The sequence below is a fragment of the Halorientalis brevis genome (assembly GCF_042678165.1).
Lineage (GTDB): Archaea > Halobacteriota > Halobacteria > Halobacteriales > Haloarculaceae > Halorientalis > Halorientalis brevis.
Map to the genome: position 1 here is coordinate 1 of NZ_JBHUDJ010000015.1, position 57,671 is coordinate 57,671.

The 57,671-nt window shown below is 56.8% G+C and carries 50 protein-coding genes and 1 pseudogene (1 of these 51 running past the window's edge); 28 read left to right on the forward strand and 23 right to left on the reverse strand.

Annotated elements, in window-relative coordinates; genetic code table 11:
• Positions 1 to 571: 571 nt before the first annotated feature.
• On the reverse strand, positions 572 to 1,744 hold the full coding sequence (locus ACFR9U_RS20040; protein ID WP_247381354.1) for a type I restriction enzyme HsdR N-terminal domain-containing protein: 1,173 nt from the start codon (positions 1,742 to 1,744) through the stop codon (positions 572 to 574).
• Positions 1,745 to 1,957: 213 nt separating this feature from the next.
• Here ACFR9U_RS20040 and ACFR9U_RS20045 point away from each other — a divergent pair, with 213 nt between their 5' ends.
• The 6 genes from ACFR9U_RS20045 (at position 1,958) to ACFR9U_RS20070 (ending at position 13,843) form a co-directional block, all read left to right on the forward strand.
• A complete protein-coding gene (locus ACFR9U_RS20045; RefSeq protein ID WP_379815020.1) occupies positions 1,958 to 2,797 on the forward strand; it encodes a hypothetical protein in 840 nt (279 codons plus the stop codon).
• Between the two features lie 101 nt (positions 2,798 to 2,898).
• Positions 2,899 to 4,332 carry a ribonuclease H-like domain-containing protein gene (locus tag ACFR9U_RS20050; RefSeq protein WP_247381350.1) on the forward strand — a complete coding sequence of 478 codons (1,434 nt, stop codon included), beginning with the start codon at positions 2,899 to 2,901 and terminating at the stop codon, positions 4,330 to 4,332.
• A gap of 2 nt (positions 4,333 to 4,334) precedes the next feature.
• Entirely contained in the window at positions 4,335 to 6,767 is a 2,433-nt protein-coding gene (locus ACFR9U_RS20055; protein WP_247381349.1) for a DEAD/DEAH box helicase, read from the forward strand.
• A gap of 253 nt (positions 6,768 to 7,020) precedes the next feature.
• Positions 7,021 to 9,048: a type I restriction-modification system subunit M gene (locus ACFR9U_RS20060; protein WP_247381348.1), complete on the forward strand. Its 2,028-nt coding sequence runs from the start codon at positions 7,021 to 7,023 to the stop codon at positions 9,046 to 9,048.
• Complete coding sequence (locus ACFR9U_RS20065) at positions 9,048 to 10,388, forward strand: restriction endonuclease subunit S (protein ID WP_247381347.1); 1,341 nt, start codon at positions 9,048 to 9,050, stop codon at positions 10,386 to 10,388. Before ACFR9U_RS20060 ends, ACFR9U_RS20065 begins: the two co-directional genes overlap by 1 nt.
• Positions 10,388 to 13,843, forward strand: coding sequence for a DEAD/DEAH box helicase family protein (locus ACFR9U_RS20070; RefSeq protein WP_247381346.1), 3,456 nt, complete (start codon positions 10,388 to 10,390; stop codon positions 13,841 to 13,843). The genes ACFR9U_RS20065 and ACFR9U_RS20070 overlap by 1 nt, the downstream gene beginning before the upstream one ends.
• A gap of 477 nt (positions 13,844 to 14,320) precedes the next feature.
• Here the strand turns inward: ACFR9U_RS20070 and ACFR9U_RS20075 are convergent, their stop codons facing one another.
• Positions 14,321 to 14,893: a hypothetical protein gene (locus tag ACFR9U_RS20075; RefSeq protein WP_247381345.1), complete on the reverse strand. Its 573-nt coding sequence runs from the start codon at positions 14,891 to 14,893 to the stop codon at positions 14,321 to 14,323.
• Between the two features lie 420 nt (positions 14,894 to 15,313).
• Between ACFR9U_RS20075 and ACFR9U_RS20080 the strand changes: the two genes are divergently transcribed.
• The 3 genes and pseudogenes from ACFR9U_RS20080 to ACFR9U_RS21415 all read left to right on the forward strand — a co-directional run.
• Complete coding sequence (locus ACFR9U_RS20080; RefSeq protein ID WP_247381344.1) at positions 15,314 to 15,658, forward strand: hypothetical protein; 345 nt, start codon at positions 15,314 to 15,316, stop codon at positions 15,656 to 15,658.
• A gap of 123 nt (positions 15,659 to 15,781) precedes the next feature.
• Positions 15,782 to 16,831 (forward strand): PKD domain-containing protein, encoded by a 1,050-nt coding sequence (locus ACFR9U_RS20085; RefSeq protein ID WP_247381342.1) that lies wholly within the window; start codon positions 15,782 to 15,784, stop codon positions 16,829 to 16,831.
• A gap of 78 nt (positions 16,832 to 16,909) precedes the next feature.
• Positions 16,910 to 17,047: pseudogene (locus ACFR9U_RS21415) on the forward strand (ISH6 family transposase); the annotation flags it as partial.
• On the opposite strand, the gene ACFR9U_RS20090 reads toward ACFR9U_RS21415, so the two are convergent.
• The gene (locus ACFR9U_RS20090) at positions 17,014 to 18,375 is read right to left on the reverse strand and encodes a hypothetical protein (protein ID WP_247381340.1); all 1,362 of its coding nucleotides are present in this window, start codon (positions 18,373 to 18,375) and stop codon (positions 17,014 to 17,016) included. The pseudogene ACFR9U_RS21415 and the gene ACFR9U_RS20090 overlap by 34 nt on opposite strands.
• Positions 18,376 to 18,785: 410 nt before the next feature.
• Positions 18,786 to 20,042 carry an RNA-guided endonuclease InsQ/TnpB family protein gene (locus tag ACFR9U_RS20095; RefSeq protein ID WP_247381339.1) on the reverse strand — a complete coding sequence of 419 codons (1,257 nt, stop codon included), beginning with the start codon at positions 20,040 to 20,042 and terminating at the stop codon, positions 18,786 to 18,788.
• A gap of 291 nt (positions 20,043 to 20,333) precedes the next feature.
• Between ACFR9U_RS20095 and ACFR9U_RS20100 the strand changes: the two genes are divergently transcribed.
• On the forward strand, positions 20,334 to 22,919 hold the full coding sequence (locus ACFR9U_RS20100) for a PD-(D/E)XK nuclease family protein (protein WP_247381337.1): 2,586 nt from the start codon (positions 20,334 to 20,336) through the stop codon (positions 22,917 to 22,919).
• A complete protein-coding gene (locus tag ACFR9U_RS20105) occupies positions 22,912 to 25,737 on the forward strand; it encodes a UvrD-helicase domain-containing protein (protein WP_247381334.1) in 2,826 nt (941 codons plus the stop codon). Before ACFR9U_RS20100 ends, ACFR9U_RS20105 begins: the two co-directional genes overlap by 8 nt.
• Positions 25,738 to 26,697: 960 nt before the next feature.
• Here the strand turns inward: ACFR9U_RS20105 and ACFR9U_RS20110 are convergent.
• Positions 26,698 to 27,069 (reverse strand): hypothetical protein, encoded by a 372-nt coding sequence (locus ACFR9U_RS20110; RefSeq protein ID WP_379815026.1) that lies wholly within the window; start codon positions 27,067 to 27,069, stop codon positions 26,698 to 26,700.
• A 159-nt stretch (positions 27,070 to 27,228) separates the two neighbouring features.
• Here ACFR9U_RS20110 and ACFR9U_RS20115 point away from each other — a divergent pair, with 159 nt between their 5' ends.
• Positions 27,229 to 28,785: an McrB family protein gene (locus ACFR9U_RS20115; RefSeq protein ID WP_379815028.1), complete on the forward strand. Its 1,557-nt coding sequence runs from the start codon at positions 27,229 to 27,231 to the stop codon at positions 28,783 to 28,785.
• A gap of 1 nt (position 28,786) precedes the next feature.
• The gene (locus tag ACFR9U_RS20120; protein ID WP_247381331.1) at positions 28,787 to 30,031 is read left to right on the forward strand and encodes an McrC family protein; all 1,245 of its coding nucleotides are present in this window, start codon (positions 28,787 to 28,789) and stop codon (positions 30,029 to 30,031) included.
• A gap of 435 nt (positions 30,032 to 30,466) precedes the next feature.
• On the opposite strand, the gene ACFR9U_RS20125 is transcribed toward ACFR9U_RS20120, so the two are convergent.
• Positions 30,467 to 31,102 carry a DsbA family oxidoreductase gene (locus tag ACFR9U_RS20125; RefSeq protein WP_247381329.1) on the reverse strand — a complete coding sequence of 212 codons (636 nt, stop codon included), beginning with the start codon at positions 31,100 to 31,102 and terminating at the stop codon, positions 30,467 to 30,469.
• A gap of 1,229 nt (positions 31,103 to 32,331) precedes the next feature.
• Here ACFR9U_RS20125 and ACFR9U_RS20130 point away from each other — a divergent pair.
• Both ACFR9U_RS20130 and ACFR9U_RS20135 read left to right on the forward strand, forming a co-directional pair.
• The gene (locus ACFR9U_RS20130; protein WP_247381328.1) at positions 32,332 to 32,871 is read left to right on the forward strand and encodes a winged helix-turn-helix domain-containing protein; all 540 of its coding nucleotides are present in this window, start codon (positions 32,332 to 32,334) and stop codon (positions 32,869 to 32,871) included.
• Positions 32,871 to 33,383 (forward strand): hypothetical protein, encoded by a 513-nt coding sequence (locus tag ACFR9U_RS20135; RefSeq protein ID WP_345893422.1) that lies wholly within the window; start codon positions 32,871 to 32,873, stop codon positions 33,381 to 33,383. Before ACFR9U_RS20130 ends, ACFR9U_RS20135 begins: the two co-directional genes overlap by 1 nt.
• A gap of 127 nt (positions 33,384 to 33,510) precedes the next feature.
• On the opposite strand, the gene ACFR9U_RS20140 is transcribed toward ACFR9U_RS20135, so the two are convergent.
• Positions 33,511 to 33,684, reverse strand: a complete 174-nt coding sequence (locus tag ACFR9U_RS20140; protein ID WP_247381323.1) for a hypothetical protein — start codon at positions 33,682 to 33,684, stop codon at positions 33,511 to 33,513.
• A gap of 126 nt (positions 33,685 to 33,810) precedes the next feature.
• On the opposite strand from ACFR9U_RS20140, the gene ACFR9U_RS20145 reads away from it, so the two are divergent.
• Complete coding sequence (locus ACFR9U_RS20145; RefSeq protein WP_247381321.1) at positions 33,811 to 34,230, forward strand: hypothetical protein; 420 nt, start codon at positions 33,811 to 33,813, stop codon at positions 34,228 to 34,230.
• A 187-nt stretch (positions 34,231 to 34,417) separates the two neighbouring features.
• Here the strand turns inward: ACFR9U_RS20145 and ACFR9U_RS20150 are convergent, their stop codons facing one another.
• Positions 34,418 to 34,759 carry a DUF7344 domain-containing protein gene (locus ACFR9U_RS20150; protein ID WP_247381319.1) on the reverse strand — a complete coding sequence of 114 codons (342 nt, stop codon included), beginning with the start codon at positions 34,757 to 34,759 and terminating at the stop codon, positions 34,418 to 34,420.
• Positions 34,760 to 35,012: 253 nt separating this feature from the next.
• Between ACFR9U_RS20150 and ACFR9U_RS20155 the strand changes: the two genes are divergently transcribed.
• From ACFR9U_RS20155 to ACFR9U_RS20180, 6 genes are all read left to right on the forward strand, one after another.
• A complete protein-coding gene (locus tag ACFR9U_RS20155) occupies positions 35,013 to 35,276 on the forward strand; it encodes a HalOD1 output domain-containing protein (protein ID WP_247381317.1) in 264 nt (87 codons plus the stop codon).
• A 429-nt stretch (positions 35,277 to 35,705) separates the two neighbouring features.
• Positions 35,706 to 36,527: an IS5 family transposase gene (locus ACFR9U_RS20160; RefSeq protein WP_247381315.1), complete on the forward strand. Its 822-nt coding sequence runs from the start codon at positions 35,706 to 35,708 to the stop codon at positions 36,525 to 36,527.
• Between the two features lie 146 nt (positions 36,528 to 36,673).
• The gene (locus tag ACFR9U_RS20165) at positions 36,674 to 37,363 is read left to right on the forward strand and encodes a helix-turn-helix domain-containing protein (RefSeq protein ID WP_247381314.1); all 690 of its coding nucleotides are present in this window, start codon (positions 36,674 to 36,676) and stop codon (positions 37,361 to 37,363) included.
• Positions 37,364 to 37,437: 74 nt separating this feature from the next.
• Positions 37,438 to 37,782 (forward strand): DUF7344 domain-containing protein, encoded by a 345-nt coding sequence (locus ACFR9U_RS20170; protein WP_247381313.1) that lies wholly within the window; start codon positions 37,438 to 37,440, stop codon positions 37,780 to 37,782.
• A 97-nt stretch (positions 37,783 to 37,879) separates the two neighbouring features.
• On the forward strand, positions 37,880 to 38,395 hold the full coding sequence (locus ACFR9U_RS20175) for a hypothetical protein (protein WP_247381312.1): 516 nt from the start codon (positions 37,880 to 37,882) through the stop codon (positions 38,393 to 38,395).
• A 30-nt stretch (positions 38,396 to 38,425) separates the two neighbouring features.
• Positions 38,426 to 39,832 carry a transposase gene (locus tag ACFR9U_RS20180; RefSeq protein WP_247381311.1) on the forward strand — a complete coding sequence of 469 codons (1,407 nt, stop codon included), beginning with the start codon at positions 38,426 to 38,428 and terminating at the stop codon, positions 39,830 to 39,832.
• Between the two features lie 52 nt (positions 39,833 to 39,884).
• Here ACFR9U_RS20180 and ACFR9U_RS20185 read toward each other — a convergent pair whose 3' ends face one another.
• On the reverse strand, positions 39,885 to 40,382 hold the full coding sequence (locus ACFR9U_RS20185) for a hypothetical protein (RefSeq protein WP_247381310.1): 498 nt from the start codon (positions 40,380 to 40,382) through the stop codon (positions 39,885 to 39,887).
• Between the two features lie 285 nt (positions 40,383 to 40,667).
• The gene (locus tag ACFR9U_RS20190) at positions 40,668 to 41,147 is read right to left on the reverse strand and encodes a hypothetical protein (RefSeq protein ID WP_247381309.1); all 480 of its coding nucleotides are present in this window, start codon (positions 41,145 to 41,147) and stop codon (positions 40,668 to 40,670) included.
• Between the two features lie 1,078 nt (positions 41,148 to 42,225).
• On the opposite strand from ACFR9U_RS20190, the gene ACFR9U_RS20195 reads away from it, so the two are divergent.
• The gene (locus tag ACFR9U_RS20195; protein ID WP_247381308.1) at positions 42,226 to 42,855 is read left to right on the forward strand and encodes a hypothetical protein; all 630 of its coding nucleotides are present in this window, start codon (positions 42,226 to 42,228) and stop codon (positions 42,853 to 42,855) included.
• A gap of 63 nt (positions 42,856 to 42,918) precedes the next feature.
• Here ACFR9U_RS20195 and ACFR9U_RS20200 read toward each other — a convergent pair whose 3' ends face one another.
• Entirely contained in the window at positions 42,919 to 43,467 is a 549-nt protein-coding gene (locus ACFR9U_RS20200) for a hypothetical protein (protein ID WP_247381307.1), read from the reverse strand.
• A gap of 129 nt (positions 43,468 to 43,596) precedes the next feature.
• Here ACFR9U_RS20200 and ACFR9U_RS20205 point away from each other — a divergent pair, with 129 nt between their 5' ends.
• A complete protein-coding gene (locus ACFR9U_RS20205) occupies positions 43,597 to 43,803 on the forward strand; it encodes a hypothetical protein (RefSeq protein WP_247381306.1) in 207 nt (68 codons plus the stop codon).
• 27 nt (positions 43,804 to 43,830) lie between these two features.
• Here ACFR9U_RS20205 and ACFR9U_RS20210 read toward each other — a convergent pair whose 3' ends face one another.
• The 5 genes from ACFR9U_RS20210 to ACFR9U_RS20230 all read right to left on the reverse strand — a co-directional run bounded on the left by ACFR9U_RS20210 (position 43,831) and on the right by ACFR9U_RS20230 (position 47,345).
• A complete protein-coding gene (locus ACFR9U_RS20210) occupies positions 43,831 to 44,193 on the reverse strand; it encodes a DUF7521 family protein (RefSeq protein ID WP_247381305.1) in 363 nt (120 codons plus the stop codon).
• A 1-nt stretch (position 44,194) separates the two neighbouring features.
• Positions 44,195 to 44,539, reverse strand: coding sequence for a helix-turn-helix domain-containing protein (locus ACFR9U_RS20215; protein WP_247381304.1), 345 nt, complete (start codon positions 44,537 to 44,539; stop codon positions 44,195 to 44,197).
• A 98-nt stretch (positions 44,540 to 44,637) separates the two neighbouring features.
• Positions 44,638 to 45,870, reverse strand: a complete 1,233-nt coding sequence (locus tag ACFR9U_RS20220) for a hypothetical protein (RefSeq protein ID WP_247381303.1) — start codon at positions 45,868 to 45,870, stop codon at positions 44,638 to 44,640.
• Positions 45,871 to 46,282: 412 nt separating this feature from the next.
• A complete protein-coding gene (locus tag ACFR9U_RS20225) occupies positions 46,283 to 46,483 on the reverse strand; it encodes a hypothetical protein (protein ID WP_247381302.1) in 201 nt (66 codons plus the stop codon).
• A 151-nt stretch (positions 46,484 to 46,634) separates the two neighbouring features.
• Positions 46,635 to 47,345, reverse strand: coding sequence for a hypothetical protein (locus tag ACFR9U_RS20230; RefSeq protein ID WP_247381301.1), 711 nt, complete (start codon positions 47,343 to 47,345; stop codon positions 46,635 to 46,637).
• Between the two features lie 339 nt (positions 47,346 to 47,684).
• On the opposite strand from ACFR9U_RS20230, the gene ACFR9U_RS20235 reads away from it, so the two are divergent.
• Positions 47,685 to 48,815 carry a hypothetical protein gene (locus ACFR9U_RS20235; RefSeq protein ID WP_247381300.1) on the forward strand — a complete coding sequence of 377 codons (1,131 nt, stop codon included), beginning with the start codon at positions 47,685 to 47,687 and terminating at the stop codon, positions 48,813 to 48,815.
• 358 nt (positions 48,816 to 49,173) lie between these two features.
• Here ACFR9U_RS20235 and ACFR9U_RS20240 read toward each other — a convergent pair whose 3' ends face one another.
• Positions 49,174 to 49,623 carry a YccF domain-containing protein gene (locus ACFR9U_RS20240; protein ID WP_247381298.1) on the reverse strand — a complete coding sequence of 150 codons (450 nt, stop codon included), beginning with the start codon at positions 49,621 to 49,623 and terminating at the stop codon, positions 49,174 to 49,176.
• A gap of 657 nt (positions 49,624 to 50,280) precedes the next feature.
• Between ACFR9U_RS20240 and ACFR9U_RS20245 the strand changes: the two genes are divergently transcribed.
• Entirely contained in the window at positions 50,281 to 50,490 is a 210-nt protein-coding gene (locus ACFR9U_RS20245) for a hypothetical protein (protein WP_247381296.1), read from the forward strand.
• A gap of 200 nt (positions 50,491 to 50,690) precedes the next feature.
• Here ACFR9U_RS20245 and ACFR9U_RS20250 read toward each other — a convergent pair whose 3' ends face one another.
• Positions 50,691 to 50,876, reverse strand: a complete 186-nt coding sequence (locus tag ACFR9U_RS20250) for a hypothetical protein (protein WP_247381295.1) — start codon at positions 50,874 to 50,876, stop codon at positions 50,691 to 50,693.
• Positions 50,877 to 51,374: 498 nt separating this feature from the next.
• Positions 51,375 to 51,539: a hypothetical protein gene (locus ACFR9U_RS20255; protein WP_247381293.1), complete on the reverse strand. Its 165-nt coding sequence runs from the start codon at positions 51,537 to 51,539 to the stop codon at positions 51,375 to 51,377.
• 445 nt (positions 51,540 to 51,984) lie between these two features.
• Here ACFR9U_RS20255 and ACFR9U_RS20260 point away from each other — a divergent pair, with 445 nt between their 5' ends.
• Positions 51,985 to 53,901 carry a methyl-accepting chemotaxis protein gene (locus tag ACFR9U_RS20260; protein WP_247381291.1) on the forward strand — a complete coding sequence of 639 codons (1,917 nt, stop codon included), beginning with the start codon at positions 51,985 to 51,987 and terminating at the stop codon, positions 53,899 to 53,901.
• Between the two features lie 220 nt (positions 53,902 to 54,121).
• On the opposite strand, the gene ACFR9U_RS20265 is transcribed toward ACFR9U_RS20260, so the two are convergent.
• The 3 genes from ACFR9U_RS20265 to ACFR9U_RS20275 form a co-directional block, all read right to left on the reverse strand.
• Positions 54,122 to 54,451 carry a type II toxin-antitoxin system PemK/MazF family toxin gene (locus ACFR9U_RS20265; RefSeq protein WP_247381289.1) on the reverse strand — a complete coding sequence of 110 codons (330 nt, stop codon included), beginning with the start codon at positions 54,449 to 54,451 and terminating at the stop codon, positions 54,122 to 54,124.
• 5 nt (positions 54,452 to 54,456) lie between these two features.
• A complete protein-coding gene (locus tag ACFR9U_RS20270) occupies positions 54,457 to 54,813 on the reverse strand; it encodes a MarR family transcriptional regulator (protein WP_247381288.1) in 357 nt (118 codons plus the stop codon).
• Between the two features lie 217 nt (positions 54,814 to 55,030).
• Positions 55,031 to 55,738, reverse strand: a complete 708-nt coding sequence (locus tag ACFR9U_RS20275) for a hypothetical protein (protein ID WP_379815039.1) — start codon at positions 55,736 to 55,738, stop codon at positions 55,031 to 55,033.
• A 622-nt stretch (positions 55,739 to 56,360) separates the two neighbouring features.
• On the opposite strand from ACFR9U_RS20275, the gene ACFR9U_RS20280 reads away from it, so the two are divergent.
• Positions 56,361 to 57,368 (forward strand): hypothetical protein, encoded by a 1,008-nt coding sequence (locus tag ACFR9U_RS20280; RefSeq protein WP_247381284.1) that lies wholly within the window; start codon positions 56,361 to 56,363, stop codon positions 57,366 to 57,368.
• Between the two features lie 80 nt (positions 57,369 to 57,448).
• Here ACFR9U_RS20280 and ACFR9U_RS20285 read toward each other — a convergent pair whose 3' ends face one another.
• A protein-coding gene (locus tag ACFR9U_RS20285) for a hypothetical protein (RefSeq protein WP_247381282.1) crosses the window boundary here: on the reverse strand, positions 57,449 to 57,671 show its final stretch. Its footprint extends 683 nt past the window's final position; only the last 223 of its 906 coding nucleotides appear in the window; its start codon lies off the right edge, out of view; it ends in the stop codon at positions 57,449 to 57,451.

Sequence of the window (57,671 nt, forward strand, 5' to 3'; positions counted from 1 at the left end):
TCCCGCTTCTTACTCCTAGTTCTGACGGTCGAAGCCGACGCTGTCCAGCGATTCACCAGAGCCATTTAATTGCTTGTCAAGCCGGCGTCGATGTCTACAAAGATGGAGTTGTTGTTGAACACGACCTGACGTATTCTCGACGAATCGTACCGCTGATGCCGGTGTCTTGCTGATTCCATGATACGTGAACTTTCCGACGCTCGGTCGAACCGAAAACTGTGAACAAGCGGTGTTAGAGCAGTATTTTGATTTCTCGATCCCCTCTATGTCTGGGAGTTTCCTATGGATTGAGTTTGTGGGACGGCAGCTCAAGTAATCCTGGGTCGCGTGAATTAGCGTGCAAGACTCGCGCTCTGGATTCATCACACAGTAAGTGAAATAGTTAATATCAAATATTTGAAAACATTCTTAGAAGCATCGGATCAAGCTCTCAGTCAGGCCTTTTGTCTGCAATAGAACAGTGTGGATGGACCAACCCCCGTACAATAGCGATGGTTTGGGGGATCGCTACGGTGTCTATCGAGAATTTAGAGGGGTTTGCGTCGCTCGCCTTACAAACTATTGCGGTAAACTAGAAGAGATCGTCAGTCGTCTCAGCCTTCCGTAAGGCACCTAGTGTCGTATATTGGAGCGATTGGGGATACTTCGTCTCAAACGGGACCGGATCTTCGAGCTCGTAGAGTGAACCCGGCTTGAACTCGATTACCTTCTTTCCGTCTGCGATTTTGGATCTATCCTTGTAATCTAGTGGCTCTCGTAAGAGGTCAGCCTCGTCGGGTTCAACCACGTCGCTTACCTCAGCGAAGTATTTCACCTCGCGAACGTCCCCAGTGACGTACATCGCCACGTAATCGAATTCACTACCGACGCGAACGAATCCCCACGCTTCGTTCTCCTTTAGAAACGGGAGTCCTGACTCCCGGGTTGGAAACACCGCAACACGGGCGTCGGGGTTACCATCGATTTCCTGTCGGGCAACCTTCCCTGCAACCCGATTCTCCAGTGGCTCAATCTCGTGGGGTGTGTCGTCTGTTCCTTCTTCCTCTTCTCCCTGTGGCTCCGTACTGACGAACTGACGCTGTTCACGGAGTACCGTAACGAGACTTTGCACGAACTCTCGGGCCTGTTCTTCGAGATCGATCGTGAGGTCGCCCACTTCCCGTTCCACGGCCTCCGTGACGGACTCGGTGACGTTGTCCTCGTTTTCCTGTAGGTGTCGAATTGCTCGATTTGTCTGGGCGACCTGCGCAGCTATTTCATCAGACTTCCCTGAGCGTATCGACTCCTTCGTCAGGAGTTCCAGTACTCCTGGGTTTTCGGCGAGGTCATCGAGGTCGAACTGAACGACCGATACCTCCTCACCTCCGTTCTGGTGGCGGTTCTTCGTCAAGACCTCGAAGGACTTCCCGTTGGTGAGAATCCCCCAATCAACGTCGAGCTCCTGTCGCATATAACTCCGAAGTTGGCGTACTTCATCGTCGGTGAGCTCAGACCGAGCTGGTTTGGCCTCCACGAACACGACAGGCGAATCCCCCACGAGCAGGGCATAATCGACGTGGGTACTCCCCGAGGCCATTGGGACTCTGTATTCGAGGGCGACTTCGGTCGAATAGAGATCCCAGCCGAGAAGTTCGAGAAACGGCTGAACGAGCTTGACCTTCGTATTTTCCTCGTCCATCTGCGGTGATGAGTCGATGAGCTGCTGACACCGCTGGACGTACTCGCCAATCTCGTCCTTGTCCATTGTCAGACCGTCCGTAACGGACCCCTTTTAACGTGATGCAAATGTGCTGAACTCTCTTGGCTGATGGATAGGTGCACCAGATGGCTCCTCACTCGTATTTCTGCCACACCCGGGTACTTAAACGAAGTATAATATTCATTATCATAAACGCAGGAATGCGGCTGATTCGGTCCAAACGGGGGTATAATGGGTATTCCGTTCCTAACCATTGACATGGCCGGCGAACAGGCTCACACAAAATCGGTCGGAGAGATCAGGCGTCATCAACTTGATCTCCTCAAAGCCCTTGGGGAAGACACCCCAGACAACGTGGTTTCGTTCGATACCCTGGAGACTCAACACTACTGCGAGCAGAAAGCCGTATTCGAGCGGGCCGAGCGTCCTACTGAAGAGAACCGTCCTGAACGCCTTCTACGAGCACAGGAGCAACATAACCAACTCGTGGAAGCATCGGCCAATACTGACGAGGAATACGATGTCGACGATGTGTGGGACGACATCGAAGCCGGAGATGTTTCACTACTGTACCCTCCCCTGGTCCACGAGATGGTGGGGATGACTCTGTATGCGCGGCCAACATACCTCCGGTTCGTAGATAGCCATCCGACGCAACTCACGCTCGTCCGTGGAGTGACGAAAGAAGGCTATCTCGACCAGCTGTTCCCAAACGAGCGATTTCTGCTGTGGTGTTACGGTACTCTCCTGGACCGCATCGGGTTCGACGTCTCTGACCTCTCCATCCGGTACCTGAAATACCCTCAGGCGAAGTTTGACGTCGTCGAGTTGAGTCGGGCGCAAATGCTCGTGGCGGTCGAGGATGGCGACGATATTTCCATCCAGCTCGACGAAAACGCCACGATTCACCCTAATATCCGACGGCATCCACTCGAATACGAACGGGACCCCGACCGGGGAAAGCAACTGCGTGATTACGTCTCATTCTGGCGTGATGGCGGCGATCCAACCGGTGCGAGCCACTGGAAGCAGTGTGCTAGTTGTCGTTTCAGGCCGGAATGTGACCTCGTGTTAGCTGAAGGTGAGCAACGGCGGTGAGATGGAATGACAGGTACATCTGAAATGGACAGTTTGGGCGTGTCGTGCTTGGAAGTAGACCATCTGTGGCCGATCACGGACAGCCAGGTGAGACACAAAGCATGATTGGGCTCACGGTAGTGCCCGATTTCGCCATGCAGCAGTGCCGAAGTCAGCAACTTCAGGATATCGTCCGGCACTTCGACACTGATGTCCTCTTCACACCATCCCGAGTCCACGAACCGTTCCTCCAATCACACTTGGAAGACTCTGTCACAGTGGCAACCCAACCACTCCAACCCGAGCGTCCACTCGAACTAGCGAGTAGTGACGATGTCAGTCTGATCTGGGTATCGACGCCGAGGGCGATCGAACAACTGATCGAGACCGATACTCCGGCCGACCGTGTCGCTGAAACGTATCTCCTTTCAGACCAACTTTCCGTATCGGTTGACCTCATCAATCTGGATGCACGGCTTGACGGGCTATCGGAGTACAGAGCCCCACTCGCTGATCACGATGCACTTGAGGCGTTTACCCACTTGTCGATAGAAGCCAACCCCGAGTATCGGGCTGAATGGCAGGGCGTCGATGTTCAAGGTGTCATGCCGGGTGCAAACGAACAACAGGGAGTCAACCAAGCTGGTATCGCCCACTTCGAACTTCAGCAGGGGGGTGTTGTTGGTGGGAAGACCAGGAAGCTGGGCGACTTTGGCCTTGCGGCGGTCACCCAAGTCGGCGAGTCGCGTGTGCAAACGCTCCGTGATGCGGAGATCCAATCCCGGCAGGACCTCTCGACGGCGTCAGTCCGTGAAATCGCGAACCTGTCCGGGATCGGGCAGTCTCTCGCACGGACGGTGATCGAATCCGCCCAAGTGATCGAAGAGGGCGAGGTTCGGAAAGCGCCGGGTGCGAGCCTTCCCGACAGTGAACCGATCTTCATCGACATCGAGACCGATGGGCTCAATCCTACGATGATCTGGCTCATCGGCGTCCTGAATCGGGCAACGGAGGACCGATACATGCCGTTCATCGAGACAGATCCATCGAAACCTGGGGAGGCGCTTGAAGCGTTCATGTCGTGGCTCGCTGAATTCGGTCATAATCGGCCTGTCGTGGCCTACAACGGCTGGGACTTCGACTTTCCGGTGATCGAAGAGCATATCGCGGAGCACTGTCCCGAGTATCTGGATACGTGGGAGGGCATGTGGAAGTTCGATCCGTATTACTGGGCAGTCAAAGAGAACAACGCGATCCTTCCCGGACTAACGAATAAACTGGAAGACGTCGCCCCAGCACTCGGGTGGGAGACGATCGATACCGGACTTACCGGTGCGGAGGTTGGCCGCCTGTTCCAAAGGTACGCTGACAACCCCTGCCCAGCCACGGAGTTGGACTGGGACCGCCACAAGAAATACTGCGAAGATGACGTACGAGCACTAGCGTACGTCTACGACGCAATCAAGGAAACGACCAACCGGATGACACAAGGTAGCGGCAACGGTACCTCGTCACCTTCGGAGACCAGTTCACAAGGCACTCTCAGTGATTTCTAACCATGAGCCGCAAGCAGACTCCATCGCTTGATGACGTATTGGACACTGAAACACTCCAGGAGACGTTCCCGAACTATGAAGATCAGTTGGCCGACGCCATCACGGATTCTGCGAAAGCAGCGGAGCACGTGCCTGCAGAGAACGTACTTCCTGAGGAACTCGCGGCTCACCTCGACAACGACCTGTACACGCACCAGGCCGAGGCGATTCGAGAGCTAAAAGAGGGGAACAATGCGTGCGTGGCCACCTCCACGGCCTCTGGGAAAACGTGGGTCTATACGCTGTACTACTGTCTCCGGAAGCTGCAGAATCCGGACGCTCGCGCTTTGTTCGTGTATCCGACCAAAGCGCTGAGCGCCGATCAGGAGAAAGCTGTCAACAACCTGTTTCAACAGTTGGATATCGACGCTATCGCAGAGACGTACGACGGCGACACAAAACGGGACCGGAAGAAAATCATCAGAGACCGGATTGATGTGATCATCTCGAACTTCGCTGGCATCAATCAGTATCTCGACTCGCATATGAAGTGGCGAGACGCTTTCCGGAACTGCGAGCTGCTGGTCATCGATGAATGTCATACCTACACTGGTGTGCACGGTATGCACGTTTCGTGGGTGATCCGGCGGCTTCGGCGGATGCTCGATCACTACGGGTCCGATCCACAATTAGTCTGTTCGACAGCCACGATCGGGAATCCGGCTGAACACTCGGAGGCACTAACCGGTGCGGAGTTCGAGGTTATCGACGAGGACGGAAGTCCACATGGACGTCGAGAGATCGGTTTCTGGCAGCCACCCGTACAGGAGACCGACGATGACGTTGTAGCTGGTTTGGATGAAGATGAAATCCTTCCGTCGATGCGGCGGAATGCGGATGATGAAGCAGCAGGCGTACTTGTCCATCTCAGCAAGAATGATATCCAGACGCTGATGTTCACCGGTTCTCGACAAGGGACTGAAATCGGCGTCAAGCGTGCGATCGAGGCATCACAGAACCACCCCGACACGAAGTACGTCGACATCGACCCGTATCACGCTGGCCTCAGCAAAAAGAAGCGACGGGCAGTTGAGAACAAACTCGCGGAGGGGCAAATCGATGGGGTCATTTCCACGAGTGCGCTGGAACTCGGCATCGATATTGGTTCGATGGATGCGACGGTGTTAGCCGGCTATCCAGGGACTCGACAGTCGTTCTGGCAACGGGTTGGGCGTGCAGGTCGGGGGAACACCGACTCCCTCTCGGTGTTTGTCCCGCAATCAGACGCGATCGACCAGTATATCCTGGACAACCCCGAGTACATCCTGGGCGATAACATTGAGGACGCCGTGGTCGACCTGTCGAACAACCCAGTGTACGCCAAACACGTGCTCTGTGCTGCCTCTGAGCGACCGCTAACTGAGGAGGACACCAGGTGGTTCGGGCCGGAGGACCGCTTGGAAAAGGCCATCGAGATGTGGAACGCCGCTGGGCAGATGGTCGGTGACTTGGACCGCGGTGCGCAGTACAACGGGACGTCGAGGCCCCAAAGCGGGATTTCGATGTACGCCACAACCGACGAGCAGTACAGAGTCAAGCAGGTGAACGGCGACATCGATATGGAGCCGCTGGACAAAGAACGCGTCTACCGAGAGTACTACCCTGGGGCGCTGATCCTGTATGACGGCGACCAGTACGAGGTGCAGCGGGTCGTTGAGGACACGTACAATCCATACGTGGAGGTGAAGCAGACCTCGACGACGAACTATACCCAGGCGATTCACGATAAACACATCCGTGATCTAGAGGTTGAGCGATCGTACGAGCTCGGCAATGGCTATCAACTCTGTGCTGGGATGGGGACAGTCCACATCGACTACAGTGCGTACAACGTGATCGACATGCACACTGGTGAGATCGAAGAGCCCTTGGTTCCGATCGACCTCGACCCGATCTCGTTACGGACACAGCTCATGTGGATTTCCTTCCCACCAAGCATCATCGACCGTGTGATGCAAGAGATTCCCCCAGGCTCCCTACTGCAACCAGACGAGGACTCGATGTTTGCCCCCATGGGTGAACAGGAGTACACGCTGGCAGGCGGACTCCACGGCGGCGAGCACGGGATGATCAAGATGGCCCCGTTAGAACTCCGGCTCGATAACAGTGACATGGGTGGGCTATCGATGATCGAACACCCGGAGATCGGAACTCCGGTCTGGTTCATCCACGATGCGGTTGAGGGCGGTGTCGGGTTCGCACACAGCGTCTACGAGAACTTCGAGGCTGTTGCGCAGCGGACTCTCGAACGCATTGAGGAGTGTAGCTGTGGTCGGGACGTCGGCTGCCCGGCCTGCTTGATGAGTAGCCAGTGTGGGAATCAGAATGAACCGTTGCACCGGCCTGCCGGAAGTAGTCTGCTACGTGCTGCGTTAGAACAGGTTGAGCAGACGTAACAGAGGATTTCTTTGTATTCTGATTGTACTCGTCGCTATAGATGAATTCCGCTCTTCGGACAAACCAACTTCCGCTGATACAATAGCGTTACTGACCAAGCAATCGATGAAGAAATATACAGTTTCTCTGGCAATTATCTGGTCTACTGAGTTGAAAGAATCTCTCTTTAGCAAACGTGTACCCGTTATTTCTTGGGATGCACAGTCAAGGGACCAAGCGATTTATCAGGCATACCGGCCATCACGGTAATAGATGGCTGACAACTTTACCGAGATTTCAAACTTCATTTGGGGTACTGCTGATCTGATTCGTGACAAATTCAAGCGAGGCGATTACGAAGAAGTCATCCTCCCGTTCGTAGTTCTTCGACGACTCGATTGCGTTCTCGAACCAACTAACGAGGATGTCCGAGAAGCCTATGAACAATACAGCGACCAGCTGAATGAACAGGCCCTGCAGGAAGTTCTGAAGGAGGCTGCGGACGCACCTTTCTACAACTACTCCGAATATACCCTCGAAACCCTGCTTGACGAACCGAGCGACATTGAGCGGAATCTCAAGGAGTACGTCCACTCCTTCTCCCCGGAGATGCAAGAGGTTCTTGATAACTTCGGGTTCGAATCGACGATTGAGGGACTTGCCAAGCACGATCTCCTCTATAAAGTCGTGAAGCGGTTTACACAGCCAGAAGTTGATCTGCATCCCGACAGAGTCGATAATTCCACGATGGGGGACATTTTCGAGGAACTCATTCGGCGATTCAACGAATCCCTCGACGAAAATCCTGGCGAACACTTCACTCCGAGGGAGGTCGTTGACCTGATGGCGGAACTGGCGATCGAGCCTGACAAAGACGACTTCGAGGATAACGAAATCCTTCACGTCTACGACCCCTGCTGTGGATCTGGCGGAATGCTAACTGAAACTGAATATAGGATTCAGCAATTCAACGAAGATGTCGAAGTCTGGCTGTTCGGCCAGGAAGTCAACCCCCAGACACACGCGATCGCCAAGTCAGACATGTTCATCAAGGGAGAAAACGCCACAGCAGCGAACAATATCGAAGATGGATCAACCCTTGCCGACGACGCTTTCCCGGACAAGCAGTTCGACTACATGCTCGCCAACCCTCCGTACGGGAAAGACTGGAAGAGCGACAAGGAAGCCGTAGAAAAAGAATACGAACAAGGATATGGTGGTAGATTTGGAGCAGGGCTGCCTGCAAAAGATGATGGCCAGTTCCTCTTCCTCCAAACAATGCTGTCCAAGATGCAGGATCAGGACGACGGAGGAAGCCGGATCGCATTCATCTCCAACGCCTCACCGCTGTTCTCAGCTGATCCTAACGTCTCAGACAGCAAAAACGAATGCAGTATCCGAAGGTGGATACTCGAAAACGACTGGCTTGAAGCACTCATCCGACTACCTGACGAACTCTTCTACAACACCAAGATTACCACCTACGTCTGGGTACTCTCAAACGACAAGCCCGAAGATCGAAATAAGAGAGTCCAGCTGATCGACGCATCCGGCGAAGAGTTCTGGACCCTAATGGACGACAACAAAGGGGACAAGAGAAAGAAACTTACAGAGGATCAGATACAGAAAATCCTGGAACTCTATAGGGAAAACGACGACTCGGAGAACTCCCAGATACACCCTGTAAGGGAGTTCGGATACAGGAAGGTCCGGATTGAACGACCGCTACGTAAGAACTTCAAAGCCTCCGAAGATCGGATTGAGCAAATTAAGGACGAAAGAGCATTTGGCAATCTCTCCGGTAACAAAGAAGGCAAGGAAAGGCAGGAAGCCATTATCCAGATGCTTCACGGGATGGATGATACGCTATACAAGGACAAGGAAGAGTTTGAGGAGGAGCTTGACAAGGCAATCGAAGAAGCAGGACTCGACCTCAAGAAATCGGTACGCGGAAATATTTTCAACGCACTCGGAGAGAAAGATCCGGACGCAGAGATCGTCCGCGACAGCAAAGGCCGGCCAGAACGCGACACAGATCTAACCGACTACGAATACGTCCCTCTAGACAAAGACGTTCAAGACTACTTCGAAAAAGAGGTCCAGCCCTACCAGCCAAATGCCTGGATCAACGAAGATATGACCGATCCGCAGGACGGCGGACTCGGCAAAATCGGGTACGAAATCAACTTCAACCGCTACTTCTACGAATACGAACCACCACGACCTCTTGAAGAAATCGAGGAAGATATCGAAGAAGTAGAACAACAAGTCGTCGACATGATCCAGGAGGTGACAAAATAATGCAAGACACACAGGAGACAACTATACAGGAATTTGACTCGAAAGACAACAGTCGCTATGAGAGATATTCGGAGTATGAAGCACCGAGCGGTGATAATTTACAAAAAGTCCCTGTTCACTGGGAAAGTCGATCGTTTCAGTACTGGGCTGAAAAGAAGAACGACAAAGGTAACGAAGAGGAGAGGGATTTCATCACCTTAGAACACATCAACCCTGTAACCGGGAATCTTGTTGACAATTTCGAATGGGAACAGAAAAAATCTCAAGAATACTATCTCTTTGAACCAGGCGATGTTCTATTTGGAAAGCTTCGTCCCTACCTACGCAAATACTATCAAGTAGATAAGAAGGGTTGCTGTGGAACCGATTTAATGGTCTTAAGCCCTAATTCTGACGTGCAAAGTAGATACCTATACTATTTCCTCCACTCAGAAGACTTCATCCAATTCACCGATGCAAACTCACATGGAGTAAAGATGCCAAGAACGTCCTGGACAAAAGTTTCTTCTGCACATTTTCAACTTCCACCAATAGAGGAACAGAACGCAATAGTAGAGTTTCTAGATTGGGAAACCTCAAGAATAGATCAGTTGATTGGGGAAAAAGAAAAGCTGATTAAACTTCTTGATGAAAAGCGTAATGCGATAATAAATAAATTAGTTACTTCTGGAATTAATGATTCCAGACATAAGGATATTGAACTTGAATGGTTTGATAGTATTCCAGATGATTGGGAGACAACCAGTCTAAGAAATACAGTTGATAAATTTGTAGATTATAGAGGTGCTACTCCAGAGAAGAGTGATTCTGGAATAACTTTGATTACAGCCAAGAATATTGACAACGGCAAATTAGACTTCTCAGAGGACCATGAGTACATTTCTGAAGATGAATATAATGAATGGATGACAAGGGGAGACCCAGAAGAGGGGGACGTGTTGATAACAACAGAGGCACCAATGGGTGAGGTTGCCCAAATTCAAGAAACACCTGTCGCTCTGGCTCAGAGAATCATTCTGCTAAAAGTTAACACAGATTTGCTCAAAAAAGACTTTCTAAAGTATTATCTAGATTCTGAGTTTAACCAGACTCAATTGATAAAAAACCAAACAGGATCAACCGCTAAAGGCATTCAGGCATCTAAGTTAAAAGGTATTCGTGTTATGGTTCCTCCGATATCTGAGCAAGAGGATATCCTTGGAACCATAAGGGAAGAAACACAAAAAATTGATGATCTAATCTCGCAGGTTGAAGAGGGTATTGACCGTCTGAAGGAGTACCGGACAGCTCTTATTACGAATGCTGTTACTGGTCAGATTGATGTTCGGGGTGAGGTGTGATGTCGGATAAGCTCAGCGAGAGGGAGTTTGAGAAGGTTATAATCGGGGATCTAACCTCGGAGGATACGAGTTGGGAGGAAGGGGAGTTAGAGCCTTTGTATGAGCGGTTTGATCCCGGTGGTTATCGTCGTCGGGAAAACCGGCATTATGACAAGGAATTTGCTTTGATTCCGGAAGACGTCTTGAAGTTTGTCAAGGCAACTCAGCCTGATGAGTGGGAGAAGCTGGAGGAGTTCCACGGTGAGGGGGCCGATGACAAGTTCCTGAATACGCTGGACAGACAGATTAAGCGGAAAGGCGCTATCGAAGTACTGAGGAATGGTTTGAGGCTTAGCGGTGCGCGTTTTGAACAGCTCGCGTATTTCGAGCCGGCTACGGACCGGAACAAGGAAGCGGTTGAGAACTATGAGCAGAATATTTTCTCGGTTATCCCGCGGCTCAGGTACCAGCCCGATTCGAATCTCGAAGTTGACCTTGTAGTCTTCTTGAACGGGATACCGATCTTCACTGCGGAACTGAAAGGCGACTTCACGGGACAGGACGTGACTGATGCTAAGGATCAGTACCGGACGGATAGGGATCCACGGGACAAGCTCTTCAGTCCTGGTCGTTGCCTGGCTCACTTCGCTGTTGATCCTGAGGAGGTGTATATGTCCACCGAGCTGGAAGGTCAAGACACCACGTTCCTGCCGTTCAACAAGGGCCATGATGAGGGAGCAGGAAACCCGCCCAACCCCTCCGGGTACCGGACAAGCTACTTCTGGAAGTATCTTCTAAGCCCGGACAGCGTCCTCGACATCGTTCAGAACTTCATCACGGAGTTCCGTGAGCGTGACGACCAAGGAGATCTGACTGATGAAGAGTTCCTTGTTTTTCCCCGGTATCACCAGCTACAGGCGGTAAGACGGAGTATTGTTGATGCCGAGCAGAACGGTCCTGGTGAACGCTATCTCATCCAGCACAGTGCGGGCAGCGGAAAGACGTTCACAATCTCCTGGCTTGGCCATCAGCTAGCCGAGATTCACAATGAAGAGAACGAACCCGTTTTCGATTCGGTGATCGTTATCTCCGATCGTAGAGTGCTTGACGACCAGCTACAGCACCACATGCAGCAGTTTTCCCAGGTAGAGGGTGTTGTCGCAAACGTTGAGGATAACTCCCAAGAACTGAAGGGAGCCTTAGAAAGCGGTGAGAAGATCATCGTTACCACGATTCACAAGTTCGACTACATCGTCGAGGAGATGGATGACCTCTCCGATCGGAACTTTGCCGTTCTTATTGACGAGGCACATTCCTCACAGACGGGCGAACTCAAGGACAGTCAAACAAGGGCTCTCTCCGAAGAATCCGCCATGGAAGGCGACGAAGACGAGGAAGAAATGTCGGTTCAGGACCGTTTGAACCAGGATATGGAGGGAAGAGGAGTTCTCTCGAACGTTAGCTCGTTTGCCTTCACCGCCACACCTAAGGAGAAAACCCTTGAGATGTTTGGCGAAAAGACGGAGGATGGTGGTTACGAGGCATTCAGCCTCTACAGTATGCGGCAGGCCATCGAGGAAGGCTTTATTCTGGATGTTTTGCAGAACTACACCACGTATGAGGACTACTTCAACCTGCTAAAAACGATCGAGGACAACCCCGAGTTCGAAGAATCGAAGGCGAAGAGACTACTGAAATCCTTCGTCGATAGCCACGACCTTGTGATCTCGAAGAAGACCGAGATCATCGTTGAGCACTTCGTCGAGGAAGTGATGTACCGGGTCAATGGAAAAGCGAAGGCGATGGTGGTCACAGGGTCACGGGAACAGGTTGTCAAGTACAAACGGGCATTCGATGAGTACCTCTCTGACAACAACTACAACTTCGAGGCACTGGCTGCCTTCTCAGACTTCAAGTACGAGGGTGAAAAGCTGACAGAAAAGCACGTAAACCAGGACCTCGATACCAAGGTAGAGGACCGGTTCGAGGAAGACGACGCCCGGATAATCATCGTCGCCAATAAGTTCCAAACCGGCTTCGACCAGCCTCTACTACACACCATGTACGTAGACAAGAAGCTGGGAGGCGTGAGAGCTGTACAGACACTCTCCCGTCTCAATCGGACACATCCAGACAAAGAGGACACGATGGTGGTCGACTTCAAGAACGACCCGGAGGACATACAGGATGCGTTCGAGGACTTCTACACCAAGACCCGGGTCAGACAGGGAACCAACCCACAGCTTGTCTACGATCTCGAAGAAGAACTCAGGGACTTCCGACTTTTCAAAGACAGCGAGGTTGAAGAGTTCACCGAGGTCTGGTACAGCAAAGACGCCGACCAAAATCAGCTGAGTGCCGTTCTCGACCCTGTCAAAGAACGTTACAGGAACACGGACGAAGAGACGAAAGACGAGTTCCGAAAGAAGCTCAAAGACTTCATACAGCTCTACTCATTCCTGATCAAGGTCGTCAACTTCCGCGACGAGGAACTGCACAAGCTCTACCAGTTCGCGAGGGTGTTCTTCAGGAAGCTGGACGTAGAGAGGGGTGAAATGCCGAACGAGGTTAAGCAGTTCGTTGACCTTGACCAGTACCACATCAAGGAGGTGGCTTCCGAAGAGGATCGCTCGCTCGAACACTCAAGCGGAGACCTAGATCCTACACACAAGAAGAAGGACGGTTCAAGCAAGACTGAGGAACAGAAATCGCCGTTGGAGAACATCGTCGAGATGCTTAACCAGCAGTTCGGTTATGAAGTTGACGAACAGGATAAGACATTCATCAAGCACTTGAAGGAGAGGCTTGAGGAGAACGACGCGTTGAAACAGACGGTAGATAAGAACAGCACTGAAAAGGCCCAGATGAAGTTTGAGAACGTTACACGGAAGGAGATGCTGGATATGATCGACCAGAACACCCAGTTCTTCAACAAGGCCACAAACGATGACGAGTTTGCTGAGGTTTTCCATAACTGGCTATTCAATCAGTTTATCAGTTCTTCGAAAGAAGATACGCGGGGTCTTATCGAGAAAGGTCGGAGCAAGACTGTCGAGTTTGAAGAACGTCTTCTGCCTGATACAATATCCGATGATCTCGCAAAAGAGAGAGTCGCACAACATATCGCTGCCTTTGCTAATACAGCTGGAGGCCACTTGATCATCGGCGTCGACAAAGAGGGGAATGTTCAGGGACTCGAAAAGGATTTCAAATCAATTACAAAAGGACAGGAAGGGTTCAAAAAACAGCTTGAGAATGCCCTGGCAGAACATTTGGGGGAAACTTTTGCGACACAGGAAACAGAGGTCCAATTTAGCACTCTCCGTGAGCATTCTGTCTGTGAAGTAAAAGTAGAGCCAAACGATGAGCCCATCAAATTCGGCGGGGAAGAATTGTATGTTAGAGAGAACAGTGATACAAAACAGCTCAGCTCAAGAGATGCGAAGAAATACATAAAAAAGCATTTTAGGGGTTAAATCTCAGAATTCCACCATTCTGCTCGTCGTTGTAAGTTAACCCGGTAGAAGCAGTGGAAATCTCTATCTGTTTGATCGGCAGAAATCCGCATTCCCGAAGAAGGATCCATACCTTAGATCAGATATATATAACGACGGTCAGAATCACAGCCTCCTAGTTTCGGTTTGACATTTACTCTGTTGTAAAGGGATAGAACACACTTTTTAGTGCATTTATCGGCATTGAAAAACGTGACTGCTTCCAATGGCCGAGATTTGAACCCGGGGCCTCTCATTTGCTCGAAAGCCTCGCTCGGCCTTCGCCCTCGCTTAGCGTTCGGGAAGCCCGAGTTACCCGGAGTTCTGCACCTGTGCTCGTCACTCGCCGCTTCGATGCCCTCAACGCCGTAACCGCTTCCCAGCAGACGTTACTCAGCAGACAAAGTTGGAGGGTCGCACCTATGCTGGGGAGTCCGGTGAACGAACGATGGAATCCATTTAGAAGTCAAGTTCTTCGCGGAGTTCTTCTTCGTAATCGCGGTTCAGCCGGAATTTCACTTCATCACCGGTCCAGGAACCCTCGATGAGGTCGTTACGGAAATCTTTGCCGTGCTTTCGTGACAGGCCAGCAAGGACGCCACTCAGCGCGGGTCCACTCTCAATCGCCTCGTCGTACTGTTCGCCCATTTGTCGTCGGAGTTCGCCATTCAACACCCAGCCTTTGTTCTCCAACAGTACCTTAATCATCGCCTCTTGGCGGTCTGTTAAGCGGCTGAAGAAGTCATTCGGTAGCCCGTCGAATTCCTCAGTATCAGATGTCTCCCCCTCTTCCTCGCTCCCTTCTTGAGTCTGATGTCCATTTTTGATAGCCATCTCAATTACATCGGTAGCCACATCTTCAGAGATCACCCGTTCAAACGACATCCCCTCGCCTGAGACGTTCACCGTCACCTCTTCGTGTTCGGACGTACCGGGGCTCATTGCGGCTTGGATTATTGGCGGTGCTGTCTGTTCCGAGACTTCTCGTTCGACCGAGATCCCGTCACCAGTGACCGATACGGTTGGTGCCATTGTTACACTGGTCTCTAAAGAGTTCGTACAGATAAAGATTGTCTCTGTTGATGTCTGTAGAGTCTATGTATTCTTTGGAGATGCGTAGAGCCTACAGAGATTTTGGCGGTTCAACTCACACTGATTTGACGACTCCGTTGTAGTCGGGGACACGCCCCTGAAAAATCATATTTGTCAGCGGTCCAGGCGAACGCTGCCCGCTCGAGAAGGGTCGTACCCCAACGGGCTCCGTGCATCGCTGCCCCCTATATTCAGCCCTTTGCCGACACCTCCACCGTCGACTGGTACCCTGTGCGCATGGATGCCACCTGAATAGCAGCCCCTCGCAACTGGTGCCTGACAATCGACATCTTCGACGTAAAGCGTCCCCATGAAACAGTAACCTTACCTGGCAAGTATATTTGGATTGGGAGGAGTCCAATGGGGTTCGCACGCACACTCGCGATCGTCGTCATCGGTCTCGGGATCGTCGCTGGTGGCGGGTATCTCGCGTACACGCAGGTCCTCGGTGGCCAAGGTCTCCAGTCACCGGACGCCGGCGTCCAAGACATCGGCGATTGGGGGACCGTCTCCGAGGATCGGATCGAACTGGTACACACGCTCTGGCTCCAGAACCCGAACCCGACCAGCGTGCAACTAGGGAATGATATCACGCTCGCAGCAGGAGTCACACTCAACGACGTCCGGTTGGGCGCCGTGGAGAAAACGGGGATCGATATCCAGCAGGGGAACAACTCGGTCTCGGTCACGACGGCGGTCGAATAGGACCGCCTCGGCGAGTTCTGGACGGCATTCATCACCGCCGATGAGACGATTCACGCGGCAGTGACCCCCACAGTTCGCGTTCAGGCCGGGTCGGATATCGCAGTCTCGACACCCCCGGTGCGCGTGTCGGCACTCACCGACGAACAACCGATTTCGGATGCGATGAACCAGACCGGCGACGCCTACGAGGGGTCGTACACGAAAGAAGTGAGTACAGCGGACATTCCGAACGACTACATTCTCTCCCGGACTGACATCGGTCCCTCGGGCTCGGTCACGGCCGAGTACACCTTCGAGCGGGTCGACTTCGAGTGGGGCGAGGTGACCCCCGAACAGACGGAAGTGAAGGTTCACGTGCGGGTTCGAAACACCGGTGATACCGTCCTCCCCGGGGTCCCGGATGGCGTGGCAGCCGATATCCTCCTGAACGACATCCAGGTGTTTTCCGCGCGGAACCAAGAGGCCGTCGCCATCAAGAACGTCGACCGTGACGTCCACCTCCAGCCCGGCGAGACCACCGCCTACACGATCGTCGCAACCGCCGAGAATCAGCACATCGAGGAGTGGCTGACCACGTTCGCCCGACAGGACGAACACTCGGACGTTCGCAGCGAGCTCGCGTTCGTGTTCGAGATCGGCGACACGACACTCCGTGCGCCCGACGATGGCGTGGTGGCCTACGAATGTGCGTTCCAGACCGGCATCTTCGTCGACAACCAATCGACAGCAACCACCTGTGGCACGAATGGCACGGTTGAGCTGGGGCCGGTCCGGTATGAGACCGGCCAGGCGTCCGACCCGTCGGATCAGTCCAGCGAGACGACACCAGCCACGTCGACACCGACACCGACTCCCACCCAAACGCCCGAGTCGACTCCGACCACACCGATCACGACAGCAGCCAGCACCCCGACAGCAGCGGTCGACGCCTCGCCGACCGACGGGAAAGCACCGTTGGCCGTCAGCTTCGACGCCAGCGGCTCGACCGACCCGGATGGCGATATCGTTGCGTACGAATGGCGGTTCGACGACGGCCGTCCGCCTGCGAGTGGCGCGCAGGTCGAGCACACGTTCGGGACACCCGGCACCTACGACGTCGACGTCACGGTCATCGACAGCGAGGGCAACCGGGATACCGCGACAGTGACGATTACAGTCGATCGGAGCTTCTGACGACACGAAATCATCGCTAGACCTGCGTGGCCGCCTTTGACAATCTGACGCAGACAGACGCTCAGTACGTGATATATGGTCGCTTCAATTCTCGTTGCGGCACTTGTCGAGTGCCGCAACGAGCGTCTCGTCGAGACCTTCTGCGGTGTAGAACACGTTCACGGCAACGGAGCCGAGCGGTGTCAACGCTCTGCGACGTGTACTCGCTCGGCGGTGAAGCCGGTGGCAGCTGGCTGCAGTGCACTCGTGACTTCCTCGATGTGCGCGAGGTAGCAGTCGGCGAACCGCTCGGCGGCGTCGGCGTCGAACTGCTCAAGGGTGTAGCGGAAAACGAAGCGAACGGTGCCGTCGGTGGTTGCCACCCCGATACCCACTGGTAGCGCCTTCTTACACGGCGGGGAGAACCACAGTGAGTCCCCGCTCTCACCCGAGAGTGACAGTGACTCTGGCAGGCGTCCGAGGTTCGAGAGGGCAGCGGTGACCATCAGTCGGTTGCTGACGGCACGCACGAGGTGCGGGAGTTGGTTTTTCAGCCCAACGGGCAACCGCGGGAGGATTGTTTCGAGCGCCTCGTAGAGTGCCGTGAGTTCGCCGTCTTCCCTGACCGCTGTCGTCTGGTCGACGATCGTTTCCACCGTCGTCTGTGGGTCACGCCGGTCCCGTGAGCGCGTCTCTATCTGTTTCATCAGGGCGTACATTCCGACCACGTCGTAGAACCCGTCTCTCGGGCGGACGTTGATCGGCATCATGACGGTAATCTTGTGGGCGGGTTTCCCGTGGTCGTCGTTCCAGTCCGCGATGGTGCGGTGGAGCGCCGCGAGCAACACGTCGTTGACTGAGACATTGTCTGGACGGTTCGACACCAGACGGTCGGTCAGGTCGGTCGAGAGCGCCCGCTCGGTGAATCCCCACCCGTCGCCACTGGGTACGCCGTCCTCGGCGATGGCCGTCGGACTGTCGACTATGTCGCCGAGTCGCTTGGCGGCCGACCTGAGCACGTCCATCCGACCAGTCAGCGTCGACGAACGGACGTCGGTGAGTGCGACCCGCGACGTCTCGATGTCGACCGGATCCGCGTCCGGCGTCTCGCCGCGATACGCCTGACAGATGGACCGAGCGATGCGGACTGCGCCGACGCCGTCGATGGGGACGTGACCCACGCAGACGAGTAGTCGGTCGCCTCCCCGACGCCCGGCACCGCGGGCTACCAGCAACCGAACCGGTGGCTCCCGCGTGAGGTCGAACGAGCGACTGTAGAAGTCCGACCGCGCCGTCGTCAGGTCGCCGTCGTCGACCACGCCAACCGGTACGTCGCCGACGTCGTCGGGAACCTGCCAGACGTACTCGACGTCAGTACTCCGGCTCGGTCGACGACGTACCCGCGCGAGCGGATGGGCGTTACACGCCGTCACTGCCGCATCGCGCAGTCGGTCGACATCGATCGTCTGGGTCGTCCCGACCTCAACCTGAATGTTCAGCGGGTCCAGTGCGCCTTCGATGTGATAGATGGCTTCGTCGAGCGGTGAGAACGGCAGGGTCGTCACCGCACGACACCCTCTCCGGCGCCGTACATAGACTAATGGTTACGGCCGAGTACGGATAAACAACGTACCTTACTGGATGGTGTCTGCGAGTTCCGAGGGACTCAGTCGTCGCGGGAGACGGCATCGACATTCCGTGGCCGATCGCCATCCGCATCCGTGGTGTGCTGGCTCTCGCTGATTGATGTAGCCAGCACAATTTTTCGGTCGCAGCCGCGTCGCGTGCAGCTTCGACGCCAGCGTGGTGGTAGTCAACGATCGCCTCGAAATCCGTCTCGGAATCGATAGTGGCGGTCTCGATCTCCGGTGTGGTGTCGCTGTGAGCCTGAACGACCCTGTGACGCGCCGCCATTCATCAGCGAATTGATATTCTCACCCGCCTGAAGGCGGGGTGAATCCCGAGCGTTGGGATATTAGGGTTTGCAGTCTGCCTGTTCTTGTGGGTGGAACGCACCCGTTGTTGTATCGAACAGGTAGACTCCTGGCCGTGCCAAGCGACCGTTACTCATATCCCCAGTTGGGGGAGTTTGAGTTATCTTTCGGCGGATGTTCACCGCACCGTTTACATCTGCGTTCATCGTGGTGTCGCACGACTTACAGACGTACAGCCCACGCTCGACGCGGTTGCTGTCACGGATCTGCCCACAACACGAGCAGGTTTTCGACGTGTTTTCTTCGTCAACCCGATCCACGAGGATACCGTGTTCTCCGGCTTTGTATTCCAGCAGGTCGGTAAAGCGGTCGAACTCCCAGCCGTGGAGTTTCTTGTTGCCAGACTGTCCCCAATCCCGAGAGTCGCCGTCGTCGTTCTCCCGAATATCGCTCAAGTCGCCCACGGCAATCTTCTCGACGCCTTCCTCAACGCACCGCTGGACGATGTGTTTCGACAGCGTATGCAGGAAGTGGTCTTTCCGCCGCGAGAGTTGCCGGCGAGCGCGGCGTGCCCGCTTTGACGGGCCGTTCTCGCCTTCGGTCTGGTACTCCTCGCGGGTGAAGTAGTGTTTGTCCTGCTTGAGCCGGTTGCCTGGATACAACTCACTGGGGCCATCTTCGTAGTCGATTGCGAGATAGTTGCTGATCCCGAGATCGATCCCGGCTACGTTCTCGCCGGGAGCGTCCTCGACGGGAATCTGCTTCTCGCACACGAGATGTAGTTCCCAGCGGTCGCCGTTCCAGACTGCTCGCACCTGCTGGATGTTCTCGACAGTCACGTCCGGTCGAGTTTCATATTCGGCCAGGATGAAATCCGAGCGCCCGTCTTTCAGATTCCAGCCTTTCGAGAGGCGAACCTGACCGTGCTTGGTGTCGTGTTTGATGCCTTTCTGTTTCCACGTCACAGTCGAGCGTGGGTGTCGGTCGCCACGTTTCCGGTAGCCTGGTGGGTTGTTGCCGTCGTCGGAGTTGTACCAGCCGGTGAACGCCTCAGCAAGCTCTTCGAAAACTCGCTGACTTGACTGAGAATGCAGGTCACTGTAGCGTTCGTGGCCTTTCAACTCCGACTTCAGCTCGGCTTCGTCGGGTATCTCACCGTCGTCGTCCCACCGGCCCTGGATGTAGTAGCGGCCAACGTTCCACAGTTTCGATGCTGCAAACCCGCAGGCGTCGAGATCGTCACGAACCTGCTGGTGATTCGTGATTTTCGCAACGTAAGTGCGGGTCGTCTCCAGCATTAGACTGTGTTAATAACCAGTTATGGTACAAAGTATATTAAAAGAACTGATTGGCGGTGGAATATCCAGCCGTGTTGTAGCCAGTGGATTGTTGCTCACCGTGTCGGCTTCATCACCCGCCTGTTCGTCGTTCGGTTCCGACTGCAAGCGTCGGAACACTCCCTCCTCACGGGAAGGCGGGTGTATTCGCCTCGAATCTGTATAACTGTTCGGTAGCCTGTTAATCCGACCGTGCACGACCATCGAAGGTTCCAGAGTCAGATTTATGAGGTGTCTATTTGATGTGATTATGTGCCACTTTCGAGGGCGAGACCGATAGATGATCTCTACGCGGCGGTCGCAGAGTACGAGTTGGTGCTCGTACCCGATGCGCCGCTTGCGAGTGCGTTGAATCGCCGGCTTGATCGCCCGCATCTCGGAACGTTCGCGACGACGCCGCGGCGCCTCGCAGCCGGGCGACGCGAACAGGCCGAGGACAGACTCGCGTTTCTGGAACTGATCGAGCAGACGGAGTTGAGTTGGAAGCAAGCGTCGTATATCGTCGGGAATATTCTTCAGTGCTGGGAGTACCAGGGGTCGAGTCGTGCGATTCTGGAGTACGACGGGTATGCGGATGCGGCGACGGAGACGGCTGTCGAGCATATTTCGTCGCTGGACACGACATCTCGGCGGTTGAGCAGGTACCAGATCGACGATGATTGCGATCTTGCCGTCGTGGGTATCGAACAGTTCACGCCGCTGGAACGGTCGATTCTGCCCGACGAGTTCGACATGTTCTCGCCGTTGACCGAGGAGGAGTTCGATCCGGCGCCGTTCCACGTGTTCGACTCGACAGCAGGTATCATCGATGCTGTCGTCGAAGCGATCACCGCAGACACTGCTGAGGATGTCGCGGTGGTGCTCAACGGTGGCAGCGAGTATTCTGCACTCGTCGAATCTGCGTTGGAAGCCGAAGATATCCCGTTCTACGGTGGCCCAGGCTTCATCGACGACCCTGATCACCGCACGTTCCTGCAGTTACTGCGAGCGGCTCACAACGGAAGTGATACGCGCGTACGCTCGATGCGGCCGCTGTTGTCCCGGCTCGGATTGTCGATCGATATCGAGCACGACGAGAAGCGGCTGCACGAGCTGGATGCGCCAGCCGCCGCGTGGGTTTCGGAGTTCAGTGACGACATTCACGAGCATACGTTCGGGTCGGCGTTGGACGAATACGAGGGGCAAACGGGCGTCGAACTGCCTGATTTCCGCGAGGAACTGTCGCGACTCGGCATCGCTCATGACAGCGTAACCGACGCGGGCGTTGACCGCCTGGCGTTCTATCTTCAGACGTACGAGGTTCCCGTTGATCGAGAAAACGAGGGCGTCCTGCTTGCCGACGCAAGTGCAGCGGCGTTCGTTGACCGGCCGGTCGTATTCTATCTCGGACTCGACGATTCGTGGACACAGACGCCACCGCGGCGCCCCTGGATCGAGATGGACGATCAGTACCAGCGGAACATCCGGCAGTTCCAGTTGCTTCTCCAGAACGGTGTCCAGCAGTACTACCTCGTGCAGGATACGCGTGGCGGCGACCCGATCACGCCGTGCCTGTACTTTGAGGACTTGCTGGAGGAGGACATCGACCGATTCTCTGACTTCGCGCACACTGTCCACAACCGGACGTTTCAGGATCTGGGGAACGGGTTCGAGAAACACGCTCTGGATGTCGAACCTGAATGGATCGACGCGATCAGTCAATCCAGTATGAACAGTTACGTGAACTCGCCGCGCGACTACTTTTTCAGTAAAATCGTCCAGTCGCCCGACAAAGACTACTTCAAGGAAGGCAATCTGTTCCACGACTTCGCGGAGTTCTACGTAAATCACCCCGACGCTGTCGATGACGGCACCATCGACGAAGTTGTGGATGTCATGCTGGACGAGGTACGCCCGTTCCTGCGGTCAGTCGATGCTGATGTTCACAGGACGGAGTACCGACTGGGCCTGGAAACGATCGTGCAGTACCTGGACGAGAACGAACCGGCAGCCGATGACCTTCCGATAGATGGCGGGTCGTCGAGTTGGGGGAATTTCTTCGCGGAGTACTTCGACCGGACGATCGACTCGTCGCTCACGGAGCGCTGGTTCAGTGACGACGACCTCGGGATCAAAGGGAAAATCGACCTGATTCACCGCCCGCATCGCTTGCTTGACTACAAGAGCGGGAGCAAGAAACGCGCGTCGCAGGTGGTGAAAGGCGCGGCGATGGATCCGCCCAGTGACAAGCCTAACTTTCAGGCGATTCTGTACCTCGCGTACCTCCGAACGCTGAATCCCGACGAGCAACTCGAATTCCGGTTCTTCCACTTCCTCGAAACACTCGACGATGCGGTCACTGGCACGCTCGACTTCGAGGACACGCTGACGACGATCCCGTACCATCCCACCGAATTTACACCGTACGTGCGGTCCGAGGCGATGTTCGAGCGGTTACTCGACGATGGGTCCAATGCCTGCCAGAAGACACTCTCGAAAGCATCGTACGCGGATTACGCTGCGGTGTTCGAGGACCACGACCTGCCGGACACGCGAGACAGTGACGAACTGATCGACTCGGCGTTCGGCGCGGCACTCGAAGCACGACTGAAAGACGCTGTCGGCGACTACAAGTACGTCGAGAAAGGCTGTAAACAGATTCTCCGCGAGTTCTCGCGACTGCGGTCACGGAGGTTTTTCGTCGATGACCTCGACGCGTTCGAGGAGTTCGTTGACGAGTGCCTCGTGGAGGTGAATCGGCGACGTGCGGGCGAGGAGCGCTTCCCCATCGATGGCCCTGGTGGCGAGCCGAACTACCGCTACGTGGATAACCGCGACCTCCTGCTCGAAGATGACTGACACTGACCTGACGCCGAACGACCGACAAGAAGAGCTGATCGAGAGCATCGACGGGCTGTACAAGGTGGACGCTGGTGCGGGCACCGGGAAGACCTTCGCCGTGACGCGCCGCTACGCGCGGATCGTCGAGCAAGAGACCGTCACCCCCGAAGACGTGTTGCTGGTGACGTTCACGGACAACGCGGCCACCGAGATGAAAGAGCGCATCGTGTTACACTGCCAGTACGGGATGCGCGAACTGGCCGACGCACCCATCCAGACGTTCCACTCGCTGTGTCACGACATCTTGCAGGAACACGGGCACGACGCGCCGACGCACCTGGGGATCGATGACCACATCACTGGCTCGACGCAGATCATCGAAGACGAGATCGTCGAGCACGCACTCTTCCGCGAGTTCTTCGCCCGCTTCAGCGACGCGCATCCCGAACACGAAGCGCTGCTGAAGATCGTGTCCGACGAGACGAGTCTGCTTGGCCTCATCAACAAGCTCGCTGCGAAAGGGGTGTTCCCGACCGCGGACGGCTGGTATCGCGACGGCGAGCGCCACCTCGACGGCGATTTCGACGCTTTCCAATCGTTGTTCGCGGAGGTGAACGAGCCACAAAACGGAGGGAGCAAACAATCAAGACTGCGGTCCAAGCTCAATGACTACGGGAAGAACAAGCTCTACCTGCCGGATGCACCGCCGAAAGACGAAATCCGCGGGTCCGGCAAGCAGATCCCGGCGAGCGTGGCGGAACGTGTGTTCGAGGAGGATCGCTCGGCGCTGAAGTCGTTCGTCCACGATATCTACTACAAGTATCTCGAGTTCGCGCTGTCACGGAACTATCTGAATTTCGGGTTCCTCCAGCTGTTCGCGTTCGTGTTGCTGTGGGAGGACCACGAGCTTCGAGAGGACATCGCGTTCGAGTACGTAATGATCGATGAGTTCCAGGACTCCTCGGAGATTCAGTTCAAACTCGCGTTGTTGCTCGCGAGCACGGACAACATCTGTGTCGTCGGTGACTGGAAGCAGAGCATCTACAGCTTCCAGTACGCCGAAGTCGAGAACATCGAGGAGTTCGATGCGCGACTCACCCGATTCGCCGACGAACTCAACGACGGCGCCAACCGCGTGTCGTTCCCGGTTGACGATGTCGAGCCGATCCGACTCGAGCAGAATTATCGCTCGACACAGACAATCCTCGATTTCTCTGAAGAAGCGCTCGTCACATCGGCCGGGAAGTACGACAGCGTCGATGAGTCCGAGGTCGATATCCAGTCGCTGTCCTCGAATAGCGAGCACGATAATACACAGATCGAAGCTATCCAGCACGACGACGAGCACGAAGCGGTGCTGACAAAGATTCAGGAGATTCACGAGAACCCCGAGTACAAAATCGAGGAAGATGGCGAGTTGCGGCTGCCGAGCTATGGGGACATCGCGGTGTTCACGCGGACGCGTGATTTCGGTCGGGAACTGCTGCACGTCGCTGAACAGGAGGAGTTCCCGATGGCCTACGAGGGCGGCGTGGAGTTGTTCCGGACGGACCCCGCGAAACTCCTGCTGGCATGGCTCCGCATTCTCGAATACGACGCCGACCGCGGCTGGGCGGTCGTCCTCGAACGCGCCGGGTACACACTCGACGAAATCAAACACATCCTCGACGCTGAATCGTACCCCGACGAGATGCTCGCGTTCCGTGACCAGCTCACTAAACTGGACACCGTCGGTGGCATCACCCGGCAAGTGTTCTCAAAGTACGGGTACACTGGCGCGTACGCCGACGTGCTGCTCAACACGATCCAGTCCGTCCACAGTTCGACGACGCTAACCCGCGGTGACCTGATCCGGTTCATCGAGCGCGGTATCGAGACTGGCAGCACGCACGAGGTCCATACGGGAGCCGGGACGGATTCGGTCACAGTGCAGACGATCCACGCCGCCAAGGGCCTCGAGTATCCGATCGTGATCCTCGCGAATATGAACAGCGGGCGGTTCCCCCCGCGAAGCGGCGGGAGTAGCCCCGTTTCGTATCAGGACCCGATCGGTCTGCGTCAGCGCAAACTCTTCGCCGAAGCCCACGGCCACCCGCACATCTACGACAACTGGAAGATGGACGTTCTCAGGCGCTGCCTGCCGCGTGACTACGACGAAGAACGCCGCCTGCTCTACGTGGCGATGACACGCGCAGAAAGCCATCTCGTGTTCTCGAGTGGCGAGGACCCGAACACGTTCCTCGAGGAACTCCCCGTCGAGATCACCGAGTACCCGCCGCAGTTAGACGACGTGGGCCGGCCAGCCACGGAACAGACCCAGTTACAGGTCGCGATTCCCGAGCCAGAGGGACCGCAGGGGTACACGCCGCACTCCTTGATGAGCGACGATGTATTCGAAGACGTTGAGGAAGGGCGTGGCACGGCCTTCGGGACGCGCGTCCACGAGTTTGCGGAACGCTACGCGCTCGGCGAGGACATGACACCGTCGAATCCAGATGAGCAGAACGTGCAAGCGCTCCTCGATTCGCTGTCCGGTGAGTTCCGCGTCGAAGAGGAGGTATATCTCCCATTGTCAGTCGGTGGTGACCAGGTCACGATTTCAGGGGTGGCCGACCTCGTGCACGTCCTGCCCGACCGTGTCGAGATTATCGATTACAAGACCGATCTGGGACGGCACGGTGAATCCGAGTATCGAAAGCAACTCAGTGTGTACTATCACGTCGTCGCGGACGCCTATCCCGACCGCGACATCACCGCGTCGATCTTCTACACGAACGAAGACACCCGCCGCGAAATACAGCCATTGTCACGAGCAGAGCTCGAAGAAATCGTATAACTCAGCCATGCTCGCGTCATTTTTGCCCGTGGTCATACACAGAGCAGATCGCGGCGTCGTCCACTTGAGCTTCACCGGCCGTGGTGAACACCTCGCAGAGCTACGCGAAGCCGTCAAAAATGCAGTAGCCGCGGATATGCGGTGTGAGCGAACGAGTCAGTCTGGGTCGATTGCAATCGACGTCCCTGCATTCGATGATCTTTCCGACCCACCCTCACAATCGAGTGCTGCCACAGACCCACTCGAAGCCGCATTTCGTCTCCTCGACTGGGAACAACAGCATCGGAATCTGTGGAAGGCTACTCCCTCAAATTAATCACACGTCCCACTATCGTGAATAGCACATTATCGGCTCAAAGTCTGTCTCTATGAGATTGCATCGATACTCAAAGACTCGAAAAGATCAGGAGTCAGAAAGGTATTTCATACAGCCGGGTATCATCTCAATCGATGTACACGGCGTTTCCGGTCGGTGAGTTTATTTTCGATGGAGACGCGCTCCAGACGGCGTACAATAAGCTGGCACAGGTCACCACGGGGGCGGAAGACGAGTATTCGGCTGCCGCGCTTCGGGCGCTGATAGAGTTCTTCGGTGACTGGGGGCCCGAGCGAGTGGATTCAGTAACCGCGACGGCGACACAGGGATTGGATGGATTGAGTGATGCCGAAAAGCGCGACCTCTTCGAGCAGTGTTGTACTGAGCTCTCGACGCAGTTGCACGAAGAATATGGCCACGATGTTGAGGCCGGCGACATTCGAAAGCTAGCGGCGTTTCTCGCGGAGCCGGATGGGTCGCCAGCGGTCGCTGAATTCCTGCTGGAGTATCTCTGGATCTTCGCCGAACAGCTTGATCAGTATGATCCGAATTCGGATGATGCAACCGATATTCAAGAGTTCTTGAATGCGATAGAGAATCTTCCAACAGCGTTCTTGAGAGCTAAACAGGAGTATTACGGGGAATCACAGAAGGTCAACCACGTTCGGTACGAACTGCTGGACCGCTTGCAGGACGACACAGTGACTGTCGAAGAACTCGACGACATCAAGCAGCGTGAACGGGCCCAGTTCGATCAAGACGTATTCCGTAACTGGCGTAACTTCACAATTACCGGGCAGATATATTTCGACTATTTCCTCCCACGCATCAACGCGTACCTCGACCACTTCGCCGAATACCTTCGCCAAGAACTCGGCTTGAAGGACCACCGGTACCACACGGTCAATTTTGCTGATCCTCAAAATTACGTCTCTGACTTCACATGGCTGGCTATTTACCCCGGTGAAGACACCAGTGGTCAGAGTGATGAGTATCAGCTCTTCGTCGGGATTCATGGCGACCGAGTTTCATATGGGCTTCACGTTGGGCAGAATCTTCGAGACGAAGACGAATGGAAACGCAATCGCGATCTCGAGCAGTTCAAAGACCGCAACCAGCTCTCGATCGACGTAGTCGTCGAGAAACTTCGGGGCGTCACCGACGAGTACCGCAGGTTGAACGGTCTCGACGTCGAAATCGAGACGCCCGACAAACCTACACAAGCGGACGAGATCGAACGGCAACTCGATGCGAAAAAACAGGTGGTGTTCTACGGGCCGCCGGGGACTGGGAAGACGTACATCGCCAAGGAGTTCGCCGACTGGTGGGTACACGAGAACACTGAGGGTACTCCGCGTGACGATCAGGTGCAGGCGGTCACGTTCCACCCGTCGTTCTCGTACGAGGATTTCCTGGAGGGGTTATCAGCGGATGCGACAGAGTCTGGCGCGGTCGAATACGAGATCGACGACGGCGTCCTGAAGCGGATTGCCGACACTGCCGCCGACGCGTACCGCAATGCTGACTCGCCTGCAAGCGCGCCGCCGTACGTCCTCATCATCGATGAGATCAACCGCGGGAACCTCTCGCAGATTTTCGGCGAGACGATCACGCTCCTGGAGAGTGACAAGCGCGAGTCGTTCACGACACAACTGGCACATTCCGACGAGTCGTTCTCGCTCCCACCGAATCTGTACCTGATCGGGACGATGAACACCGCCGATCGGTCGATCGCGCTCGTCGATGCGGCGCTCCGACGCCGGTTCCGCTTCCTTCCGTTCCCGCCGGACACCGACGTACTCGCCGACCATCACGGATTGGACCCGACTGCGCTTCCCGACGAAGCACGGGAGGCTGACGATCGGTTCGAATCGTTGCTCGCGTTGTCGATTCGAGCAATCGAAACGATCAACGACAACATCACCGACGCACCGGATCTCAGCAAGGGGCAGCAAATCGGCCACTCCTACCTGTTCGGTGTCGAAACTGTCGATGGGATCGTCGATGCGTGGCGGTTCGACATTCTCCCCCTGATCGAAGAGTACTACTTCGGGCAGTTCGACCGGATTCGGCGCCACCTGTTCGATGGGGCTGGCGACGCGGTCGTCAACTGGGATGATGAGCGGATACGACAGTTCGGTGATGCGGCGCTCGCGTCGTTCCTGATGGAACTCACAGAGCTGGATACCGACTACGAATCCAAGTCCGTGGATTCGGTGGCCTCACCAGGCGATTCACGATCACCGTCACCGACGTATCCGGAGTTTCTCGGTGCTCTCAATGAAGAACTCTACGAGGAAGTTGGCGACACGCTGAACGCAGATTCACCCGAGGAGATGCACTACAACTCTGATTTCGAACGTCTTACACTCGGGCTCAAATCCGCACATCCCGATCATCCAGACACGGACCAAATCAGATACACCTTCCAGCCGCGGGTGCATCTGGACGATCCGGTTCTGCAGGTCGGCGTGCACGTCCTGGACGAGGAGATGCACGAGGTCATTGCCGGACTTCGTGACGCGATCCCCGAGACGTTCGAGTACTACGAGGGTCACAAGTACTCTGCGATCAAGGCCGAGTGGTCCGAGTCAGTCGCTAACCCACACGATCTGGATGGCGAGGCGTTCGCCGAAGCACTCGACGACGAGACGTTTAACGAGGCGAAACAGGCACTGGTGACGCTGATCGAGACGCTTCATCCTGAATTCGTGAGCGCTGAGACACCGTAATATGGCGACCGAGAGTCAATCCGGGCCCGACGAGATTACCCTCTCCGAGCATGACTCGACAGCACCGCTGTCACTCTCAGAAGCGGCGCTCGATGCACTGGAGGACCTGAACGCTGAGACGACGAAGCTTAGCGTGCAGTACATGCGCGATGGGCGGGTTCAACTGAGTTCGTCGCAGTACGTCGGGGCTGTTTCCCTACCTGACGGCCCGCTGGTCCGTATCCTGCCCAAAGCTGCCGGGACGAACTTCCTCTACTTGCTTCGGTACGCCCACGGCGTTACTGCTGACACGATTGACAGAGAGACCTCGGCGACGAGTGGGGTTTCGTTCGTCGATGCACTTGCCGCTTTATTCGTGGCGGAACTCGATACGGTGTTGCGTCGTGGTCCGAGCAAGGAGTACAAACGCGTCGGCGCAACCGAGTCACAGTTGCGCGGTCAACTCGACCTTCCGCGGCAGGTGCAGCGACAGGGTCCGATTGGAACTGATTTCGAGGTCAATTACGATACGCTCACCACGGACACAATCACCAACCGGGCGATCTACCAGGCTGCCCGGCGGCTGACAACACTGGTCGCCGACGACGGGCTGGCGAGTACGCTCCACCGGCAACAACAGCAGCTGAGACGGTGGGTGTCGGAACAGCCGGTTCGACCTGCCGCCGTCGCCCGCGTCGAAACCACGCGGTTGAACGCTCACTACGACACACTATTGTCGCTTGCCGAGCAGATTCTCCGCAGCAGCTACTTGGAGGACTTCTCGGCGGCCGACTTCGCCTCGTATGGGCTACTCGTGAACATGAATACGGTCTTCGAGAAAGTCGTCGAACGTGCTGCACGCGACGCTGTCGCTCACCGGAACGGATGGGACGTTGCAAAGCAGTCACGGATTGAGCCCGTCGTTACTGGGGGAACACCGTCCGTGAACATGTATCCCGATTTTGTACTCTTGGAGGACGGCGATGTTCGACTCGTCGGCGACGCCAAATGGAAGACGAATTCGATCAGTCAAAGCGACATCTACCAGATGACCTCCTACCAGCTCTCCAACGAAGTCCCAGGTGTGCTGGTCTACCCTGAGCACATCGATGAGACAACCGTCGCAACGGAGTATCACGTCCATGCCGCGGACAGTGAACTCGATTTCCTCGTTCGCGAGCTCCCGACTGCACAGAGTGGTTCCTTCGATGACTTCATTGACGGGCTCCAAGACAGCATCCACGAGACGATTACTGCACTTGTCTAGGTTCGAGGAAATAAGATAAGTCGCTCTACTTGTAAGTGAGTTTGAAACGAACGAATTGGAAATCGATCACTACTGTCAAGCGTCGGAACCACCGCTCTGGCAGGGAATTTACGATTCACTTAAGTCCGCCAGTTCGACCATCGAGGGCAGCTGTTGGACACTCGTAGCGCCGACTGCCTACTCACCGCTGATCTCCTGGGCATCCCAATGGCCAGCTGTGGACCGACGCCAAGGGTGCGAGCACCCCGTCCATTTTGAAAGCACCCGTCAAGCGAGCCGTGCTGGAGCGTGGGGACGCGATCGACCGCCTCGACCACCTGGCCGCAACACGGGACTTGCTCAGGGCATCCATCCTCTGGCGGGCACGACAGCTGCGGGTCGGTCCCGATCGTCGGTCAGCACGGCTCGAGCCGGCCCCGATCGACCCCGAACCGTTCAGGCTCCGTCGACCAGGGCCGCGAGCTCGCCCGGGGACGCCACACCACTCGTCGTGGTCTCGCCGGAGGCGAACGTCGGCACGCCGGAGACGCCCCGTTCCTCCGCCGCGGCAAACAGGTCCAGGACCTGGTCGCGGCGCTGCTCGTCCGTGACCGCGGTCCGGATCTCGGCCCCGTCCAGTCCGACGTCGTCGGCGAGTGCCGCCAACACGTCGACGTCGCCGATGTCCCGCCCGTCGACCCAGAGCGCCTCGAACAGCGCGTCGTCGAACGCGGCCCACTGATCGGGGTGCTCGGCATCGACGTAAACCGACGCGACCTGCGCGTCGAAGGAGTCGACGTTCTTCGGCCGCTCGTCGAGGGCGAGCATCTCGTCGGCGTCGAGGGTGTCCTGCAATCGCGTCACCTTCTCGCGGACCTGGTCCATGTACGAGTCGCTTTTGGACACGTCCATCGACTGATCGAGCTCCCCGTCGGGCCCGCGTTTGTAACTACGCAGATCGTACGGGTGCCACTCGACCGGGACCGCCTCGTCGCGCCCGTCCTGAAACGCCTTCAGTGACTGCTTCCCGAGATAACAAAACGGACACACGTAATCCGAATACACCGTGATGTGATCGTCGCCGTGAGTCATCACACGGGGTTGGCCACTCGACAAAATAACTCCGTCGTTGCTGTTGCAGACATGGAATTTCGAAAACATTGAACAAGCGCCAGGGGTCAGGCCGCTCGGGATAGTTGCGCCCCACCGCTGTTCAACAGCACTCTTCAGGAATCGAGCCCCGCCAAGACGGGTGTTCGTGTCGTCTCGGCCGGCAACTGGATCTTCACACACGGCGATTTCGTCCGGAAGAAACCCGGTATCATCGGGTGCACGCCGAGTGTGACACCCCAGGTCGCGACGGGGACGACGACCGCGCGACACGCCACACCGATCACATACCGCACTAGCGCGTCTGTACTCCCGGAATCCGTGTGTGGAAGCTGCACCACTGGGCGTGGCGCCTGGGACTGGACCATCGCTCGATTCTTCACACACGGTCGCCGTCTGGCGATTCGAACCGAGTGTTGAACGCCCCATCTGTCGGGGCGCGCTTGGGAATCGGCGTTTCCCGACGTAGACGGCTAGCACTGCTCGATATCGAGCCGTTCGCACCGCGCTCGCCAACCGGTCGCTCGCTCACACACGTCGGTCACACACGGGTAGATCACAGCGGTCACCGTCTTCTTCCGGACGTTTCAGCCGTGTGTGAACTCGCCGTACGTCGCAGACAGGACAAGAGCGCGCCGATCCAGGCATCTGTGTCGCTGAAACGCGGTGTGGACACGAAGTGGATTGCGGGGATGGCGCCGGTCACACACAGCGTGCGTCAGGGAGACTGCGCCATCGAGCGACGCCGCCCGCTCTCGCCCTCCTCCCGCGCGGGTTTGTGTGGACCAGACAGGACTACCGTGATCTACACTGTTACCGTTCCGGACGAGCGCCCCAACGATCCTGGCTCGGCTGGCGGTATTCTCCCGGCCTCGCCCTCACAGTCCGCCAGGCCCGCCTGTGGGCCATCTGCTGGATAACTCTGCCCAGACTGACTGAGAGACGCTGGGCGGTCATGAGAGTCTCCCGAGCCGGTGCAGGTCACCCCACCCGAGACAGCGAACACGGGACACTGAGACGGAGACACGCTTCCTCGAATCACTCTGACAGCGACGCAAATACCACGGCACTGCGTATTGCGATGGATCCCGAATCTGGGTATTTCCTCGATGAGTTGCTCCACCAGCTAGACGACATCGACTGGTGACTGTCCTTCATATATTTGGAGCGGGCCAAATTATTTGAACCAGCGGAGCCAAGGGACAGTATCAATGCCCGACTCGAATCAGGGATCGTGGTCTGAAACTCTCAGCGGCCGGGAACGCGTTCGCCACGTCGTCGAGTTGCTCGACGAGCCGACGCCAGTCCAGGAGATTGCCGACCGGGCAGACGTCTCACGAACGACCGCGGACGACGAGCTCCAGCGCCTGGCGAGTGACGACTGGGTCACTGAAACGACCGTCGACGGGATGAAAGCATACGATCTCAATCCGGTTCGCATGCTCTTCGACGAGGTGACGACCCTCATTGATGAGCACACGCGAGACGAACTGGAGCGCCAATTGACGGACCTCACGGCCGAACAGGAGGACTTAGCCGACGAGTACGACGTCGACTCACTCTCGGACTTCCGAGATCAACTCGCCGACGCGGAGCTCTCAGCCGAGGAGCTTCGTGAGCGTCGCAACGTAATCGCGACGTGGGAGGCGATCAACACGGAATTACGCCTCGTCAAGCACGCCCTCCAGTTATACGGTGACGTCGTTGAACTCTCCTCGCCACGGACTGATACACCCTCCTCGTTTGCCTAATGGTCGTCTTTCTCGCAAACCGGGCCAACCTGCAAAGCAAGCGGCTCCACGATCGGATCCAGAATCGACTCAGCGCCGACTTCACTACCGTTCGTCGCCGGCGTGCCGAACCGCGAGAGGCTGGTCCGTACCGCGTCGTTGTCGACGTGAATCCGCGACGATTCCTCGACAATGATGGCTATCCAGTAACCGAGGCGCGGATCGAAGCCGGATTCCAACTCCAGACCGGACGCACGTACGAGTACTACTGGTTCAACTGGATCGAGCCAGCCCGAAGTCTGCTGGTTGGCTGGCACCAAGACGATACCCACGATGATCTCGGCCCAGTCCATCTCCAGGTGAATGACGGATCCACGGCAGTGGATCACCAACGGGCCACATTCATTGATACCCATCCCCTTGATGTCGTCGAGCAGCGGCTTGAGTCACTTCCAGCGGCCATCGCTGCTGTGCAGTGGGATGATGACCGGCCGGTTGGATTCGACGTGTCTCCGTCAGTTAGTGACCAGTAACGCTACCATCGATGCGTCGCGCTCGCACCTTGTTCTTCGTGATGACTGTTTTCTGCTACGCAGTCACTGCCTCGATATATCCGTCGAGGAATGCCTCTCGGCCTGTGAGGCATATCTGGCCTTTGAGTTAGAACAGTGGTGAGCCCGCGGCCGGCCCGCGGTCGCGCAGCGGGATCGCGGTGCCGGTGCGGTGGCGCCAGGTCGGGAGGGCCCGCACAGACGACCACGCGAACGCGAGCGGCTCACGGGTCGTCCCTCCCCACTCGCGTTCCGAGGGTCTCCCCGTGATCGCGTCTCGCACCGCTCGCACCTCGCCGGCCTCGCCCGCACAGTCCGCCAGGGACCTGGGCCATCTGCTACATCGCTATCCGTCTCCAAGCGACGCTGGACGACAGCGTGGGTCGCCGAGTTCGCCAAGACGAATCACATGCGGCTGTGTGCGGCCGCACGGAAGCTCCGCGTCGAACTCGGGTTGGACGTGCCACTGGTGCGCCAGGACGTCATCAAGACCCTTCTGGATGGCCTCAACATCGGCGACGGGGGCACGGCTGTCCGGACGTGGCGGCTAGCGCGGCACCTGCTCGCGATCGCCGACGAACAGGAGGTCGGGTCGGGGACACCCCGGCTGACGGTGGCGGCGGCCGCGGTCTACACGGCCGATCGGCTAATTGACGGCAAGCAGTGGACCCGCCAGGCCGTCGTCGACGCCGCCACCCCGGAGGTCGAACTGTCGGTAAACAAGGTCGCGCGGTATCATCCCCGGCTCTACGACGCCTACGTGGACACCCACGGTAGCGACGATCCGAACGCCGTGCTCCAGCCCGACGCGATGATCACCCTGGAATAGACTCCCTGCGTCCCTTTTTTGCGCAGGTGTTGAGCGCGCCGTGGCGGCGGTGATGAACACTACGACCGCTGTCGCCGCGTCGGCGGTAACTACGGCTGGTATGAGTGGTGCGTTCCACGACGCACGGACCTGCTCCCGTTCACCGCTGACGCTCCGAGCTTACCCGGCAGTCAGCAGGCGGCGTCGCTCAGACGTCTCTCGTTGACAGATATTCCTGAATCTCTTCGAGTGTCGAGTCGCCGCGATATCGAACGGTTGTTGAGCGCGCATCATAGTCCACCACCCCGTTTGCAGCCAGCTTTGGGAGCGTCCGATGATGCAGCTGGATTTTGATCTCCCTGAGCGACGCAGCTCCGTCGTCGCTCTGTTCGCTTCTGACATACTCGGCGAGCTCTGTCAGTGAGATGGTTTCTTCCGCTGTGTTCATGAAGAACTCTATAACTAACCGGCGGTACTTTGACGACAGTCCAGCCAAGACGCGAGCGATCGAATTGTCGTCTCTTGGCTCATCGTGTGATGTTCCAGACATTAGTTCCCCACCCGTTATCAGTTATCATGTCTATCGATAGTTAATGTTATATTTTGGGATTGTATTCCCTCGTTTTGAAATCGCGGACTGAAAAATGCTGATGAGGACGTGTGGCGAGTCGGTTTTCCCCAAAGACGGATCCAGTCACAATCCAAACGAATCTGCCCGCAAGTTATCACATCTAATTATAACTGCTCGCGGCCCTGTATTAAACGTCAAAAGTACTATACGAAACCCTGATGAGTCATCTTGTATGGACAAATCGGACGGCTGTTGCCAGACCGATACGCGGCTGTCCCCGTCTCGGAAAGTCATCCACGAAACTGCAGCGCGGAAGGACGTCGCCCCCACTGACCTGCCGCCGCTTCATCGTGTGATTGACCCTGACGCGTTAGACGCGCTTTTCGATCCGACGGTGAATGCCGCTCGAATGGATGGGACAACTACCTTCGAATACGCTGGGTACGACGTCACAGTACATGCAGACGGCTACGTTGAGGTTACCCTCGAAGAGTAGGTGCTAGCGGCTTCACACCGCCATGCTCTCCGAACACGCCGTCGGCTTCTCTGCAGCCGACTCGCCGGACGATCGGCAGTGTCGACGCTGCGTCCAACTTTGGCTACACTCGTCGACCCCGAGACCCCAGTCGGGGGCTCATTATCGGCGCGTGAACCGGCATGGGAACGCCGACCCAGACATTGTGTTGCAGTCCGACGTGGCGATCACCCTGGAATAGGCTCCCTGCGCCCTTTTTTGCGCAGGCGTCGAGCGGGCCGGGGTGGTAGGGGCAGACACTCCGGGTGGTATGAAATCGCGTCAGAGAACGCTTCCTGCGGAATTCTTGAATCGAGTCAGTACAGGGAAACAACATAGCACGCCAATTTGGTATCGGAGGCTCTGTTGAAATCCTCAGTGGGTTACACGTTCGCCCGATAGTTTGACCAGATGCAGTCCCTCCCCAAGTCGCGGTTACTCCGGTTCGTCGAGCAGGCATTCCACTTGGCTCAACGAGCTGTCGCCCGCTACTCCTCAAAGTTCTCAAAACGACGCTACACACTCCACCAGCACATCGTTCTACTCTGTCTCAAAGTTCGGAAGAACACGACGTACCGGACGCTTCTCGATGAACTCATCGAGATGCCTCGCATTCGGAGAGCTATCAATCTGGACGAACTCCCTTCACCCTCAACGTTGTGCAAAGCGTTCAACCGGCTCGATATGGCAGTCTGGCGTGTCCTGCTCAACCTCTCGGTCACACTCCTCCCGACCAACGGTGTAGTCGGGATTGATGCATCTGGATTCGACCGCAGTCACGCCTCGAAACACTACACGAAGCGCACGAAGCTGACTATCCAGCAGTTGAAAGTCACACTTCTCGTGGACACGAAAGCGAATGCTATCATCGACTTACACGTAACAACGACACGAAAACACGACTCCCAGATCGCGCCGTCGCTCATCAAGCGCAATGCCGACGAAGTGGCGGCTCTGCTCGGAGATAAGGGGTATGACGACCAGAAGATTCGTGCGTTAGCCCGTGAAGAAGATGTTCGTCCGCTCATCAAGCACCGAGAATTTTCGTCGCTCCACAAGGCATGGAACGCTCGCCTGGAGACCGACCTCTACGGCCAACGGAGTCAGAATGAGGCGGTGAACTCCCGTCTCAAACGGAGATATGGGGCATTCGTGCGCTCACGACATTGGTGGAAGCAGTTCCGTGAACTCGTTGTCGGCTGTCTCACTCACAACATCGATAAGACACTCTGAACAGCGAGTATAGATGAACGATGGAGCGAACCAAGTCGTGACATCTCTGGTTCTTGTCAGAAGCGCCGTGACCGAGACAGAGGATGCCTGTAGCAGAGTGGGATCTACAGCGGTAAGGTCTATGCCGCTGGGCGTATATCTACAGTATGAGTGTCGTCGCCGAATTCACTATAGATGCTGATCAGTTTCAACTCGGTGACGCCCTCTCGGGCGTAACGGATATGGCCCTCGAACTTGAGCGGTGTGTCCCAACAGGATGCCTTGCTCACCCATTCCTTTGGGCCACCACAGAAGAAGACCTCGACGAAGTGGTGGAAAGGTTTGAAACGCAACTCCTCGACTGTCCGCATGTCAGGGAAATCATAGCCCTCGATAGAATAGAAAACGGAATATTCTACCGAATCTCGTGGACAGATCCGACAGAGGATGTTATCGATGCGATCATTCAATCAGAGGCGACTATCCTCCGAGCACGCTCCGAGCAGGGAACGCGATGGGAGTTCAGCGTTCGGTTTGTGAATCACGATAAGTTGGCCTTGTTTCAAAACATCTTGGCCGAACACGAGGTTAGAATCTGTATCGACCGTATCTACACGTTCGCCGAGGAGACCGACCACCGACGACAGTTCGATCTTTCGCTCGAACAACGGGAAGCGTTAGTGCTCGCGGTTCAGCGAGGCTACTTTGCGACGCCGAGCGACGTGAGTCTCGACGAGTTAGCGGCCGAACTCGGTATTACAAAACAGTCGGTCTCGGCCCGAATCCGACGTGCAAACGAGAAAGTTCTCGAAACGACGTTGCTCTCCTCGACAGTTGCGGGGAGGGGCAGTGATTGACTCCCATGATATATAAAAAGGCATGACTCGTCAGTGAACGCCCTTACCCGTAGTTGCTCAGGACTACATCCTGTATGGCAAAAGACGAGCCGACCTCGACGGACGAGACATCACTAAGTGAGGTCTTCGGGGTGCTCACCAACGGAACCCGGCGACAGATGCTCTTGGAGTTGGCCGATCACAATCCACGCACTGAGGCTGAATTCGAGGGCGAAGAATTCGCCGCAGAGGGAGACAATCTCGATTCGCTCAAAATCAAACTCTATCACACTCATTTGCCTGCTCTGGCAGACGTGGGGTTCATCAACTGGGACTCCCAGACTGGGACAATTACCCGCGGACCCCGCTTCGGTGAAATTGAGCCGCTTCTCACGTTGATTGACAACCACCAAGAAGAACTCCAGACTGACTGGCCGTAATCCACCAGCGTCGTTTGGATTTAGCGTGTCAGACCGGAATGATTTCAACAAGGCCGTATCGGACAAAATCAGCTAAGAGGAGCATCTGCCAGAGTAGATGCCACGAGCTACAGAAAAAAGGGGGTCAAATAATGTACTGATAGAGCGTGCACGGAATATGCATCGGAGTCAACTCAAGCGTATCCTCGAGTTTTTCGTCATAGGGATCGTATTCGGTGTAACCGAAGACATTCTTGCAGTCTTGATTGCGACTGGTGCAGAACTTACATTTGACATCGTTGGAGTGGTAATCCTGATTGCAATCCCATTTGCTATTATTTCAGAACTCATTGTTGACCATCCAAAGTTCTTGGCTTTCGACAGAATATCGATGTTAGTGAATTCGTCAATTTTCGGTCGCTCTAGTATCCAAAACAGGAATACGCCCGGTAATCTTCAGGAAGAGACTGCTCCGTGGCCACACCATCAGTATCACTGTGATATCTGTAATATCGAGTTTGAAACGGGAGCATTACAGAAGTTCAAGGAGAAAGCCCACGATCTTCAGTCGTGGGATGAATCCGACACTCCGACACGCAAACCACCGGACATAGCCGGGATGCGACCCCAATAGTTATCTAGTTTCTTGCCGAAGCAATCCCCTGTGAGCGACCAACCACAGCGAACAAATACATACACTGCTGAACCGGACACCGACCGGTACAAGCAGGTAGTGTTCGACTGGTTGGCCGCCCACGCCCCACTCTGGAATCAAATCACCTACCGCCGCCGTCAACAGTACTTCAAAGAAGACGGTGACGTGTGGGATGCTGACTACACCGACCTCTACGACGAGTACGCACCCATTCTCGGCAAAGCCGCCTGCCAACAGGTCGCCCGAAAAAACAGTGAAGCGTGGCGAAGCCACTTCCGGCTTCTCGACAAGTATCACGACAAGAGCGATTCCACCGTCACGAAAAAACCAGAACCACCGGGCTACTGGGGCAACCGTAATGACGGCTATGAACTCCACGGACTCATCAGAAACGACCTGTACTCGTTCGACTGGAATGAAGACAAGAGCGTGTTAGAGTTCGGTGTCGGAGACGTACTTGAAGACCGATACAACTTCGACCACAACGAGCGGGTCACACTCGAAGTCAGAGGCAACCCACAGTGGAACGGTAACGATAGCCGGTTAGAACTCATTTACGACGAAGCGGCCAACACACTCTGTGTCCAGCATCCAGTCCGAATACGGCCAGACAAGCTCCAAGAGCAACGACTGGATGCCTACACTCATACACTCACACCAGAGAACACGAGTCGTGTAGCCGCTCTTGACGTAGGTGCAAACAATACACTGGCTCTTGTCACCGATCACGGCGAAACCAGTGTCTATCACGCCCGGCCCGAGTTCGAACGATTCCAGAGTCTGACCAATAGGATTGCTACACTGCAATCGGAACTACCAGATGACCAGTACACCAGTACGCAGATCCAACGACTGTACGACCAGCGGTCACGAAAACGTGACCACGCCAGAGACGCAGCAGTGAAACATGCTGCCGACTGGCTCCTCAAACATAACGTTGAGACGGTGTACGTCGGTGATCTAACTGACGTACTAGAGACACACTGGTCAGCAGAGGTGAACCAGAAAACCCACGCATTCTGGTCGCACCGGAAACTGGTCGAACGAATAAGACTCACGTTCGAAGACATCGGAATCACCGTCACAGAAGTGAGTGAACAAGATTCCAGCAGTGAGTGTCCAGACTGTGAAAGCAGTAATGTAGCTCGTGATGGTGATTCATTCCGGTGCCACGACTGTCACTTAGACGCGCACAGTGACCTTGTAGGGGCGTGGAACATACTCCAAAATCAAGTTGGGGTTGGGCCGATGGCTCGGCCCGCCGCCCTCGGTGCTGGAAGCCCGAGGGATGAACCCGAGAACCCAACCACGTGTGATGGGGCATACTGGCAGTGGAACGGGCACGATTGGACACCAACGGAGTGGGAACAGTCGCGCCCATCTGACCAACCCAGCATCGGCAAACCCGCAAGTTGACAGCCGGGGTAGACCCACTGGCCGGGTCGCCCACGGAGGAATCCCACGATCTTCAGTCGTGGGAGGAAGTCAAAGTCGTATCACTGGATGTTCCTGCTGCTGCTGTGGTCCAACCGTCTGAATTCTGGCGTTTGATCTCCCATTTATCGGGATTGAATTTGACTTGGTGACCCGAATGCTCATTGTGCAGGACGAATTCAACCGTTTCAATATGCACATCACGTGGATCTGGATTATAAATAGCCGTTGAGGCATCGAGATAGATCTTCTCCCACGCAGTATCGGTAACTGGCCAGCAGACAGTCCTGTCGACGGCGTTTGAAAATGAAGGGCAGTCGGTATCTGTGAACACGATCTCGGGGTTCTCACTCGAACTGCCGGTAGTGTCTTGATTTCCATTCGCTGTCGTTGTTTTTGGGGTCTCGGTGTCATTGCCCCCTGAAGTCAATGGAGAACTACGGGTTGGTGAAGTAGTGTTGGAGGAGGTCAAACAGCCTGCAATACCAACTGTCAGAGTACTAATTGAGGTGAGTAGCGTGCGACGCTTCATAGACTCCTGTTTTGACTGTTGAAATAAGGTGGTTTTCTACGTTCAAACAGTTGTTTTAGCTTTCTTCTATTGATCAGTTTGCACATGTAGTGAGTAGGTGATTCACCATCGGTCTGCGTGTAAGAAAGGCCTGCATCAAAACCCAAACTCCGAAACTGTGTATCATTGAGCCGCTCTGTATACCTCTCTCACTGTGACTTAACAGTTATTCACCACGGCAGAAAGGAGGGTACTTGGAAGAATGGCGCCGGTCCGAACCAGCCAGCGGGCGGCTGACAGCGTGGATTAGCCCTCGGACAGGTCCGTTACTGCCATTCCGATCCCGTATGCCAGTGAGACTAACGCGACACCGAACACGAGAAGCCACAATATAAGGATGAAATTAAACGGAACGGTTATCACTCCCTCGGGGAGGACGCGCTTGACTGCGATCTTATCTGTAACGATCGGGCGGTAAACCAGCTGGATAACCATCAGAACGAGTCCGGTAGTGCCACCGAAGGCGATCGTCCACCAACTCCCGCCATCGGAGGTGGTCTGTCGGAGGATACTGACATAGTCGATCATGAGCGTCACCCCGATGGCGTACAGGAGACAGATGGTAAGAGAGGCTACAGAATAATCCAGTAACAGAAAATGCGAACTTAGCCCCATACAGATCCCTACACCCCCGCCAACGAGCGCTGCTCGCTTCGTTGGCGGATTCCGAGTTGCCTTCTTGGATGCTGACGACGACGTGGCGTGGACCGATCGATCGGAGTTCATCTGACATTCACCAGTCGTTGACGGGGAAATCGGGTCGGCGAATCTCGTTCAATATTCACACCGGCGACTGCGGTCGGAAGAAAGTTAATTTTGATGACGGCGTTTCAATGGTAGATACAGCGGTCAGAACTGACAAGTCTCAATACGCCGTGATGATTGCAGCCTCTCCACTGAGCAAACAAGTCGGGACGCTACTATTGGTCGATAGTGCAGTGGATGTGCCTCTGTATCGGTGCGCCCGTTAGGCGCGTGCCTCTGAAGACTTCGCGGCGTGGGGATCCGAAGGTGACATTTGATTTCACCAGTCCAATTCTTGCATGGTCCCTGATCGATTGTCACGTCGTGACGCCCTCAGCCTGTCAGGTGTCGCTCTCGTCGCTCTCGCGGGATGTACGACAGGCTCCTCGGATGGCACTTCCACATCGACAGCGACTGAACGAGACTACGCACAGAGCGTGGACTCCCCAGAATCAATCACCGTCCGCAATCCACAGGGTACACCTGCTGTGCGCTCAACGGCGTATTCTCCGGGAGAAGATCTGTTTGAATCGTCGGCGACGTGGGACTACGAAGATTGGCTCGTGACGTCTCCCAGTGACCGAGATGCGCTCGAGTTCTCCCAGGCAACCACTGGTGGCGCGGCGGCGAGGGACTTCATCGCCGCCACTGACCTATCCGAAACCACGCTACTCGTCCATCAATACAATATCGGTAGCTGTGATACACGGCGGCTCACCCGACTCAAATGGAGTTCCGAGTTCAGCTGTGGCGATCTCGACTGCATTGGTATCGCTCTCCGCTACGACTCGATCGACCGAGAGGACGACTGCGACGGTCCGGAAGGCGACGAGAGTGACAGTCCACCATACAGTGAGGGCACACACGCCAACGAAACCACGTTCATACGGATTCCGGCTCAGATACAGTCGTATGGACGATTTAGCGTGCAGGTTTAGCAGAGAGTCGTTGCCCATCGGGAGTTTCACTGAGAGCCACTTTGCTGCTCTCTGCCATCGGAGACCAACGGGGAATCGAAGCCGACCAGAAAACACTTGTCAGACTGATAGTCATCCGACATATGCACTATTTCGATCGTCACCCCCGCCGAGCGCTGTGCGTTCTTGGTGCGATTTCTATTCTGACCGGCTACCTCCTTGGCGGTGAACTGTTCCACGGGTATTCGCAGTCGGTGAATGCCGTGCTGGTCCACGCTGGGGTATATGCACTGCTTCTGGCTGGGACGATGTCGCTGTGTGCACAGACGTCCATGCGAGGTGATCGCTGTGGTCTCGTCGCCGCTTTCCTTGCACTCGTTGTCCTGTATCCACTCGCAGTGGGGTTCATCTGGTACGATCTCGTGGTCACGCCCCCGCCATACTACAGCGGCAATCCAACACTCGTGAACATGGCGCGTAACCGCCTGGCATTTGTGCTTGGACTCGCTCCGATCACAGCCGGTTTCATCGCCGGTGCCTCCCTGGCAACGCCCCGAGAAGAACGGTCACTCGTAGTCCCGATACTCGCCATCGCACTGGTCATCGGTGGCCCCATAATGGGATATTCGCTGGCTGTTCAAGGTGGGGCACATGGCGGCTTTGCGATGCTATTCTACCTCCTCCTCGCACTGGGTGCTGGGATTGGCTCACTCCCACTCGCACTCTTCGCAAAGCTCGAATATGACGCTCACAGCGACGAACAGGGCTCGTGATCGAACGACACTCTCGCACCTCCTCTGGCCACGATGGCATTCCGCAGCCCGAACAAAGGCTGCTTACCGTTTGTGTAGCCTCGTATTGATCGCTGACACCACATTGGCCAGTGTCATGTCGGTCCACGGGTCGAGCCAGAGGCCAAGGCCAATCAGTAGGTAGCCAGCGATCACTGGTGGAAGTGCAAAAAATGCGCCACAGCGATCGCCCGAGAGGACAACCGCCAGTGTGCTGATGGAGCCATGGACTCGCTTCGAGGAGAATTCGATAGTCGGTTCCTGGGAGAGCGCTTGGCCTGCCGTCAGGCAATAGCCACCCCAGGTAAACAGCGAGAACAGAACGAAGCCCAAGCCAAGCCCGAGAAGCGTAGCTGGAACCGTCCAGTTTGGCAGGTAAAGCGCACCGACGCCCACAGCTCCGATGGCAGCGATTACAACGACGATCGCCAGGTATAACGGCTCGACCGGGAGCGCCGGGCCGGTGCCGTCGATGAAATGGAGGGAATACCAGGACGCACTCAACAGCGCGTATTGAGCCGCTGCCAAAACGCTAAGCGCACAGCACACCATCGTGAGCCGAAGATACTGCAATGTCTGCGGCGGCTCTGCCATCCTCACGCACATGATTCCACACGAACACAAAGCTACTGGTATTGCTGGACGCCGTGAATACCGGTCGTCTCACTCGGTCGTGATGGGCACTACGTCTACGTCAATAGCCGCTGACACAGTTCGTGGGCGATGTGGGACTCACTCGAACCGATCCTGCTTGGAGAACACTGGCGAGCAATCCTTCTGTTTGTCGGGCTTGCGATCATTGCAGTGGGGCTCACCTATGATCTCGCCGAACTGCTCGACGTGCTGGGAGTGTCTCCTACCGAGCCAGCATGGATCATTCTCCTTGGCGGAATAATGCTGATTCTGCGGAGAGACGGAACTGAGAGATAACAGACGGTCGTTACCGTGCCTGACAGCCTACCGATCCTCAGCTTCACTACGCGGCCGGTGCGATTGGTCATCGGCCCGTGTAAGATACAACGAGTACGCGATTGAGCTCACTCCGCAGAGTTGGACTATCCGGGTGACGAACCGAAAGTAGTCCTGATAGATGAGGGGCAGGTTCCCTGCCCGGAGGAACGCCGTCCCGACGAAGGCCAGCACGTAGGTAACGCCGAACAGGAGCAACAGCCCGATCGACAGATACCGCATCGGGGGACTGTCATGGCGACGGAGCCCCCGGTACGCCTGATAGCCGATATAGAGCCCGGCCAGGGCTGTGACGGCAGCGACCGCCGTCGTCAGCAGGCCGATCGTCGTGAAGCCGGCGAACGGGCGCATCTTAGAAGTCCTCCCAGAGGCGTGTGAGGCGGTCGGCGATGTCGTCACCGTGGCGATCCACCTCGAACTCGAATTCGCCGCCAGCCAGCTGGATCGACAGTTCCGCCAGCGTCGCCACGTACACCGTATCGTGGTGGCCGTCCGCCCGCGGTCGGGTCCGCTCGGTGAGCAATCCGACGTCGGTCAGCCGCTCGACGCGGCGATACACCGTCGCCTGCGAGACGTCAGCCTGCTCGCTCAGTTCCTTCGCGCTCAGCGCTTCGACGTTTGTGGCCGTGAGGATGGTCCGGACAGTGGCATCATCGAGGAGGGAGATCACCGTCTCAAGCGGTACCTCATCGGACACGTCCGACGGATCGGATGGTGGTGTCATAACTATCGGTGTCCTGGACGCTCGTCCGGCGGTTGGACTGCCGGTGGAGTCGACGGGGGCGGTCGTGGTTCTCATGGCAATTCGTATTCGTAGAGTAGCAATGCCGGTTGCTCGTGAGAAGGCTCATACAGCACGCGGACGGTTGCGCCGGCCTCGAACTGAGCTGTGGTCACTGTCAGCAACTCGCCTGGGTCAAGCCGCTCTCCAACGCCTGGACCCGTCTCGATCGGGTCGACACCGTGGTCCTGAATCGTGAGCGTGTCGAGGGGAATCGAGTCGCCGGCTTCGTGAGTGATCGTGAGGCGCTGGGCGTCAGCACTGTATTTCGCGCTCCAGGTGACGGACGGTGTCAGCGCACCGGGACTGTAGTCCTCCCGAAATTCCTCGATCGGAGCGGTCATCGCGATGGTGGCTGTCCGCCCCGAGACGTCGACATCCACGGCGGTGGCATTGACCGCCTGGCCGTGTTGTTTGAGCGCTGTCTTGACCTCCCCAACAGTGACGTCGTACTCCGATGGGAACAGCCACGTTTCGACGTAGTACGCCCCGGACTCGTCGTGGTCGAACGCCATCCCCAGCCCCTCGATGTCTGCCTTGACGTTCTCGTAGCGTCGGAACGTCCCTCGAATCTCGCCCGGCCAGAGCCATGCCCACCGGCGGACGCCCGTGTGCGCCGCTACCGTCGCAAAGTCGGAGTTCTGGGCGTCGTACCGCGGGACGTCACCACGTCGGGCGGCCAGGACCGTGGTCAGGTTCTCCCGGGCTGGGCTGCCGGTCCCGAACACGACTGCATCGCTGCTGACGCCAACTGCGCGCTCAGTGTCCGGTCGCGTGTAGATCTCGTAGTTCCCGTCAGTCCCGACCGGTTCGTAGCTCGTCTGTGCGAGCGTCTCGTGGACGTCTAGCGTTGGGATGTCACCGAGCAACACCGCTGCTACGTCTGTTCCGAGAGCGAGATCGACGTCGTCGATCCCCACACCGACAAAGTCAGTGCTGGAGACCAAATGGTGGCGTTGATAGTTGTTTCTCGTCCAGTCTGGGGCAGCATCCGGCGGCGGTGCGTACACCTGGACGTCGTAGCCATCGTCGACGTCGGCCGCTGGGGGAAAGGTCTCGGCGGCAGGAAGCCATTTCTGGTAGGTTGCCTCCCCGGCGGTTGGGACTGTTACGCTACCGTACTTGATCTCTGGCCCCAGCGGTGGCAGACTGCCACAGCCGCTGAGGGCAGTGAGCCCGGTTGCCAACGCCCCGCCACAGGCTTGGAGGACTGCGCGTCGCGAGGACCGTTCGTCGTCTGGTGACATCCATCCGGTACGTCTCAACCGGCGATAATAAACAGCGGTCCCGTTCCGCCCACGCCTGCAGAGTGTAGAAACGTATAAATAAGTGGTCTGGCGGAACCCGGCGCACTCCGGCGGACTTCGACGAGTGCAGCCATCAAGGGGCGTCCACTGGGTTTCCGCTGCCGGTGCGGTGGCGCCTGATCGGGAGGGCCGCTGTCGCGACCACGCAGGCGCGCCCTGGACATGTCCACTCAGACCGCCAGGCCAGCCCATTGGCCATCGGGCGACTGTACTTCGAAGAGTAACGCTGGGTGACACGTGGGGGTGGTCACCGGCGCTGCTCTGTTCGGTGCCTCCATTTCCCAGCTAATCTGTCACGCGATCTTTCGGCCGGCAACTGTCTCGCTGGCTTCGGCACGGGCCACGACGATTTCTACTCGGTGTGCGAGCGGAGTCGCTCTGTGATCCAGGGGACGACGAACAGCGCCAGTGGCATGGCGATGACGAACGCGCCGGCCCACTTCATTCCGACCATCAGCAGTTCCATCGCTGGACTCTGCCAGGGCGCGTCCGCGCCGAACCCGAACGTCGTGAACAGCTGGATGACGACCTGGAGCGCGTGTATGACGCCCACAGTCTGTCCCTCCAGGGTTCGCATCCCCCACAGGTAGACCAGCGTGCACACTGGCACAGAGCAATTATGAGCACCAGAGAGGTGAGGGTGCGCCGGCGTCGTCGATTCATACCGGCTTATCTGCCCGGCATCAGATAACAGTCAGGTTCTTCTACAGGTTTGCAGGGCGAGTGTCTCGGGGTCGTTCGAGACTCTCCGATCTCGTGATGCCGTGACACAGAGCGTCTCTCATCACTTGCCCTCGAGGCGGGTCATCACTGCCGCTGTCTCCGCAGTTTGCGACGTCCGGGACTCCCCACTGCAGCGGGCCACGTTTGTACCAGGCTGGCTGAAACCGTGCGTTGATGACAGTCACAGCCCACTCGAGGGCATCGTCGAGCCAGCGGTGCAGCCACAGCCCTGTAGCCAGCGCCGGATAGCCGATGACCATTGGCAGTATACCAAGGGAGCCAGTACAGTTCCACCCGGTCGTTTTCACCGCGTGGATGGCGGGGGACCCGATATTCGGCGAGGAATACCCCTGGGAGTACCACATCCAGCCGAATTCGAGCGTGGGGACGGTGGGCTCGGCCATGCTGGCATCGCCTGTTTCGCACACGCCGGTCATCGACACTGTCGCAAACACAAGGAGCACGAAGCCACCGACCGTGAAGCCCGCTACATAATCGCCCCAAACACCCTGGTGTGCGCGCCAGAGGACGACCGCAGCGGCTCCCATCATGAGTCCGACGAACCACAACGGCGGGTACGCGAGCGGATGTGTCTCCTCCGCTGGCTGCGTGACGAGCAAGTACAGAGACGCATACAGCACCGCGAACTGGCCGGCAACGAGAACGGTGACCAGCCCCGTGATTGCCGTCACTCGTAAGAGCACTGGTGACCGGCCAGGGTCTTGTCTCGTGAGGAACATGTAGCGGCGGCACAGGCCCAGGAGCAAACAAACACCGTGGCTCGGGCGAGTCACAGGCCGTGGCGTTCCCGGTAGGTTACTACGCATGTGTCTTGAGCAACGGCGTCTGCAACCTGTGCTCTCCCCGCACTAGTCAGTGGGCGACAGGGTGCAGCAGTTTGCGCACTGCATCGCTGGTCACGCCGGGAGTCACTGCAGATCTTCGCTCGACTGTCTGGTGAATTCACGAAATTGATATTTAAGGTTCGCTATGTTTATTTCGCTGACTTTCCTACGATGTCACACTACCACATGGGAGAGGAATCCACCCCCTCTGTTTCTGAACAGCATCCCAGCGTTCAGGACGCACCATCGCTCCACACCAATCCGGAACTGCCCGAACGCGAGTTTGATGCCGACTTGTGGTTGGACCGGATCGCCCGGGCTCTTGGGTTCGGGTGGCTATCGGATCGGCTCCCTGGCGGGCTGCCACCGTCGTATCTCTACGCCATCGTGTTGATCACCACGATCGAACCGATCGGGAACTCCTATGCGTACGTCGCTGGCGACACAGTCGCATATCTGAAAAACCCGTTTCTCTTCTTGCAGCCGATCGCGTTGCTCATGGCCGTCTATGGGGCGCGCGCGTTACGCCGTCGCTACCACCACGTGATGCAGCAGATGGAGATCGAACAGCGCGCGAGCGAGCCTGCCAAACTGCTCGACATCGTGCCGGGATGGCTCCCGTGGCTGTTTTTCGTGGCGTCCCTCGTCCTGAACTTCACCCGTGTCCTGGCGCTTGGGGGTCCCGGGGTGATTTACGAACAGTATGGCTTGCCGGTCGTCATCGGGTACATGGTCGTCAACCCGATTTGGGCGACGATTTTCGCGCAATTCCTCGCAGTGTATCTCTCGATCGAACTCCTCGCCCCGTGGAGGCTCTGGCACTCAGACGTCGGCGTTCATTTTCTGGATCCGGAAAACCTCGGTGGGCTCCGTCCGTTCGGCGAGCTCATCAAGCATACCTACTACTACATGGTCGCTGGATTGACGCTGTTCGCACTCATCGCGTATGGGCCGGTGATCGTGCTGTCCGAGATGAGTCGCACCGCGACGACGAACGTCATGTTCACCGCCGTCTGGCTGGGGACGGTTCTCACCGTCGCCTTTGCCGTGTTCACACTCCACCGGTTCATGCGTCGCGAGAAACGGGACGAGCTGTGGCGCCTCGAGCGGCTCCGACAGGAGTATATCCAGAACCCGTGGGACATCAAATCGTTCAGCATCGCCGACGGGAAGCAGGAGACGGTCGACGAGATCGAGCAGCGGATGGAGCGGGTGAGCGCCACCAGGGAGTATCCGGCGACGTTTAGCATCTGGTCACAACTCTTGCTCAGTATCGTCCTTCCCAAGGCGTTCCAACTCCTGTTGGCGAGCATCTGAGTTTGCAGATGTGCCACTGCTGCCACCACTCGTGTTCCATACAGGGAGTCGTATTCGTGGGCCGCTCCTGTAACCATCGACCTCGTCGTTAATCGCGGCTACGCTGATCGTGTCGGTGCCCTCCGGCAGAAGGCGGCCTCGACCAAGAAGAGCGACGACGAGCCCGCCTTCCGATTCCTGCAGATCCTCGAACACCTGCGAGACGAGTAACTGGGTTCGGCTGTCTCGTCCTGATGAACCCGATGATGACTCCTGTGTTAGCTGGCGGTGGGGCTGTCAGGTGGTGAGGGTGATTCACGAACCCAGAAAGCCCCCGGACTCCTTCCCGCGACTCGGTGCGTTCCGCAGGGGTTGCGGTTCAGTTCTCTAGTTTGTAGAGGGACACGACGAACGGTAATCGGTCAAGCATCCAGAGCGAGAGCGGCAGCCCGATCACCGTCAGTGAGATGAGCCACGATATACCCATCCAGACGCCACTAAACCACCACCCCACGAGCAAGAAGTACACTGCCCGAAGCAGGAGGTTATGCTGCGCAGGGCCAGTAACTTCGACAGTCGTCTGCTCGCCCGTCTGGGTGATCACCTGCGTCGTCTCCTGTTTTTTCAGCGTGAGAACGAAGGGCACTTTGTTGATCAGTTTGATCCCCAGTGGAATCCCCACGACAGTCACGTTCAGAATCCAAGCGACCGCGAGCACAATACCAGACGCCCACCATCCGACGAGCAGCCACCAGAGGAACCGAACCACGAGCGAATGTTGATTCGCCTGCTGCACGACTGTCGTCGTTGTCTCATCACTCTCAGTCATACGAATAAGACGTGTTAGTGTGGTAACAAAGGACTTCGCACTACTTTTTAGCCACTCCGTCTCGCAAGCGAGAGCAGTAGTCCTGAATTCTCCGTTCACTACGTTCGATGTCTGGTGCATTTAGTTACGGCTTTCCCACCGAGCCAGGCCGCTCGTGAGCACTCGGTGAAGCGCCCACGGACGCCGCTCCCGCGACTCGGTGCGCTCAGTGTCGATCTGGATGAGTCTGCCAGCGCGATCTCGGGACAGTCATCCCGATTCGGGCGGTATCGGAAGTCGATCGAACGCGGCCAAGAACTAGTATCAGGGTCGCTGTTCGGTTGCGCTGACTGGCGACAGTTACGCCTTCCCCGCGGACGAGCCGGTGTAGGCCCATCTCTGGCTTCTTTTTTGGCGTTGAGGAGGTGCTGTGTGTTCAGTGGTGGATCAGTCGAGTAGCGGAGTGTGTATCTGGCGTGCGTCGTTGTTTCAGATCCCGCCCGGAGCGATGGAGCGGTCGGGCACCGGTGTTCGCCGCCACCCAGCGGCCCACCTCCTCGCCCTCCGCTCCTGCCCTCACGACGTTCGGGCAGCAGCCACACCCTTCCGAGCTTCCCCTGGTCCAGTGCCTTTCGGACAACGACAGACACTTCGTCCCGATTCCCCTACGGTCGGGCCATGCCTGAGTACCCGATCGTTGTCCGGACGCTCGGTGGTCAGAACCGCCTTGGCGTAGAGGAAGCCGATGCCCTGGAAGCAGACGTCAGTCGCGTCGTCACCGAAGGGTACGAGCAGATCGATGTCGAGCAGCGGGACGACGGTGAGCAAGTCGGCACTGTCGTCGCTTCCGCTGATAACGCCTCGATCGAGGAGATTCACTGGACGTAGTGGTGCCGATCTAGAACTCCCCCTCTAGTAGTCGCGTGTCTGGCGGGCCAACAGAGTGGGCTAATTCCAGTTGCCGGCTCTCAGTGTGAGATACTGATCTACTGGCAGATCTGGCGTCCCGCATACAGAAGGTGTATGCAGCTTGAAATGCTGATTGCTACCGCTCAATCAATGCTGAACTCACTGTTCACGAAGCCGGATTAGCTCTCAGAGGTTAAGAACAGGACGACGAGTGCTAAACCGATCGATGCCGCCGACAGTGGTTCCCAGTTTCCAGTCTTTCCCACGTGGTAAGTGGCGGCACAGACCGCGAAAATTCCCAGAAGAGACACAGCTAACTCCACTTTCTCGTCGACGATGAGTTTCGGTATTGAATCAGTACTCATGGCCTGAATGATTGGAGAATTAATTTTTAACCGTTATGCTATCTCGGCGACGTGTGTCCGGCTATTCCCTGTATTGAGCATCACTGCTGGTCGCTGATTCTGCGCTGTGCATTCGGCACAGGTTCGAGTATGTGTCTAGAGCCTTCAAGATCTGCTGGCTCTGAACCGCCCGAATTCCCCTGCCTCAACCTGGAAGATCGAGTCGTTCGATGATCGAACAAGGCCCTGCAACGCCCATACTTCACGGGGTGTAACCGCCCGATTGCGGCGGGATGGTCTGCCGATCGAACGCAGCGCCGGTGCGGTCGATAATCGAACGAGAGAGGGCTGCCACTGGGAGTCGCATACAGCCGGACTGGTGACAATTCGGAAAATCAATCGCCGATCGACAGGCAGCCCCGCTTACACGGCACGGATTTCTCGGTAACGCGTGGAATAGAACGCTGGCCACGGAACTCTTGAATCGATCAGTACAGATGAGGAACCTAACGGACGTAGTTAGTCCTGCTTTGCTTCGAGTTCTTCGACCCGCTGTTTCAGTTCTTCCAATTCCTCTTCCGTGTTTCCTTCAGTATCACGGTTAATGAAGGCGATTACGCCGAGGAATACAGGAACAGTGACTATTACGAACAGGAGGAGGAGAAACCAAACTTCAGGGCTCATACGCGCAATGTCGACTGATACTCAATCAACATTTCTGTTCAGTTCGCAGGTACAGTGAGCAGCGGCGGTTCGATTACCATTCGTCATGTCGATGATAAATACCAGCCACCCGCCCTGCTGCCTCTCGGGTCAGTCGCGCGGCGCTCGGACCGGTTCCACGGCCCTCGCGGGCGTCGAGACCGCGCGCTTGCAACGACTGGCCGGGGGTAACAATGCACTCGATGCCATGCCGAACTGGAACGAAGAGTGCCGAGACCTCGTCTCGATGTGGGGCGTTTGTCCCGTCCTGCAGGGTATGGCTTCCGGTGTCGAAACGACTTCGGACCAGGGCCGTGACATACTGACGTTCAGTTCGGGCCCGAAGCCGAGGGCAAGAGCGGCTTTTGACCGGTGTGAGACATGAGTCGGTCCGAACGCTTTTCCACGGAGCATAGGTCGGATTGATATGGACAACGCCGTCGATGATTCTCGTTCTAGCCGTTCTCTCGTGCGTCAGTGGAACAGCAAGCTCCACGAATTCATCAGATACATTCCAGACGGGGACTCGATTCCGGACGAGACCTGGAAGGGGCGTCACCGGAACATCCTCATTCTCCTCGTCGCCCACATGCCGTTTCTCTTTCTTCTTGGGATCTACGATGGAACTGAGTCGCTGATTACGGGGGCGACGATCCCTGAATTCCCCCTGGCCATCGTCTTCATTGCGATGACCGGTCTCCTCTGTTTCGCGATCGTGGGGAGCTGGACGCGCGTGGGACGACGGGAACGGACCGGGTTTGCGACGTTGGGGTTGTTGACTGCCTCCGCGACCCTGGTCTACTTCTCGGGGGGCTACATCGAAGCGCACTTCCACTTTTTCGTGATGATGGCTGTGGTTGCGGTCTACGAGGACTGGCTGCCGTTCCTCCTCGGCATCGGGTACGTTGCATTCCAGCACGGGTACTACGGCATGACGAGTCCGGAGCTGGTGTACAACCACGCCGCTGCCATCAATAACCCGTGGGCCTGGGCGAGTATCCACGCGACGTTCATCCTGGCGCTCGCGGTGGCCTTGATGACGCAGTGGTATTCGACCGAGCGGTCCCGGGAAGAAGCTCGGAAACAGCTTCAGGAGGCCAAAGAGAAAACCGACCAGGTCGAGAGTCTCGAAGCCAAGCAGGCGGAGATCGAGCAGGCGAAAGCCCAGGCCCAACAGGCACAGGCAGCAGCGGAAGCCAAACAGAAGGAGGTTGCGCAGTTGAACGAGCATCTCGAAACCAAAGCCGAAGCCTACAGCGCCATGATGGCACGGGCGGCCGACGGTGACCTCGCCGTCCGGTTGGATCCGCAGAGTGAGAGTGACGCAATGACCGAGATCGCCGAGTCGTTCAACGAGATGCTCGAGGAGACGGAATCGGCCATGCGAGACATTCAGGCGTTCGGCCAGGACGTCGCAGCCACGAGCGAGGAGGTCAACGCCGGGACCGAGGAGGTCACGCAGGCCAGCGAGGCAGTGAGCGATGCGATCCAGGAGATTTCGAGCGGCACGGCCGAGCAACGGGAAATGCTCGACGAGTTATCCACAGAGATGAACGACATGTCAGCAACGGTCGAAGAAGTGGCCGCCTCTGCCGAGACGGTCGCCAGCAACTCCCAGGAAACGGCGGCTGTTGCCGAGACTGGTGAGCAAACGGCACAGAAAGCAATCACGGATGCGCGAGAAGTCCGGGATGCGATCGACGTGACGGTCGACAACGTCGAAGCGCTCGATGAGCAGATGGCTGAAATCGGTGAGATCGTCGAACTCATCGGTGACATCGCCGAACAGACCAACATCTTAGCCCTGAACGCCAATATCGAAGCTGCCCGTGCCGGGAACGACGGGGGTGCGGGCGACGGTGAGGGATTCGCCGTCGTCGCAGACGAGGTCAAGCAGTTGGCCGACGAAACTCACGCCTCAGCCAGCGAGATTGAGCAGCTCATCTCGGACGTCCAGGCCCAGACGGACCGGACTGTCGAGGAAGTGAAGACAGCCCAACAGCACGTGGAGGAGTCGGTTAGTGCCGTCCAGGAAGTCGTCGATGCCTTCACACAGGTGGCGGAGAACGCCGAGGAAACCGACCGCGGTGTCCAGGAGATCAGCAACGCAACCGACGCCCAGGCCGCCAGTACCGAAGAAGCCGTGTCGATGGTGGAGGAAGTCGCCGAGATCAGCCAGACGACCACCGACGAAGTCGAGCGTGTGTCTGCGACCGCTGCAGAGCAGGCCTCGACCATGACACAGGTAAGTTCGAATGTCACTTCACTGGCCGAGCAAGCTGAGAACCTCCAGTCACTGCTGTCCACGTTCGAAGTCGCCGATGGGCAGGTAACACGCGAATAGCGACGGCAACGTGTTGCTCGTCGGCGAACGGGCGGGACGAGTTGTTGACGATGAGCCACGGCCGCTGGGCGTCCGGCCCGAGTTTGAACGGGTCAGTGCTTCGGACGACATCCCCGGGCTCGACGTCATCGATACTCAGAGGTACATCTCGCAATTGGTGTGCTGACGTAATCAGTGTACTGTCGTTCTCTCTCCTGAGTCGTTCGATGGAGGTGAGAACCTAGAGCACCTTCGTCAGGTCGTTTATACTGTCCGCGACCGCACCCATCGTCTGCTCGTCGACTTGGGCGACACGCTTCGCGATCTCTTGATCGGGGAAGCCGTGTAGAGACCACGGACTCACGTAGCTGGGATAGGTCTTCAGTTTACCCTCTGTGAGCGAGTCTTCAGTGAGTTTGACTGCCTGTGCCCGTTCCGTCGACGTGATAACCGCGACAGTGTACCGGTCGCCGAAGAACGGTCGGTTCCGATTCGAGACGATGAGGTAGGGGTGAATGCCACTCTTGAACGTCGCTGGTGCGAGCACGACACTGCCCTGTGCGTACGCCATCGGCGCTATGCGTTTTCCCCGAGATCAGGAGCATCCTCGGCCCACTCATCGTCCTCGCCGTACGCATCATCGCCGTATTCGGCCTCGATCTGCTGGAGGCTCACCACGTTCGCGATCCGTGAGGCAGCCACGTCGTCGGCAACTGCCCAGTAGGAGTCGACCTTGCGGACGAGTCCTTTGTCCTGCAGCCGTGAGAGGGTCTTGTGGACGCTCGAATGTGGGACGTCTGTGAGGTCTGCTAACTCCTTTGGACTGAACCCCATATCAGGGTGGTCGAGGAGGACCGAGAGGAGTTCGTGTTCGTTGGTCCCGGGTTTGACTGCCGGACCCTCGTCACCAGTGTCGTTCAGGTTGATCGGCATCGATGTCTGTCTATGTCAGTGTATGTCTGCGAACGTCATAAATATTGGTTCGCTGCCCCTCCTTCTCCCACTTTGGTGTAGGAGCAGACACGCGAGGTGTGCTGACGACGAGCAGGCAGACGGTGTTGAACCTGCTACGTACATCGTGCTTAGTCAGCACGCGAGATTCTTCGTCAGAACCATCAACGGATTGTCGGTAAGTAGAACTGTTCGATTCTCAGGACAGGTGAACGAAATACCAGGACCCGTCATACCGAGCAAGTAAGCTGTGTCTGTTGTTCTCATCCGTGAGTTGTTCACGGAGAGTACTGAACGCGTCCGAATCCGTTCCACACTCAGTGTACGTCCCTTCGATTGCTTGCGTGACGATGTCTCGCTGTTCGTTCGTGAGCTGGCCGAGGTCGGTACCGCGTTCCCTGCAGAGATACCTGAAGAACTCCTCCGGTGATTCAGCTACAAGTGTCGTGGAGACGGTCGTGCTCGTGATCTCGACTGTTCGTTGCTCATCGAAGACCAATCGTAGCAAGACATCATTCCACTCGAGATAGTGGCTCTCAGTCTCCGGGACGAACAGCGACCGGTGTCGCACCCCCGCATTTTCGTACGCGAACACGACCGAGAACGAATAGTGCGGTGCGTGAAGGAGATGTGGATTGCCGACAGCGCTGCGGAGCGATTCCCGATCGTGAGCCGGCAGATCAGCAAATGAGTGGCTGCCGTTGGTGTTCGGGAGTGATGGTTCATCGACACCGATCTCGACCGAATATTCGTACCCCACTGTCTCCGTCGCGTTGAAATCGGTCGTTTCGACGTGATAGTAGTCCCCAGACTCCGTGACGACGTACTCTTGTGGCGGGTGGAGAGCGTAATAGCTCCGGGACGTAGAGTCACCAGTCTCTGTCGCGAGTGCGCGAGTCAAGACCATCCGTGCGGCGTACGGTACCGATTCGATATCGGTACTGAACTCATTCGAGACGTGGGGCACAGTTACCTTTTGTAAGGAAAAGTGAGTGCCGTCGGGACACGAGTCCGATTGCCCGTCACGGCCTGGCACGCCGAGACACCCAGCAGTCGGGAGACCCGTTACCCCAATCGCTGCAAGAACCGATCGGCGTTTCATACGAGCCCCTACCGAACACACTCATAAGTTCCTGCTGTACGCTCAAACACCCACTTGAGTCAACTGCCACCGACACGGGCCGTAGTTGCCAAAGACTCTGGTCTCTGCTCCTCGGAAAGGATGCGTTTTGTTGGACCCATCCTCTGTTTGCTGCAGACACGTTCGAACTAACTGCTGTTATCGTGCGCTATCAGATCCCCTGCTTTACCTGCTGTTGCAGGGTATGGCATGCAGGGTGTGCTGATAGAACGTTTGGTATCGATACTGCGCAAGCCACCGCCAGGACGCGACTTGGTCGCTGCTCTCTCGACACATATCATGATAACACCCAATTCTCCACGGGAGACATATCGAATATCTAAACACCCTGGACATCCCACTGCCGCCTACGTGCATGTCCACTGCTGAGCGGACGGATGGAGTCTGGGTGACTCGCCTCATACGAGTGATCGTCGAGCGAAGTCCCTTCCGTGCGCTCCCAACGATCCTGCTCACCGTTGGATTGGTTCCGTTCCTGTTGACTGGGCTGTTTCTGGCGCTCGTTGGACCCGATGTTCGACCCATCTTCCTTGGGAGTCAACTCCTCGCAGCGACGTTACCGGCCGTTGGGGCGGTCCTCATCTGGCGATACGACACCGTCGTCTTTCCGACGTTCATCGAGCGCATCACGGAGGTCACGCCGTACGACGACAACCGTGAAATCCAGCGAATCGCTGGCCACTACGGCGCGTTCTTCGCAAATGTGCGAGCAACGACCGCCATCTGGACCGGCTTGGTACTGGTGGCGGTCATCGTCAACGATGCGTACTTCCGGTCGCTCGGGGTCACCGGGTACACCGACCCGTCCTACTTCGTCTACGGGCTCTTCGCCGCGTGGGCTGGTGCGATTACCGCTGTCGGCATTCGGATGGCGCTCACGACGATCCTCTGTATTCGCGAGATCGGCGACCTGGACTTCACCATCGATCCGTTACATCCGGATGGACTCGGTGGACTCAGCAACATCGGCTACTTCGCAATCCGGACGACGTCGATCCTCTCGATCGGCGCGCTGGGATTGCCCCTCGCGTTCGACGTCGTCCGCGTCAGCGGCGGGAGCGGTGTCATCTACGCGCTCGTGGGATTCTACATACTGTTGCTCGTCGGCTCGTTTGCCTTCCCGACCGTGTACATCAACCGCCGCGCGAACGAGATCAAACAGGAGTCGTTGGACGACAAACGCGAACAGATCCACGAGCTCCGCACTCGCCTGCTCGCGAGCGACGACCCGGAGGAAATCGAACCTCTCCAGATGAAACTCGCCGAACTTCGCAAGCAGTACGAGACGTATGACGCCGTGAACCTCTATCCCATGTCGCTGTCGATCGCCTCGCGCCTCGCCTCGTCAGTGTTGCTCCCCCTGTTCTTCTTGGTCATTGAGACGTACGTGCTCTGAACCCTATCGTGCGTTACACGTGGCTGAGCGCGTCATAGAACGCTTCCATTGGGATTCAGAGGCGATCTGTCCAGGTAACGTCAGTTCCGGAGGAACAGTTTCATGTCGCCGACGAAGTGCCACAGGATGTAGACGACGGTGGCTGCGACGACCGCGAGTAGTGGGAGGTAGACCTGAAACCACACGCCCACGGCCGCAAGGAGCACGGAGGCGGCGATAGTTCCCTTCGTTGCCACTTGTTTGCCGAGCCAACTTCGATGGCCGTCGAAGCCCTGATCCGAAAGCAGGAGTGGGACGTCCTCG

Coding starts and splice junctions, on each gene's coding strand:
- ACFR9U_RS20155 (WP_247381317.1), top strand. CDS start 35,013: ATGGACAAATCGGACGGCTGTTGCCAGACCGATACGCGGCTGTCCCCG.
- ACFR9U_RS20235 (WP_247381300.1), top strand. CDS start 47,685: ATGGGAGAGGAATCCACCCCCTCTGTTTCTGAACAGCATCCCAGCGTT.
- ACFR9U_RS20075 (WP_247381345.1), bottom strand. CDS start 14,893: ATGGCACCAACCGTATCGGTCACTGGTGACGGGATCTCGGTCGAACGA.
- ACFR9U_RS20110 (WP_379815026.1), bottom strand. CDS start 27,069: ATGAATCCCGACGAAGAGCTGATACTCATCACTCTGACCACTGGTGTC.
- ACFR9U_RS20125 (WP_247381329.1), bottom strand. CDS start 31,102: ATGACTCACGGCGACGATCACATCACGGTGTATTCGGATTACGTGTGT.
- ACFR9U_RS20065 (WP_247381347.1), top strand. CDS start 9,048: ATGCAAGACACACAGGAGACAACTATACAGGAATTTGACTCGAAAGAC.
- ACFR9U_RS20170 (WP_247381313.1), top strand. CDS start 37,438: ATGGCAAAAGACGAGCCGACCTCGACGGACGAGACATCACTAAGTGAG.
- ACFR9U_RS20080 (WP_247381344.1), top strand. CDS start 15,314: ATGGGGTTCGCACGCACACTCGCGATCGTCGTCATCGGTCTCGGGATC.
- ACFR9U_RS20040 (WP_247381354.1), bottom strand. CDS start 1,744: ATGGACAAGGACGAGATTGGCGAGTACGTCCAGCGGTGTCAGCAGCTC.
- ACFR9U_RS20105 (WP_247381334.1), top strand. CDS start 22,912: ATGACTGACACTGACCTGACGCCGAACGACCGACAAGAAGAGCTGATC.
- ACFR9U_RS20150 (WP_247381319.1), bottom strand. CDS start 34,759: ATGTCTGGAACATCACACGATGAGCCAAGAGACGACAATTCGATCGCT.
- ACFR9U_RS20135 (WP_345893422.1), top strand. CDS start 32,871: ATGGTCGTCTTTCTCGCAAACCGGGCCAACCTGCAAAGCAAGCGGCTC.
- ACFR9U_RS20195 (WP_247381308.1), top strand. CDS start 42,226: ATGCACTATTTCGATCGTCACCCCCGCCGAGCGCTGTGCGTTCTTGGT.
- ACFR9U_RS20070 (WP_247381346.1), top strand. CDS start 10,388: ATGTCGGATAAGCTCAGCGAGAGGGAGTTTGAGAAGGTTATAATCGGG.
- ACFR9U_RS20250 (WP_247381295.1), bottom strand. CDS start 50,876: ATGAGTACTGATTCAATACCGAAACTCATCGTCGACGAGAAAGTGGAG.
- ACFR9U_RS20245 (WP_247381296.1), top strand. CDS start 50,281: ATGCCTGAGTACCCGATCGTTGTCCGGACGCTCGGTGGTCAGAACCGC.
- ACFR9U_RS20255 (WP_247381293.1), bottom strand. CDS start 51,539: ATGAGCCCTGAAGTTTGGTTTCTCCTCCTCCTGTTCGTAATAGTCACT.
- ACFR9U_RS20205 (WP_247381306.1), top strand. CDS start 43,597: ATGTGGGACTCACTCGAACCGATCCTGCTTGGAGAACACTGGCGAGCA.
- ACFR9U_RS20060 (WP_247381348.1), top strand. CDS start 7,021: ATGGCTGACAACTTTACCGAGATTTCAAACTTCATTTGGGGTACTGCT.
- ACFR9U_RS20145 (WP_247381321.1), top strand. CDS start 33,811: ATGCGGCTGTGTGCGGCCGCACGGAAGCTCCGCGTCGAACTCGGGTTG.
- ACFR9U_RS20165 (WP_247381314.1), top strand. CDS start 36,674: ATGAGTGTCGTCGCCGAATTCACTATAGATGCTGATCAGTTTCAACTC.
- ACFR9U_RS20120 (WP_247381331.1), top strand. CDS start 28,787: ATGGCGACCGAGAGTCAATCCGGGCCCGACGAGATTACCCTCTCCGAG.
- ACFR9U_RS20055 (WP_247381349.1), top strand. CDS start 4,335: ATGAGCCGCAAGCAGACTCCATCGCTTGATGACGTATTGGACACTGAA.
- ACFR9U_RS20160 (WP_247381315.1), top strand. CDS start 35,706: ATGCAGTCCCTCCCCAAGTCGCGGTTACTCCGGTTCGTCGAGCAGGCA.
- ACFR9U_RS20210 (WP_247381305.1), bottom strand. CDS start 44,193: ATGCGCCCGTTCGCCGGCTTCACGACGATCGGCCTGCTGACGACGGCG.
- ACFR9U_RS20095 (WP_247381339.1), bottom strand. CDS start 20,042: ATGCTGGAGACGACCCGCACTTACGTTGCGAAAATCACGAATCACCAG.
- ACFR9U_RS20185 (WP_247381310.1), bottom strand. CDS start 40,382: ATGAAGCGTCGCACGCTACTCACCTCAATTAGTACTCTGACAGTTGGT.
- ACFR9U_RS20130 (WP_247381328.1), top strand. CDS start 32,332: ATGCCCGACTCGAATCAGGGATCGTGGTCTGAAACTCTCAGCGGCCGG.
- ACFR9U_RS20045 (WP_379815020.1), top strand. CDS start 1,958: ATGGCCGGCGAACAGGCTCACACAAAATCGGTCGGAGAGATCAGGCGT.
- ACFR9U_RS20200 (WP_247381307.1), bottom strand. CDS start 43,467: ATGGCAGAGCCGCCGCAGACATTGCAGTATCTTCGGCTCACGATGGTG.
- ACFR9U_RS20240 (WP_247381298.1), bottom strand. CDS start 49,623: ATGACTGAGAGTGATGAGACAACGACGACAGTCGTGCAGCAGGCGAAT.
- ACFR9U_RS20260 (WP_247381291.1), top strand. CDS start 51,985: ATGGACAACGCCGTCGATGATTCTCGTTCTAGCCGTTCTCTCGTGCGT.
- ACFR9U_RS20175 (WP_247381312.1), top strand. CDS start 37,880: ATGCCACGAGCTACAGAAAAAAGGGGGTCAAATAATGTACTGATAGAG.
- ACFR9U_RS20190 (WP_247381309.1), bottom strand. CDS start 41,147: ATGAACTCCGATCGATCGGTCCACGCCACGTCGTCGTCAGCATCCAAG.
- ACFR9U_RS20275 (WP_379815039.1), bottom strand. CDS start 55,738: ATGGTCTTGACTCGCGCACTCGCGACAGAGACTGGTGACTCTACGTCC.
- ACFR9U_RS20050 (WP_247381350.1), top strand. CDS start 2,899: ATGATTGGGCTCACGGTAGTGCCCGATTTCGCCATGCAGCAGTGCCGA.
- ACFR9U_RS20265 (WP_247381289.1), bottom strand. CDS start 54,451: ATGGCGTACGCACAGGGCAGTGTCGTGCTCGCACCAGCGACGTTCAAG.
- ACFR9U_RS20220 (WP_247381303.1), bottom strand. CDS start 45,870: ATGTCACCAGACGACGAACGGTCCTCGCGACGCGCAGTCCTCCAAGCC.
- ACFR9U_RS20270 (WP_247381288.1), bottom strand. CDS start 54,813: ATGCCGATCAACCTGAACGACACTGGTGACGAGGGTCCGGCAGTCAAA.